This window comes from Nonomuraea sp. H19, assembly GCF_052068215.1.
In the GTDB taxonomy this organism is placed as follows: domain Bacteria; phylum Actinomycetota; class Actinomycetes; order Streptosporangiales; family Streptosporangiaceae; genus Nonomuraea.
The window spans coordinates 1-57068 of the sequence record NZ_JBQHCV010000016.1 but is presented as its reverse complement, the minus strand read 5'-3'; the positions used below and the strand labels follow the sequence as shown (position 1 = coordinate 57068).

Genomic DNA, 57068 nt, shown 5'->3' with positions numbered 1-57068 from the left:
GGCGACCGCTCCGGCGATCGTGGCGGTGAAGTCGCCCCGGCCGTGGATCAGCGTGGCGGCGATGAGGGCGGCGTTGTTGATCGTGTGCACCCAGTGCAGGGCGCCGTGCCTCCCGTGCAGGAGGTCGACGACCCGTTCGAAGTCCTCCTCGCGGGCGGCGTCCGCGGCGGCCAGGTGTACCGCCTCGTGCAGCCGCGAGGCCGGCGGCACCACGGACAGTCCCGCCCGTACGACCTCCTCGGGTGATGTGGCCACCAGCGAGGCGGCGCACATCGCGGCCACGAACATCGCCCCGTAGATCCCGTTCGCGGTGTGTGTGAGCCGGGCGTCGCGCCAGGCGTACTCGGCGGCCGTGGCCGGGTCGCCCGGGTTGACCCAGCCGTACACGTCTGCCCGGATCAGGGCGCCGATCCACTCCCGGAACGGGTTGCGGTGGGCGGCCGTGCGCGGGGGTTCGACGCCGTTCAGGAGGTTGCGGTACGCGATGCGCTCGGCGGTGAACGTACGGCCGGCGGGCAGCTCGTCGAGCCACAGCCTGGCCACGTCGTCGGTGGTGAAGGCGCGGCCGTGGCGCTCCAGCAAGGACAGGGCCAGCAGCGGGTAGTTGAGGTCGTCGTCCTCGGGGATGCCGTCGATGTTCTCGGCCAGCGAGTTGACGGCGCTGCGGCGGTTCCACGGCCAGCGGCGCGCGATGTCGTCCGGCAGGCCCTTGGCGGTGAACCAGCCGCGGATGGGCCAGTTGCCGGTGGCCTCGGCGATCCGCCTGATGCCGTCGCGCGGGATCTTCTCGACGGGCTTGCCGAGCACGCACCCGGCCGCCCGCCCGAGCCACGCCCCCAGCACCCGCTCCGGATCCACGGCGGCCGATCCAGGTTCGCGTCCCGGCCAGTCCGGGCAGGCCGCGATGATGCCGGCCAGGTCCGACGGCTCGGCCGGCGGCGACGGGATGGCGGCCAGCTCGTCCAGCAGTTCCTCGGCGAGCCCGCGCAGCCGCGCCGCCCCCGGCTCCGAGGCCCCGGCGCGCGGCGGGGCGTCGTGCCCGCCCGCCGCGTGCCACCGTGCCGCGATCTCCCGTACGAGCCCGCCGTCCCTGCCGTCCTCGGCGGCCTGGCGCAGCTCGTGCCCGATCAGGTCCTCGGGCTGGACCCAGGTGAGCCGGATCATCCGCGGTCGAGCTCGGCGAAGGCGGCCTCGTGGGCGCGGCGGCGTACCAGGTCGGCGGCGTGCACACGGCGCGCCACCGCCGCGATGGCGCGCCCGGGAGCCACCAGGTCCGTACGGCTGGCCACGCCCACCTGCTCCACCCACTCCGCCGGTACGGCGCTCAGTCCTCCGAGCGCCCCCGCGATGGCCCCGCCCATGGAGGCGATCGAGTCGGCGTCGCGCCCGTAGTTGACGCCGCCCAGCACCGTGTCGCGGTAGCCGCCCTTGGCGATCACCAGGAATCCCAGCGCCAGCGGCAGCTCCTCGATGCTGTGCGTCCGGCTCGGCCGCCGCGCCCCCAGCCCCTGGTCGCGGTAGGTGTCGGCGACCGTGTCGTAGGGCCGCATGGCGGCCCGCAGCGCCTGGAACGACCCGTCCCAGTGCCCGAGCCCGGCGGCGGCCTCGCAGACCGACTCGATGGCGGCCCTGGTGCCGTCCTTGGCCAGGCGCAGGCAGGCGGCGACCACGGAGTCGACCGTGGCGCCCGGCCGCATGGCCTCGGCCACGGCGGCGGCCATGACCCCGGCGGCCTCGCGGCCGTAGCTGGACTGGTGCGCCCCGGCCAGGTCGACGGCCTCGGCGTAGGCGGCGTCGGGGTCGGCGGCGTTCACGATGCCGACGGGCGCGATGTACATGGCGGCGCCGCAGTTGACGATGTTCCCGACGCCGGCCTCGCGCGGGTCCACGTGCCCGTAGTGCAGCCGGGCCACGATCCACTTCTCGGCCAGGAAGATCCGCTGCAGCGGCAGCGCCTCGGCCTCCAGCTCGGGGATCCAGCGCCGCTCGCCCATCAGCTCGGGCACGAGGTGGTCGGCCATCGCGTACGCGTCGAGGTGCCCGCCGGCCTTCTCGTAGACGCGGATCAGGGCGTGCGTCATCAGCGTGTCGTCGGTGATGTGGCCGTCGCCCTTGTGGTACGGCGCGATCGGCCGGGCGTTGCGCCAGTCCTCGTTGAACGGCGGGACGATGCCCTCGACGCGGCCGCCGTACCTGTCCACGATCTGTTCGGGGGTCCAGCCCTCGGTGGCGCCGCCCAGCGCGTCACCGACCGCCGCCCCCGCCACGCAGCCGGTTGCCCTGTCCTCAAGCGGCGTCATGCGATTCCTTCCGTTAGGTCGATCAGATCCTTGCCCGCCAGACCGGGCAGGCAACAGCCGGCCAGCGTACGGGCCGCGGCGGCCCATCCTTCCGGGATGGCCGCGTACCCGCCGCACGCCCCCGTCAGCGCTCCGGCCAGCGCGGGCGCGGAGTCGGCCAGCGCGGCCAGGCACGCCGCCGCGGGCACGGCCCTGCTCAGCTCGCCGTCCGCCGCCTCGGCCAGCGCCAGCGCCACGGGGACCGTCTGGGCGGCGCCCACGCCGTAGCTGTAGACGTGGTCGAGCAGCGCGGCGTCCAGCGCGGGTACCGCGCCGAACGGATCGCCCGCCTTGCGCGCGACGGCCAGCGCCACGCGGGCGTTGTGCCCGATGGCGGTCTCCTGCGGCAGCACGGCCAGGGCCGCTTCCACGGCCTGCCGGATCTCGCCCGACGCCACGGCCTCGGCCACGGCGGCGGCCATGGCCTGCGCGCCGCGGATCCCGTCGGCGGCGTTCGTCACCTGGGCGTCCTGCGTGGGGTCCCTCCCGAGGGCCCCGAAGGCGACGGCCCTGACGGCGGCGGCGTCGTCGAAGTGGTGCGGGTTGTCGTGCCCGGACGCGGGCGGTTCGACGCCCTTGGCCAGGTTGTCCAGCGCGGTCGCCACCGAGATCCGGGCCCGCGTGTCGCCGCCGATGAGCTCCCTGAACGCCTCGGCTCTCGGCCGGTCGATCGTGAGCGCCGTCCAGGCGAGCCACTCGGCGTCGTCGGACGGGCCGATGGCCAGCGGCGCGGTCGGCTGGTTGAGCGCGAACGGCACCGGCAGCGTGGTGACCCGGTGCTCTTCCGCGAACGCGTCGAGCTCTCTGTGCAGGCGCCTGCTCCAGGGAGCGTGCAGGGCCGACCGGTGCCTGGCGGCGGGCCAGCCCGCGGCGTCACCGACGGCGAGCCCCGCGAAGGCCCCTCTGATCCTGTCCCCCGACATCGTGATCTACAGTCCTCTCGCCAGCTCGTCGGCGACGTCCAGCACGTGTTTTCCGGCCACGACGGGCAGGCACTTGCCTGTCACGGGTCCGATCCTGGCGGCCCAGCGCCGGGGCACGCCGCCCTCACCCTGCCCGGCTCCCGCGACGGCTCCGGCGATGGCCCCGATCGTGTCGGCGTCCCTGCCCAGGCTCACCCCGAACGTCACCGACGCCTCGACGTCCCCGTCGCCGGCGAGGAACGCGGCCAGGGCCAGCGCGACGGCTTCGGGAGCGACGTCGGTCCAGGGGTAGTGCCTGACGACGACGGCCTCGTGCAGGGCCTCGACGACGCCCGGGGCGTCCGCCGCCGATCGGCCGAGCACCTCGCGGACCCGTACGATGTTCCGCGCCGTCCACGAGTCGGCCGGGATGACCGACAGCGCGGCGAGCACCACGTCCCCGGCAGAGGCCCCGCCCATGGCGGCGGCCACCGCTCCGGCGACGGCCCGCCCGCCGAGTATGCCCTCGCCGGAACCGCTGACCATCCCGTCCTGCTCCACCAGCCGGGCGGCCTCCGCCGGATCCCCCGGACAGAAGATCCCGTAGGGCGCGGCCCGCATGGCCAGCCCGTCCGACCAGCCGTGCGAGTGCGCCAGCCCGGTCAACGGCGGTTCCAGGCCGCGTCGAAGCGCTTCGACGGTGCCCAGCTCGGAAAATCCCGCCCCCCGCATCGGTCCGGTCACGCGGGGGATGATCTCCGTCCGGTACGCGTCCGCCACCAGGGCGGGCGTCAGCCCGTGCCCATGCCGCACCAGCAGCGAGGCGGCGAAGATCGCGTACTCGGTGTCGTCCGTGCCCCCGCCCTCGATCTCGGTGAGCCGTCCCCACCGCCGCCGGATCTCCGCCGGCGACAGGTTCTCGGCCGGGGCCCCGAGGGCGTCGCCGGCCGCGAGGCCGAGCAGACACCCCCGGGCTTTAGCCCGATAAGTCACCGCTGGTACCGCTCCAACACCTTGTTCCCCTCATCGACCAGTTTCGTGGCGGCCTCGTCAATGGTGATCTTATTGGCGTAGAACTCCTGCAGCACCGGTGTGGCGACCTTGCTCTTCCACTCGTCGAACCCCTTGACCTTGAGGAACGGTGCGACGACGAGGTTCTTGGCGGAGGCGGTGGCCACGTCCCAGCCGTTCTCCCTGGCCGTCATCGCCGGGTCGGCGGCGGCCGTCTGCGAGGTCGGCAGCAGCCAGTCGCCCTTGGCGAGCTTGGCCTGGTTGGGGCCGTTCAGGAAGAACGCGATGAACTTCATGGCCTCGTCCGCGTGCTTGCTGTCCTGGGCGATGGACAGCGTCTGCGAGACCGCGCCCTGCTGGGCCGAGGTGCCCTTGGGCCCGGGCAGCGTGACCCATTCGAACCCGTCGGGCGCCTGCTCGGCGACCTGCTGGCGGAGGAAGACGCCGGCGGGCAGCATGGCGAACTTGCCCTTGTAGAAGGCGGGCAGCGGGTCGGCGGTGCCCTGGCCGAGCGCGGCCGGGTCGGCCGACTTGTCCTTGTAGAGCTGGTCGTGGATGCGCTGGAGCACCTCACGCTCCTCCGGCCCGACCTTGACCGTGGTCTTGCCGCCGGCGCTCTCGAAGAACGTGCCGCCGAAGTTGAGCGCCAGGTTGAGGGTCTTGTTGACCGGCGACTTCATGGGCCAGGCCACGCCGAGCGCGCCGCCCTTGGTCATCTTCTTGGCGGCCTCGGAGAACTCGTCCCACGTCCACGGGCTGTCCGGGGTCGGGACGCGTACGCCGGACTTGTCGAGCAGCTTCTTGTTGGCGATGATGACCTGCGACTCCTGCAGGAACGGCACGCCGTAGACGCCCTGCTTGCCCTTGCCGTCGTCGAAGGTGACGGTGTCCCAGGCGGCCTGCGGGATGTCGCTCTTGAGCTCGGCGGGCAGCTTGTCGCTGAGGTCCAGCAGGTAGCCGTCGGAGGCGAAGCCGGACAGCGCGGGCGAGTCGTTGTGGATGACGTCGGGCGCGGTGCCGCCGGCGAACTGGGTGACGAGCTGGTCGTTGACGTTGTCCCAGCTGCCCTGGACGTAGGTGACCTGGATCTTGGGGTTGGCCCTGTTCCACTCGTCCACGAGCTGGTTGTTCGCGGCGACGGATTCCTTCTGCCACGCCAGGCTGAGGAAATTGATCTTTACTGGCTCGTTGGAGGAGGACGAGGACCCGCCGCCGCCTCCGCTGCCGCACGCGGCGGCGAGCGCGACGACCGCCGCCGCCGCCAGAGCGGACTTGATTCGCATATGAGCCTCCTAGCCCTTGACGGCGCCGGCCATCAGGCCGGACTTCAGGCGCCGCTGGATGATTGCGAAGAAGATCAGGCTCGGGATCGTCGCCATGAGCGACGCCGCGGCCAGCGGGCCGAGCCTGGCCACTCCCTCGGGGCCGGTGAACCTCACCAGCGTCAGCGGGAGCGTCATGACGTCGGGGTTCTGCAGGATGACGAGCGCGAACATGAACTCGTTCCACGAGGAGATGAACGCGAACAGCAGCGTGGCGACCACGCCCGGCGCCAGCAGCGGCGCCACGACCTTGACGATCGAGCGCAGCCGCGTCGCGCCGTCCACGGCGGCGGCCTCCTCCAGCTCGCGGGGCACCGCGCGGACGTACCCCTGCAGCATCCACAGCGCGAACGGCAGTGTGAACGTCACGTGCACGATCGCCAGCCCGGGCAGCGTGTTCACCAGCTCCATCTCCCGCAGGATCATGAAGAGCGGGATGATGATCAGGATGAACGGGAACACCTGGCTGACCAGCACCCATCCGATCGCCAGGCGGTTGAGCAGGCCGCGGTAGCGGGCCATGGCGTACGCGGCGGGCAGCGAGATCAGCACCGTGACCACGCTGCTGACCAGCGCCACGACGAGGCTGCGCCCGGCGGCGCCGACCAGGTCCTGCTCGCCGAACGCGTCGGTGAAGTTGGCCAGCGTCGGCTCCCGCGGGATCCACGCCGGGTCGGCCTGCGCCATCTCCTGGGGCGTCTTCAGCGCCGTGGACAGCAGCCAGACCAGCGGGAAGGCCAGGAAGACGACGTACGCGACCAGCGCGGCGTACTGCGGCAGGCGTCTCATCGGGTCTCCCTCATCTGCCGCCACAGGTACAGCCCGAGCACGGCCAGCACGACGATCGCCATGGCCAGGCCCAGCATCGAGGCGTAGCCGGCGAACCGGTAGCGGAAGGCCTCCTCGTAGGCGAACAGCATCGGCAGCCGCGTCTGGCCGCCGGGACCGCCTTGCGTGAGCACGTAGACCAGGCCGAACTGATTGATGTTCCACACGAAGTCGAGCGAGGTGATCGCCACGATCACGGGGCGGAGCTGCGGCAGGGTGATGTTCCAGAAGCGCCGCCAGCGGCCCGCGCCGTCCACCTCGCCGGCTTCGTACAGCTCCTTCGGGATGCCCTGCAGGCCCGCCAGCAGCACCACCGTCGTCTGCGGCATGCCGGTCCAGACGCCGACCACGATGATCGCGGGCAGCGCGAGCGAGAAGTCGGCCAGCCAGTTGATGTTGGTGCCGAGCAGGCTGTTGAGGATGCCGGCGTCCGGGTGGTAGACGAGCTTCCACATCAGGCCGATGACCACCGGCGGCATGGCCCACGGCACCACCGCGAGCACCCTGGCCACGCCCCTGAACCGCAGGTTCTCGTTGAGCAGCAGCGCCAGGCCGAGCGCGGCCAGGAACTGCAGCACGGTCACCGAGACCGCCCAGATCATGCCGATCCGGAAGGAGGACCAGAAGTCGGCGGCGCCCAGCAGCTCGACGAAGTTGTCCAGGCCGACGAAGGCGGTCTCGTGGTTGCGGGTGTTGCGGGCGTCGGTGAACGCCAGGCCGATGCCGTACAGCAGCGGTCCCACGCTGAACAGCAGGACCGGCACCAGCGCGGGCAGCATGAGCAGCCACATCTCACGGGTCGTGCGCGAGATCCCCTTGGGGCGCTTGTGCGACCGGCTCGGCGGCGCGGGCCTCGTCGCGGTCGCCGTCACGCCCGGCCCCCTTGCTCTTCGTACGCGACGCCGGCCGTCGAGGCCCGCACCACGAGCCGGGGCGGCACGGTGACCACCCGGGGCTCGCGCTCACCGCCCTGCAGCCGTTCGAGCAGCAGCTCGGCGGCGGCCTTGCCGCGCTCGGCGGACCCGAGCGACACGCTCGTCAGCGACGGCCAGGAGGCCGCGGCCAGGTCGGTGTCGTCCATGCCGACCACCGCCACGTCGTCGGGCACCCGCCGGCCCGCGGCCCGCAGCACGTCCAGCGCGCCGAGCGCGATCAGGTCGTTGGCGCACATCAGCGCGTCCACGTCGGGGACCCGGGCGAGCAGCTCCGCCACGGCGCGGCCCCCCTGCTCGCGGTAGAAGTCGCCGATCTGCACGAGGTTCTCGTCGAAGGGCAGGCCGAGGTCGCCCAGCGCCTCGCGGTAGGCGGCCCCGCGCGCGGCGCCGGGCACGGTGTCGAGCGGGCCGTTGATCATGCCGATCCGGCGCCGCCCCAGCGTGTAGAGGTGGTCGATGGCCAGCCTGACGCCGGTACGCGAGTCGGCGCGTACGTTGTCCACGCGCGTCCCCTCGGGCACCGATCCGATGATCACGACCGGCGCGCGGGCGGCGGCCAGCATCTCCAGGTGGGCCTCGGTGACCCGCAGCGGGCTCATGATCAGCCCGTCCACGTAGCGCTCCCCCAGGCTGTGCAGCACGTCGATCTCGTCGGCCACGACGGCGTCGGTGGAGTGCAGCACGAGCCGGTATCCGGCGGCCTTCAGCACCGGCTGGATCTGGCGCAGCATGGCCAGGTAGGCGGGGTTGCCCACGTCGGCCATGGCGAAGGCCACCTGGTGGGTGCGGCGCGACTTGAGCGACCTGGCCACGGCGTTGCGCACGTAGCCGAGCTCGTCCGCGGCCGCCATCACCTTGCGCACCGTCTCCTGCCTGGTCGGCAGGCCGTTCAGGACGCGCGAGACGGAGGCGATCGAGACACCGGCGCGCGCGGCGATCGTATTGATCGTGGGTCCCTCGGCCAAGGCTGTCCTTTCCCCAGACGCAACCCGCTGTAAACGTTTACGGCGTGTGGGCCACATGAAACCTGGGTGTAACGTACAGGTCAAGTCACGATCACATAACACCAGGTCAGCGGGCCTGCGGGGCCCCGGAAGCACCGGACCCCGCCCACGTGCCGGCTCAGTCGCGGACGGCCACCTCCAGGGGCGGGGCGGTGGCACGGGAGAGCGCGCGGATGCCCGGCGCCCCGGCCAGCGTCACCACAGCGGCGAGCACGGCCGGGATGATCAGCGCGATCGGCAACGACGACGTCGCCTCCGCCACGTACCCCAGCACGGCGGGTCCCAGCAGCAGCCCGCTGTAGCCGAAGGCCGTCACCATGGCCAGCGCCCGCCCGACCCGCCCGCCGGCCGCGCCCACGGCGCTGAAGAGCACCGGCACGACGGTGGCCAGTCCGACGCCGGTCAGCGCCCACCCGGTCCACGCGCACACCACCCGCAGCGCCTCGGGGGCCAGGGGCGCGGCGAGGACGAGCGCGTACCCCACAGTGGCGAACAGCCCGGCGAGCTGGATGGTGCGCACGGACCCGAGCCGGGCCCTGATCGGGTCACCGAGCAGGCGCACGGTGGTCATGGCCACGGAGAAGATCGTGTACGCGAGCGGCGCCATCGCGGGATCGGTCTGCAGCACCCAGCGCGCGTGCAACGCCGCCCAGTCGATGGCCGCCCCTTCGCTCAGGTGCCCGGCGAACGCGGCCAACCCGAGCAGCGCGATCAGCCCCCAGCGCAACGAGGAGCCGCCCTGCTGGGCTCCGGAGTCGGTGGACTCGTGCGCGGGCGGATCGGGCAGCAGCAGCCGCGCCGCTGGCACGTACAGGAACGGCACCACCAGCGCCGCCGCGATCAGCAGGATCTGGGCGTCCACGCCGGCCTGCAGGATCAGCGAGGTCAGCGCGCCTCCGGCGGCCCCGCCCAGGCTCCACGTGCCGTGGAAGGCCGAGATGATCGGCCGCCCGTAGCGGCGCTCGACCTCGACGGAGTGGGCGTTCATGGCGACCTCGGTCACCCCCAGCCCGATCCCGAACACGACCGCGAGCACCGCCAGAGCCCAGTACGAGGACGCGAGCGCGGGCCCGAGCAGCACCAATCCGGAGAAGGGCCCGGCGATCCAGCACACCCGCCGGCTCGACCAGCGGTCCACCAGCGGCCCGGCCGCCAGCATCGACACCAGCGCCCCGCCCGAGATCAGGAGCAGGACGCTGCCCAGCCGGGCGGGGCCGAGGCCGAGCCGGTCGTTCAGGGACGGCAGCCCGGCCGCCCACAGACCCATCACCAATCCGGCCAGGAAGAAGAACCCGAAAACTCCGACACGGGCGCGTTTGGCGTCAATGAGACTTTTGTTCACGGCTAGAGCATAAACTGTGTTTCGTGAATGGAGCTACGACCAGTGGCGAACTCCGCGCGCACAACCGGGTCAGGTTGCTGCGTGCCGTACACGACTGCGGGGCCACCCGCACCAGGTCCCAGCTGACCCGTGACCTGCGGCTGGCGAGAGGGACGGCGTCGGTTCTCGTCGCCGGGCTGGTGGAGGACGAACTGCTGCACGAGGAGCCCGCGCCGGAGCACGCGCGGGGCCGGCCGACGCTGGTGCCGGGCCCGCATCCGCACGGGCCGCTGGCGCTGGCCGTGGACGTGCGCGAGGACGCCTGGGAGCTGGCGGCGTGCGAGCTGGGCGGCCGGGTGACGGTGCTCGCCGTACGCCCGCACGACGGCACGCCGGAGGGCGTCCTCGTGCCGCTGGGCGAGGCCATCGCCGCCGAGCAGGAACGGTTCGGGCACCGGGTCGTCGGGATCGGCGTGGCGCTCGCGGGCCCGGTCCGGCACGGCGGCCTGGTGGACATCGCCCACCTGAGCTGGCGCTCGGTCGACGTCCCCCGCCTCCTCGGCCTGGCCGCGCCACCGCCGGCCATGGAGGGGACGGCGGCGACCGCGACGGCGGCGGGGGTGCCGATCGTGGTGGGCAACGACACCGTGCTGGCGGCGCTGGCCGAGGCGCGGCGCGGGCGGCTGCGGGGCGTCGGCGTGGCGCTGCACCTGCATGTGGACTTCGACCTCGGCGGCGTGCTGGTCGTGGACGGGCGGCCGCTCGGCGGCGCGAGCGGCGGGGGCGCCGAGTTCGGCCATATGCCGCTGACCGGCGGCGACCGTCCCTGCATGTGCGGCGCGACCGGCTGCTGGGGCATGGACGTCGGCGTGAACGCCCTGCTGCGCCACGTCGGCCTGGCCCACGGCGGCGGCCGGGGCCGCGAGCAGGCCGCACAGGTGCTGGCCACGAGCCGGGAGGCGGTGGAAGCCAACGCCGGTGCGCTGGGCCGCGGCATCGCGGCTCTGGTGAACGCCCACGACCCCGAGGCGGTCACCCTGTCGGGCCTGGGCGCCGAGCTGTACGAGCGGGCCGGGGACACCATGCTGGAGTCCTGCCGTCCGGGCCTCATGGCCATCCGCCGCGACCACCCGCCCCGCATCGAGGGCACCGCGCTGGGCTGGCGCGGCTCGCTCCTCGGCGCCATGGAGTCGGTCTTCGACGCCTTCCTCACCCCGGAGGGCCTCGTCCGCTGGCGTGGAAACCACCGTGACCAGGGTCACGACACGCCCGACCAGCAGAATGTGATGAATTCCACGCGATAGCGGCAAAGCGCGCCATAACCCACCTCTCACCCCCATGAGCCACGCGATCTTGCCAGGCCTCGGCGGGATGCTGTCCGCATGAAAGGGTCGATGGGCGGAAGAATCGCGACCCGAGGGACGAACAGGTGAATCTCGGGCTCGCGCTCCGCGTGACCGCGGCCGCCATGAGCCAGAAGACCGGGAAGGGCGCGGCGGTCTCCGTGGCGAGCGCCGGCGAGGGCGGAAATCCGGTGTCTTCGCAGCGTATGGAGGTGCTGGCCGGTGCTCGCGCCGGGCAAGGCGTACACCGCGGTGGCCCTGCGCGGACCCGCCGCGGAGCCGGCTCCGCCGACGGCTACTGGCGGGGGGCTCCCGGGCCTGGCCGGGGGCGGATTCAGGGGATTCTGAGGTGGCATCCCGCGGTGGGCGGACTACGGTGAGGGAGAACGCGTGGTCGGCGGCACAGGGGTCAGCGGAGGCACGCTCGCGCGGGACGTGGCGGGTGCCGAAGCGGCGGCGTCGGTGTGGCGGAAAGGTTGAGCGGGCGCTTTCCGCAACACGAACCGCTGGTATCCGCCATGATTAGCCACTGCACCACGGGTAACAGAGACCCGATCGTAAAACTCCCCGAGGAGAGAACTGAGATGGCACTTCCCACTCTCACCCCCGAGCAGCGTCAAGCGGCTCTCGCCAAGGCCGCCGAGGCCCGCGCCGCCCGCACCGCCCTGCTCGCCAAGGTCAAGGCCGGCGAGATGACGTTCTCGCAGCTGCTGGAGCGCGACGACGACATCGCGAAGAAGATCAAGGTGTCGCAGGCGCTCCGCGCCGTGAAGGGCGTCGGCCCGGCCAAGGCCACCGCGCTGATGGAGGAGGCGGGCGTCGACGAGAAGCGCCGCCTCGGCGGCCTGGGCGCCCAGCAGCGCAAGAAGCTGGTCGACGCGCTCGGCTAAATCCCCCGGGCGGCCAGGTCCGCGCGCGGCGTCGCGCGGACCGGCCAGCGACTTCCCCCGAACCGAACCCCCAGTGGCCCATCGGCAGACCGGGGAGGGACCCCCGCGCCGAGCCGTCCCCGGCGGGCCCTCAGAGCCGGGAGAGCGGAGCCGCCCCCGCTCCACCCGGCGGGCCACCCGAAGAGCCGCGAGCGCGCGGGAACCGGGGTCAGGAACGCAGGTAGGTCAGCACGGCGAGCACCCGGCGGTGCTGGTCGCCGTCGTCGGCGTAGAGGCCGAGCTTGCTGAAGATGCTTCTGATGTGCTTCTCCACGGCCCCGTCGCTGATCACGAGCTGCCGCCCGATGGCCGGGTTGGACTTGCCCTCGGCCATCAGCCCGAGCACCTCGCGCTCTCGCGGCGTGAGCTGCGCCAGCGGGTCGTCCTTGCGCCTGCGCACCATGAGCTGGGACACCACCTGGGGATCGAACACCGTCCCGCCCGCGGCCACCCGCCGCAGGCCCTCCAGAAACTCCTCGACGTCGACGACCCGGTCCTTCAGCAGGTAGCCCACCGCGCCGCGGGCGTCGGCGAGCAGGTCGTCGGCGTAGGAGACCTCGACGTACTGCGACAGGATCAGCACCGGCGCCCCCGGCACCCTGCGCCGCGCCTCGACCGCCGCCTTGAGCCCCTCGTCGGTGAACGACGGCGGCATCCGCACGTCGACCACCGACACGTCCGGCTTGTGCTCGGCGATCGCCTCCACGAGGCGGTCGCCGTCCCCGACGGTCGCGACCACCTCACAGCCGAACTCCTCCAGCAGCCTGACCAGGCCCTCCCTGATCAGAACCGCGTCATCGGCCACGACTACCCGCACGGCACCTCCGCCACGATCAATGTCGGCCCGCCGTCCGGCGACTGCACGGTCAGCTCCCCGTCGACGGCGCGGAGCCGGTCGGCCAGTCCGGCGAGACCGTGTCCCTTGGCGACGTGCGCGCCGCCGACCCCATCATCCCCGATCGTGAGCATGAGGACGTCGCCGATCCGCTGCAACTGCACCGTGCAGACGGTGGCGCGGCTGTGCTTGGCCACGTTGGTGAGGGTCTCGGCGCAGACGAAGTAGATGGCGTTCTCGACCGCGGCCTGGTAGCGCTCGACGGTCTGCACGTCCAGGTCGACGGGGATCGTGCAGCGCCCGGCCAGGGCGGCCAGCGCGGGCGCGAGGCCGCGGTCGGACAGGATGGGCGGGGCGATGCCGCGCGAGAGCGCGCGCAGCTCGTCGAGCGTCTCGCGGGTGGCGGCGATCGCGGACTTGATCGTGAGCTGGGCCGCCTCGGGGTCCTTGGCGAGCTGCCGCTGCGCCCTGGACAGCTCCATGGCCAGCGACACCAGCCGCTGCTGCGGCCCGTCGTGGATGTCGCGCTCCAGCTTGCGCAGCGCGTTGGCCTCGGCCGACACCGCGGCGGCGCGGCCCTCGGCCAGGTCGTCGATGCGCTCTTGCAACTCGGCCACGCCGGTCAGCAGCGCCCGGCCGAGCCCGGCCCTGATCAGCGCGGCCCCGCGCACCATGAACGGCATGAGCAGCGCGAAGACCAGGCCGGCGGAGACGTAGAAGATCGAGTTGGTGACGTAGCCCCCACCGAGGCCGAGCAGCTCGGGCAGCTCCGTGTTGCCGGGGATCTGCGAGGTGACGATCCCGTACAGCGGATAGGTCAGCCCGGCCAGCGGGATCGCCCAGAACACGACGGTGAGCACGAACGACAGGATCGCGAACGGCAAGTTGATGATCCCGTGCAGCAGGTCGAGCCAGGACTGGCCGCTCGTCAGCGGGTTGACGATGCGGCGGAAGCGGCCCGCGCCCGGCGGCGCGGGCTTGTAGCGCGGCCGTACGGGCGGCCGCTTCAGCACGTCGGACAGCCAGCCGCGCTCCGCGTCCGCGAAGCCGCGCGCGACCATCAGCGTGCCGGCCAGCAGCGGCACGCCGAGCCAGACCACCGCGCTGCCCACGCCGGCCGCGAAGCCCGTGATCATGAGCGCGAAGCCGATGACGGCCGTGGGGAAGCCGACCAGCGTGTAGCGGGTGTCGAGGAGGACCCGTCTCGTCAGGGAGCGCATGGTCTTCACGCTAGGGCCTCACCTTCCGCGTGACGACAGGGTGCGCTGGTGTGCGGAAGTAGGGCCAGCCCTACCATCCGGGGTGGTGCGATCTTGACCACGAGAGGGCGGCTCGCGGCAGTGTGCCGCGGCGTCCTGGACGGGAGCCTTGAGCCATCCGCTCCCTCCGAATCGAGGCCCCTCATGACCGTCCTGCTGGATCGCCCTCTCGCCGCAACCGCGGAGCCCCGCCGCCCGGCGGGCGCGCGGACGGCGGCGCGGGACCCGTTCATCGACCTGCTGCGCGTGCTCGGCATGGCGCTGATCGTCTTCCAGCACTGGACGATCCCGGTACTGTCCTATGACGGCGCGCGGCTGACCACCGGCAACGCGCTGTCCACCCCCGGGGTGTGGGTGGTGACGTGGCTCAGCCAGGTGATGCCGCTGGTGTTCTTCGCGGGCGGCGCGGCGAACGCGATCAGCTTCGGCCGCTCGGCCCACGAGGCGCCGCGGTGGCTGGCGGCCCGGCTGCGGCGGCTGGCCTGGCCGCTGCTGCCGCTGGCGGCCGTGTGGATCCCGCTCCCCCACGTGCTGTTGTCGTTCGGCGTGCCGGAGCAGCCGCTCGAGACGGGGGCGCGGCTGACCGGGCAGCTGCTGTGGTTCCTCGCCGTCTACCTGATCGCCGTCACGGCCACCCCGTACGCGCTGCGCCTGCACCAGCGGTACGGCCTGCGCGTCCCGGCGGCGCTGGCGGCGGGGGCCGTGCTGACGGACGTGGTGCGCTTCTCGACCGGGTTCGAGGCGATCGGCTACCTGAACGTGGTGTTCGTCTGGCTGGCGGTGCACCAGCTCGGCTTCTTCTACGCCGAAGGGCGGCTGCGGCGGCCGTGGCTGCTCGCCGTGGCCGGATTCGGGGCGGCGGCGCTGCTGGTGGCGTTCGGGCCGTACCCGGGCAGCATGATCGGGCTGCCGGGCGCCGCGGTGTCGAACATGGCGCCGCCCACGCTGGCCATGCTGGCCGTGGGCGCCGGGCAGATCGGGCTGGCCACGCTGCTGCGGCCGTGGCTGCTGCGGCTGCCCACGGGCCGGCTGCTGGCCTGGGCGGGGCCGCGGATCATGACGGTGTACCTGTGGCACATGCCGGCCCTGTTCGTGGTGACCGGGGTGGTCGTGGTCCTGCTGGGAATCGACACGCCCGCGCCGGGCAGCGCGTTCTGGCTGGCCGGGTGGCCGCTCTGGCTGGGGCTGCTGTGCCTGGTCATGTGGCCGCTGATGAAGGGGTTCGCCAGGTTCGAGACGCCGCCGGCGCTGCCGTACGGGACCGCTGGGCAGGGTGCCACGCTCGTGGCGACGGCGCTGGTCGGGGCCGGGGTGCTGACGCTGACAGTGGGCGGGTTCGCGCCCGGCGGGGGGCCGTTCCTCGCGGTGCTGGCGCTGCTCGGCGGGCTGCTGATGACCGGGCCCCGGGCACGAGTGTGACGCCGAATTCGCCGGCACGGCTCGACCATCGGGCAAACTTCGGCAGGATAGAGGGTGTGAGCCTTCTAGTTGACCGCCTTCCTGAAGAGATCGACGCCGATCCGGACGCCATCTTCGACGCGTTCGTCGCCTGGAACGCCGAGCGGGGGCTCACGCTCTATCCCGCCCAGGAGGAGGCCCTCATCGAGGTCGTCTCCGGCAGCAACCTGATCCTGGCCACGCCGACCGGATCGGGCAAGTCGCTGGTCGCCGCGGGCGCCCACTTCGCCGCGCTGACCAAGGACCTGCGCACGTTCTACACCGCGCCGATCAAGGCGCTGGTGTCGGAGAAGTTCTTCGACCTGTGCGCGATCTTCGGCACCGAGAACGTCGGCATGATGACCGGCGACGCCAGCGTCAACCCCGGCGCGCCGATCATCTGCTGCACCGCCGAGATCCTCGCCAACGTGGCACTGCGCGACGGTGCCGCGGCCGACATCGGCCAGGTCGTGATGGACGAGTTCCACTTCTACGCCGAGCCCGACCGCGGCTGGGCGTGGCAGGTGCCGCTGCTGGAGCTGCCCAACGTGCAGTTCATCCTGATGTCGGCCACGCTCGGCGACATGTCGATGTTCGAGCGCGACCTGACCAGGCGCACCGGGCGGCCGACCTCCGTGGTCAAGCACGCCGAGCGGCCGGTGCCGCTGGTCTACTCCTACCGGATGACGCCCCTGCACGAGACGCTGGAGGAGATGCTCTCGACCGGGCAGGCGCCGGTCTACGTGGTGCACTTCACGCAGGCCGCGGCGATGGAGCGGGCGCAGGCCCTGATGTCGATCAACATGGCGACCAAGGCCGAGAAGGAGGCCATCGCCACGATGATCGGCGGTTTCCGGTTCACCACCCGGTTCGGGCGGGCGCTGTCGCGGCTCGTCCGCCACGGCATCGGCGTGCACCACGCCGGCATGCTGCCGAAATACCGGCGCCTGGTGGAGCGGCTGGCCCAGGCCGGCCTGCTGAAGGTCATCTGCGGCACCGACACGCTCGGCGTCGGCGTCAACGTGCCGATCAGGACGGTGCTGTTCACGGCGCTGTCCAAATACGACGGCAACAAGGTGCGGCGGCTGCGTGCCCGCGAGTTCCACCAGATCGCCGGGCGGGCGGGCCGGGCGGGCTTCGACACGATCGGCTACGTCGCCTGCCAGGCTCCCGAGCACGACATCGAGAACGCCAAGGCCCTCGCGAAGATCGGCGACGACCCCAAGCGGCGGCGCGGCTACGCCCGCAAGAAGCCGCCGGAGGGCTTCGTGGGCTGGAGCGAGGACACCTTCGAGAAGCTGCAGCAGGCCGAGCCCGAGCCGCTCAGCTCGCGGTTCAAGGTCACCAACGCCATGCTGCTCGCGGTCATCAACCGCCCCGGCGACTGCTTCCAGGCCATGAAGCACCTGCTGACCGACAACCACGAGGACCGCAAGTGGCAGCGCCGGCACATCAGCCAGGCCATCGCCATCTACCGCTCGCTGCTCGCCGGCGGCGTCGTCGAGCAGTTCCCCGAGCCGGACGAGCACGGCCGCAGAGCCAGGCTCACGATCGACCTGCAGGAGGACTTCGCGCTCAACCAGGCGCTGTCGACGTTCGCGCTGGCCGCGTTCGACCTGCTGGACCGCGAGTCCCCCTCCTACGCGCTCGACACGGTGTCCATCGTCGAGTCCATCCTCGACGACCCGCGCCAGATCCTGTCCGCCCAGCTGAAGAAGGCCAGGGGCGAGGCCGTCGCGCAGATGAAGGCCGACGGGATCGAATACGAGGAGCGGATGGAGCAGCTCGCCGAGGTCATGTATCCGATGCCGCTGGAGGACCTGCTGCTCGGCGCCTACGAGACCTACCGGCGGGGTCATCCGTGGGTGGGCGACTACACCGTCAGCCCGAAGTCCGTGGTGCGCGACATGTACGAGCGTGCCATGACGTTCAGCGAGTACATCCAGTTCTACGAGCTGGCCCGCTCCGAGGGCACGGTGCTGCGCTACCTGGCCGACGCCTACCGGACGCTGTCGCGTACGGTGCCCGAGCATCTCAAGACCGAGGACCTGATCGACCTGATCGAGTGGCTCGGCGAGCTGGTCAGGCAGGTCGACTCCTCGCTGATCGACGAGTGGGAGAAGCTCACCAACCCGGCCGCGGTGCTGGAGCAGGAGCAGCAGCTCGAGGCCAAGGTACGCCCGGTCACGGCCAACCCGCGGGCCTTCCGCGTGCTGGTGCGCAACGCGATGTTCCGGCTGGCCGAGCTGTGCGCCCTGGAGAAGGAGGACGAGCTGGGGGAGCTCGCTCCGGATGTGGACTGGGGCGCGGCGCTGGACGCCTACTACGCCGACCACGAGGAGATCTTCACCGACGCCGACGCGCGCGGGCCCGCGCTGCTGCGGATCGAGGAGGAGAGCGGGCTGTGGAAGGTCCGCCAGACGATCAAGGATCCGGCCGGCGACGGCGACTGGGGCATCGACGCCCAGGTCGATCTGGCGGCGTCGGACGAGGAGGGCCGGGCCGTGCTGCACGTGCAGGGGCTCAACCGGCTGTGAGGTGACAAGGTGTGTGCCGGAACGGACTGGCAAGGGCGCCCCGGCACACGCCTGTCGATTTCAGTGTCGTCTGCGCGATGTCGACGTGGTGTCATGACAATGTCCCAAGATCGAGACATTTCAGTAAATCAGCAGTTGGCGATGGTGCAGATTTTGGCGAGCATGCGCTTGGTGTCCTTCGTCTGCTGCTTGAAGTCGCTGGTGGCGGGCTTGCCCCATTCGCCGGACACGGTGTAGATCAGCAGCGCGTTCGCGCGCCGCGTCACGAGGGCCCGCTCGCCCCCGACGGCCGGCTTCCCGCTGTGGTAGGCCTGGCCGGTGACGGACAGCGCCTTGTCGCCGAACTGGACCGCGCGGGCGGAATAGCGGTAGTCGGCGCTGCCGCAGGCACGCGCCGCGGCCTCCAGGTCGCGCATGGCCTTGCTCGCGGCGGCGGGTGAGGAGTAGAGGATGACCTGCTCGGACTTGGAGTAGTCCGGGACGGCGGTGTAGACGAGCGTCCTCGCCTCCTTGCGGCCGCTCTGGCCGAGCTTGGCCTTCTGGCACGGGTTGACGACGAGCGCCGCCGACTTCTTGCTGCTCGCCGACCAGCTCGTCTCGGGGTCGTTGTCCTTCGTGGCCGCGGCCTTCTCGTACAGCAGGAAGTTGTTCGGGACGGCGGCCGCGGCCGCCAGCATGAGCGCTAAGAACATGGTCAAGATGTTAGGGGGTGCAAAATGTCAGGAGTGAACGACCAAGAGATCAGGCGCGTGCTCGGGCTGCTTTACCAGGACGACACGTTACGCGCCTTCGCCTCCCTGGTGCTCGGCACCGCCGACGGCCTCTCCCCCAAGGTGCTCCAGCGGCTGGCCAGCGGCGGCCTGGCGGCCCGCGACGAGAGCGGCGAGTGGCGGGCGACGCCGGAGCGTTTCAGGGAGCTGCTGCGGGCCCGCGCCGAGCCGGCCGAGGAGCTGACCGCCGAGGAGCGGGTGCTGCGGACCTTCCTGGTGGACGGCCGGCTGACGACCATGACGATGCGCCGCGACAAACGGCTCGTGGTGCTGCGCTACATCGCGATGGTGTTCGAGCCCGGGGTGCGCTATCCGGAGAAGGACGTGAACGTGGCGCTGCGCGCCTTCCACGACGACTACGCGGCGCTGCGCCGCTATCTGGTGGATGAGTGCCTGCTGTCCAGGGAGGACAACGTCTACTGGCGCAGCGGCGGACCCATAGACATCTAGCCCGTGGAAATCCGGCGCGTGGACGTCTAGAGCGTCCGCAGGTTGCTGGTCCAGGCGTCGATCTTGGCCTGCCACCGCTCCGGGTCCTCCGGCCGCCCCGGCACGCCGGGCCGCCGCTGCCAGGGCAGCGGGCCCTCCGCACGCCGGTATTCCACGCCGATCGCGTCCAGCCGGGCCAGGTGCGCGTCCAGCCGCTCGCGGAAGTCCGCCAGGTCGCGGCCGGGCGGGCCCCACACGGTCTCGGCGAAGGCCGCGAGCCTGGGGAAGGCCATGTAGTCGACGTGCCGGCTGGAGTCGATCAGCTCCGTCCAGACGCCGCACTGGGCGCCCAGGACGTGTGTGGCGGCGGGGTCGTCACGCAGCTCCTCGGGGACCGGTTCGAAGGCGTAGACGTCCTCCAGCGTCAGCACCGTCCCGAAGGGCGCCGGCTCGTCCTCCCCCGGCGCCTGCCGGTAGTCCAGGTAGAGCTTGGTGTTGGAGCAGTTGATCACGTCGTGGCCCCTCCTGGCCGCGGCCACCGCGCCCAGTTCGCCGCGCCACGAGGCGACCACCGCACCGGGCGCGAGTCCGCCCTCCAGGATCTCGTCCCACCCGACCAGCCTGCGGCCGCGCGCGGCCAGGTAGGCGTCGAAGTGGTGGATGACCCAGCTCTGCAGCTCCTCCTCGTCCCGCAGGCCCAGCTCGGCGATGCGGCGGCGGGCCGCGGGACTGTCGCGCCACTGGTCCTTGCGGCACTCGTCGCCGCCCACGCACACGTACGGGCTCGGGAACAGCTCCAGCACCTCCTCCAGGACGTTCTGGAAGAACGTGATCGTGCTGTCCTCGACGTTGAGCACGTTGTGGCCGACTCCCCAGGTCGCGCGCACCTCCAGCGGTGTGCCGAGGTTGCCCAGCTCCGGGTAGGCGGCGATGGCGGCCTGCGTGTGGCCCGGCAGGTCGATCTCGGGGACGACCATGACGTGCCGGCGCGCGGCGTACGCGACGATCTCCCTGATGTCGTCCTGGGTGTAGTAGCCGCCGTGCGGGCGGCCGTCCATGGCGCCGTTCCAGCCGGTCTGGCTCTCCCTGCGCCATCCGCCGACCTCGGTGAGCCGCGGGTAGCGGCGGATCTCGAGGCGCCAGCCCTGGTCGTCGGTGAGGTGCAGGTGCAGGACGTTCAGCTTGTGCAGGGCCAGCAGATCGATGAACCGCAGCACGTCACGCTTGGTCATGAAATGCCGGGCGACGTCGAGCAGACAGCCGCGCCAGCCGAACCGCGGCGCGTCCTCCACGTACGTGCCCGGCACGGTGAAGGGTCCGGTGGCGGCCTTCCTGAAGGCGGCGGCGGGCAGCAGTTGCCGGAACGTCTGCGCGCCGTAGAACGCCCCGGCCGGCCCGCCCGCCTCGATCCGCACCCCTTCCGGGGCCACCGTCAGCCGGTACGCCTCCGGCGGCAGGTCGCCGGCCGCCAGGGTGATCGTCCCCGAGCCCGGCAGCAGCTCGCCGCCGATGACGGGGGCCAGCTCGCCCCGCAGCCAGGCCGCGACCTCGGCCAGCGCCGGGTCGGCGGCGAGCGAGGCCCGGTGGTCGAGGACGAAGGATCCCGGCCGGGACTCGTGCTTGACGGGCTTGGGAACGATCATGAACAGGCAACTCCTTACTGGCAGGTGATGGCGGCGTCGGCGAAGTCGGCGTGGTCGGAGGTGGCGTTGTCGCCGCCGTTGGTCGCGACCAGCCGGACGAACCGGGCGCCCTCGATGGAGGCGGTGACCTTGCGGGCGGGCATGGTCCCGGTGACCAGGCCGGAGTAGGCGACCCGGCCGCCGTCGGCCCAGACCTCGAACCCGGCCGAGCCGGCCGCGCCGACCTCGTCGTCGATCCCGGCCTGGAACTCGACCGCCGAGCAGCGCCCGGCGGTGTAGTACTCGATCTCGGCGGGCGAGTGCGCGCCGAGGCCCTTGGAGTACCGGACGCCTTCGATGGTGATCGGGCGGCCGTCGCCCGCCGCCCGCTCGCCGTTGCTGGTGTCCTTCTCGATGGGGCCGAAGTGATTCTTGGCGCTGGTCCAGGCCAGGTCGCTCAGGTAGGTCCGCCCCGGCCCCGGCGCCTGGGCGACGGTCACGACGGCGGTCGCGGTCCGGTCGCCCTGCGAGAAGGTCAGGTCGTAGGCGCCCGCCGCGGCGCCGGCGGGCGGTGTCACGGCCCATTTCACGGTGAACGTCTCGCCGCCGTCGAGCCGCCCGGTCCTCGTGGGCGTGCGTGCGGCGACCTGCCATCCCTCCGGTGCGGCCGCCGTGACCTCGACGTCGCGCAGGCGCGTGGTGGCCCCGGTGTTCGTGACCCGGGTGATGATCTCACCGGCCTTGCCGGGCTCCAGCACGGACGGCCGGTCGTCGCCGAGGAACCTGGGCGGGTCGGCCTCGAACGTCACCAGCGGCGGCGCCGCCTCGCGGCCCTCGCTCACCCGGTAGAGCAGCGCCCCGTGCGCGGGCACCTGGGCCGCCAGCTCCCCCGTGGAGGAGGCGACTGTGCCGCTCCACAGTTCCTCGACCCGGTAGCGGCGATCGCCGAGCCGGGTGGAGATCGTGGCCGCGCGGTCGCTCTCGTTGAACAGCGCGATCGCCCGGTCGCCGCCCGCGAGGGGTTTGGCCAGCACGTGGTACCAGCCGTCGGTCTTGACGAACCTGCCGTGGGCGCCGAGCGGGTCCTGGTCGACGGCGATCACCTTGGGGTTGCCGACGATCGCGGGTGCGGCCTTGGCCGGGTCGGCCTGCAGGATCAGCGGGGCCGCGCCCATGGCCCAGAGCGTGACCTGGGTGCGGTATTCGGTGTCGGTCATCCCCCCGCGCCCGGCCTGGACGAGGTCCGGGTCGGCCCAGCTGCCGGGGCCCGCGTACTCGGCCCTGAGCTGGTTGAACTCCCAGATGTCGACCATGGTGGCGTAGCTGTCGGCGATGGGCCGGTTGTAGACGTTGGTGCGCCAGGTGGTGGCGCCCGCGTCCTTGCCCCACAGCCACGGCACGGTGCTGCCGTCCTCGTTGTTCATGGCGAACGCGACGTCGCCGCCGAGGGCCTGGCGCATGCGCGGGTAGAGGGTCTGGGCGATCTGCTGGACGTTCTGGCCGGGGAAGTCGGTGGTGGGGACGTTGCACCAGTCGTACTTGACGTAGTCGACGCCCCAGTCCTTGACCTGCTGGGCGTCGGCGGCCTCGCTCTTGTACGAGCCGGGGCCGCCGCCGGCGCACGCCTTGACGCCCGCCGACAGGCTGAGGCCGAGCTTCATGCCCTTGCCGTGGACGTAGTCGGCCAGCGCCTTCATCCCGCTGGGGAAGCGGGTGGCGTCGGGGGCCAGGGCGCCGCCCGCCCGCTGCGGGGCCAGCCAGCAGTCGTCGACGATGACGTACCGGTAGCCGAGCGGGGCGAGGGTCTTTTCCAGCCCGTCGGCCGCCTGCCGTACCGACGCCTCGGAGACCGAGCAGCCGAGCGCGCGGCTGCTCCAGCCCATCGGCGGTGCCGCGGCGGCATCGGCGGCGCTCGGTAAGGGCAGGAAGGGCATGGCGATGAGGGCCGCCGCGGCGGCGGCCGTGATGGTGCGCATGGGGGTCCTGTCAGGCGGGGTTGAGTCTGGGGGTGCCCGGCTCGATGACGAACGAGCCGGAGGTGTAGGCCGGGGCGTAGGGCTCGGTGATGCGGGACAGCGAGCGGAAGTCCACCTTCATCTCCTGCTGGGTGAGCCTGGTGCGCACGTAGCCGCGGCGGCCGTTGAAGAACTTCACGTGCGGGTTCTCCTGGAGCAGGATCTGCGTGTTGGGGTATTCGTCCAGGCCGTTGCCCGCGCTCGTCACCGACGTGGTGACCAGCTCGACGGCGACGGACTTCGACTCGGGGTCCTGGTGGTCGCGCTTGATCTCGCCGGCCCAGTGCGAGTGCACGTCGCCGGTGAGCACGACGGCGTTGCGCCGGTAGTCGTCGATGGCGGAGGTCAGGCGGTTGCGGGAGGCGACGTAGCCGTCCCAGCCCTCGTTCGAGTAGCCCTTGCCCTCGCCGTTGGCCCAGTCCATCTCCATGAAGAAGACCTGCTGGCCCAGCAGGTCCCAGGTGGCGCCCGAGCGCTTCAGCTCGCGGTCCAGCCACGCCTCCTGGTCCTGGCCGAGAAGCGTCCTGTTGGGGGCGAAGCGGTCCAGGCAGTCGGGGCCGATCGTGCCGCTCTTGCCGGTGCAGGCGTACAGGTCGCGGTACTGGCGGGTGTCGAGCAGGTGCAGGTTGGCGATCGCGCCCCACCGGATGCTGCGGTAGAGCCTGAGCGACGACCCGTTGGGCTTCTGGGCGCGGCGCAGCGGCATGTTCTCGTAGTACGCCTGGAAGGCGGCGGCCCGGCGCTGGAGGAACGGCGGGTCGGGCTGCTCGGGCACGTCGCCGGCCCAGGCGTTCTCGATGTCGTGGTCGTCCCACACCACGACCCACGGCGCGATCGCGTGGGCGAGCTGCGACTCGGGGTCGGCCTTGTGCTGGGCGTGGCGCAGGCGGTATCCGGCCAGGTCGAGGCACTCGCCGCCGGCCTGGTCGCGGACCGGGTACTTGTAGTCGCCGTACTCGTAGATGTAGTCGCCGAGGAAGGCGATCAGGTCGGGCTGGTCCTCGGCCATCCTGCGGTACGGCGTGAACCAGCCGGTCTGGTAGTCGGCGCAGGAGGTGAACGACAGGTTCAGCGGCCGGCTCTTGGTGCCGGGGGCGGGGGCGGTGAGGGTGCGGCCGACCGGGCTGATCTCGGACTCGGCCTTGAAGCGGTAGAAGTATTCGGCGCCCGGGGCGAGCCCGTCGAGCTCGACGTGGACGCTGTGGGCGGCGTCGGGGCGGGCCAGCTCGACGCCGCGGCGTACGACATGCCGGAAATTTTCGTCTTTGGCGAGCTGCCACTCGACCGGCACCGGACGGCCCGGCATGCCGCCGAGCCCGTCGAGGGCGATCGGGTCCATGGCGAGCCGCGTCCATAACACCACGCCACCGGGCGTGGGCTCGCCCGAGGCGACACCGAGCTGGAAGGGGTCGGACAGGGGGGCGCGCCGGGCCGCCGCGCGCACGGGTGTGGCACCCAGTGCGGCGGAAATGCCCAGGCTCGCGCCCCCGGCGAACAGAGAACGCCGGGAGATCAATGAGGGTCCTTACTCGACGGTGGCGTTGCCTTCGGCGACAGCCTGGTCTGCGGCCTGTTGCGGAGTGAGTTTTCCGAGGTACATCTCGTTGAAGATCTGGTTAAGCTTCGTCTCGAATCCCGTGAAGCCGGTGGTGATCGGCAGCGGGAAGGTCGAGCCCGCCGCCTCCTCGACGAACGGCGCGACGTCGACCTTCTTGGACTTCCAGTAGTCGACGTAGCCCTGGCTGAGGCCGTTGAGCGCGGGGAAGGCATAGCCGCCGTCGGCCATCAGCTTCTGCGGCTCCGCGGTGCCCAGATAGGCGGCCAGCTTCATGGCCTCCTGCGGGTGCTCGCTCTTGGCGTAGACGGCCTCGGCCAGGCCGTTCAGGTTGACCGACCGGCCGGCCGGGCCCTCCGGCATGGGCGCGACGCCGACCTCGAACGTGGCCTCGGGCGCCACGAACGGCAGCAGCGCGTTGTTGGCGGGGAACATCGCGATCTCGCCCGCCTTGAACATGTCGGTGACCTTGCCGGTGGGCGGGTTCGTCTGGGTGGCGGGCGGCGCGACGTGGTGCTTGTTGACCAGGTCCACGCCGAACTGCAGGGCCTGCACCGAGGCCTGGTCGTTGAAGACGTACTTGCCGAACGGCTGGTCGACGAGCTTTCCGCCGTTCGAGCTGATCCAGTTCATCCACTGGGTCTGGTAGTGGTTCCAGGAGGCGAAGCCGTACGTCTTGGCTTTGGCCGGGTCGAAGCCGGACTCGCCGGGGTGCTTGCCGGCCTCGTCGACGGTGAGCTTGCGGGCCACGTCGAGCAGGGTGCCGGTGCCGTCCGCCGCCCAGGTGAGCTTGTCCGGCATCTCCACGCCGGCCTTCTTGAACAGGTCCTTGTTGTAGAGCAGGCCGACGATTCCCCAGTCCTTCGGGACGCCGTACAGCTTGCCCTGGTAGGTGAACGAGCCGACGACGGTCTGGTGGTACTTCGACGTGTCGAGCTGGACCGGGGTCAGGACGCCTTTGGTGACGTACTCGGGGAACTGGGTCGGGGTCATCCAGAACACGTCGGGCGCGGTGCCCGCCACCACGTCGGCGGTGAGCTTGGTCCAGTACTGGTCGTACGGCAGCAGCTCGATCGTGACGTCGATGCCGGGGTTGGCCTTCTCGAAGGCCGCCATGACCTTCTCGTAACCGACCTTCTGCTGGTCGTCCCAGAGCCGGTACGTCAAGGTGACCTTCCCTGACTCTCCCGGCTCTCCTGACGCGCATCCGGTCAGGGTGAGCCCCGTGGTGAGCAGGGCGGCGCCCATCAGCGCCCCGGCCCAGCGAATCCGGGGGGATTTCAACATTCGCTGACCTCTTCTTATTTGAGGCCTGTGAGGACCACAGACCTGACGATGTGCTTCTGGAAGAAGATGAAGACGGCGACCATCGGCACCAGCGCGATCAGGCTGCCGGCCATCATGAGGTGGTAGTCGACGCCGATGCCGTCCTTGAGCGTGGCGATCGCGACGGTGATCACCTTGGTGTCCTCACCGCTGGTGATGATCAGCGGCCAGAGGAAGCTGTTCCAGGACGAGATCACCGTGATGATCGCCAGTGTGCCGAGCGCGGGGCGGCAGAGCGGGAGCAGGATGCGGACGAGGATCGTCAGCGGCCCGGCTCCGTCGATCCGCGCGGCCTCCTCCAGGCCGGCGGGCAGGCTCTTGAAGAACTGCCGCATCAGGAAGATGCCGTACGGGGTGCCGAGCACGTACGGGGCGAGCAGGCCGTACCAGGTGTTGACCAGGTCCAGCTCCCGCATGATCAGGAACAGCGGGATCATCGTGACGGCGCTCGGCACCATCATCGTGGCGACGTACAGCCAGAACAGGGCGTCCCTGCCCCTGAACCGCAGCCGCGCGAACGCGTACGCGGCGAACGTCGTGAACACCAGTTGCCCGGTCGTCAGCAGCGCGGTCATCACGGCCGTGTTGAGCAGGTAGCGCGGGAAGTCTCCCTCCAGCATCTTGACGAGATTGCCCGCGGTCGGCGGCAGGCCCGGCAGCCAGGGGGCGGTGGAGCTGAGCTGGGCCTGCGTCTTGAAAGCCGTCAGCACGACGAGCAGATAGGGGAAGACCGCGATGGCGGCACCGGCCACGAGCGTGGCGTACAGCAGGATTCGCTTGGTCATGGGTCTCTCAGCTCAGGTCGTAGGTGGTGCGCTTGCCGAAGAACCTGACCTGCGCCACCGTCACCAGGAAGATGACCGCGAAGAGCAGCGTCGACAGCGTGGCCGCGTAGCCGAAGTCGAACTCCTTGAACGCGGTCTGGAAGATCCGGAAGTTGAGCACCTCGGTGCTGTGGCTCGGCCCGCCGTCGGTCATCGCGTAGACCGTGTCGAACACCTGGAAGGCACCGATGAGGTTGGTCACCGTGACGAAGAACATCGTGGGGTTGAGCAGCGGCAGCGTCACCCGCCAGAACCGCTGCGCCGGGGTGGCGCCGTCGGTCTCGGCCGCGTCGCGCAGCTCCTGCGGGATGCCCTGCAGGCCGGCCAGGAAGAACAGCATGTTGTAGCCGCTGTACTGCCAGATGCTGACCAGCGCGACGGCCGGCAGCGCCCAGGCCGGATCGGACAGCCAGTCGGGACCGGTGACGCCGATCAGGGCCAGGGCGCTGTTGAGTGCGCCGTCACGGGGGTCGAAGATCCAGTTCCAGACGAGCGCGAGGACGATCGGGGTGGCCATCCACGGGATCACGAACAGCGAGCGGTAGAACTTGACGCCCTTGACGCGCTGGTTGAGCAGCAGCGCCAGGACCAGGGCCAGGACGGTCTGGAGGGGGATGCAGAGCAGGACGTAGACGACGGTGACCCAGAGCGAGTGCCACGTCTGGCCGTCGGCGGCCAGACGGCGGTAGTTGTCCAGTCCGACGAACTCGGGGGCGGACAGCAGTTCCCAGTCGAACAGGCTGAGGCCGAGGACGATGACCATGGGGAGCAGCAGGAACGCCAAGACGCCGAAGAGGCTGGGGCCGATGAACAGATAGGCATGCCACCCACTCCCCCACCTCCGCCTGCCGCCGCCCGTGCGACCGTCACCCCGGTTTTGGCCGCCCTTGGGGGGACCTGCCGCCGGTTCTCCGCTCGCGGGCCCGCCGTCCGTCGCCGGGGCCTGGCGAGCGGCGCCTCCGGCGTCCGGAGCCTCCGATGCGGCGCGCGCCGTGAGCCGGTCGCCGGCGGGGCCGGTCATGACGGCTCCGTGGCGGTGGGCACCATGAGGCGCCTGGTCGTCTCCAGGCCCCATGCGTCCAGCGCCGCGATCGGGTCGCTCGCGCCCCGCAGCCCTCCGGTGCCGTCGATGTGCGCCGCCCACTCCTGCCTTGCCTCGACCTCCGGCCGCAGGATGATGCAGTCGGGGTCGTTGACCCACCACCGGGCGTGCAGGAACTCGCGCGCCGCCCCCGTGAGCCGGGCGCCGAGCTGCGACGGCTGGCTGATGTCGCCGGACTTGGGGTGCAGGGTCGGCGCGATGTCCGGGCTGACCCGCATGATGTCGACCAGGCCGATGCTGGGCAGCATCGGCGCCCCGCACCCGTGCAGCGTGGCCCCGTCGCCGGTGCCCCGGCGGATCAGCTCCAGCCCGCGCCGGTAGGCGGCGATCGGGTCGAGGTCCTCGTGCCGCCCGCCCGCGAGCGCCCCGGCGTACAGGTAGTCGAGCTTGAAGTGGGTGATGCCCATCGCGGCGAACGTCTGGAACACCTTCACCAGGTGCTCGGCGGCGCCGGGGTGGGTGACGTCGAGCACCGCCAGTTCCTGGTTCCACATGTGGCCGGCGTACGCTCCCGCCACCAGCCACTCGGGATGCTCCCGGAAGATCCGGCTCCGGTGCCCCACCAGGAACGGCGCGGTCCAGATGCCGGCCCGCCGGCCCGTTCCCGTGACGGCGTCCACGGCTCGCGCCAGCGAGCCGAACCCGGGCCGCGGCTCCAGCCAGTCGCCGATCTCGGCCTCGTAGCCGTCGTCGATGAGGAACATGTCGGCGGGCAGCGCGTGCCGTGCGGCGAGCTCCAGGTTGTCGAGGACGTCGGCGTCGGTGACCTTGTCCCAGTAGCCGTACCAGGTGCACCACATGGGCGGGACCGCGGGGAACGTCCTGGGCTCTGCCATGGTGCCGGCCCAGTCGCGCAGCGCCTGGCCGAGGCCGCCTTCGGCGCGGTGGTGGCGTACCGGGCCGTCGGCGGAGATCACCAGGCGGCCCCCTTCCGTGCGCGCCCTGATCGACGGCACCTGGAGCGGACTCGGCGCCGACCACAGTTCGACGGACCCGTCGCCCGGCTCGACCGCCAGCAGCCCCTCGCCCTGGAACGCCCCGGCGGGCACCGGCGTCTCGGGGCGGTAGCAGAGGATCTGGATCGTCTCCGCTGCGGGCCGGGGCGGCGTGTCTGCCAGGCGGTAGGCGCCCGTGGGGCTCCACGACTGCCAGCCGTGCTCGAACACCCGCGCCGCGTCGGGAACGTACGTGATCTCGGCGATGTCCGCGAACGACATCGGTCCTCATTTCTTTCCACTTACGAAGGAGCGCTTCATTAGTAGCATCGAGCCCAGTAAGGGGTCAACGCTGGATTTGATGCGATAAAACCGGTACGTATAGGCGACATGTCCGCGAGCCGAACGCTGGCATAATCACGTCTTACAGAGGACACCTACGTTAAGGACGGCGATGGCGGACCTACGCGGCGGCGACCTGTCACGGCTGCGGCAGCTCAACTCGCTGACCGCGATCCGGGTGCTGCGCAGGGCGGGCCCGCTCACCCTGTCGGCGCTCGCCGAGCGGACCGGCCTGTCGCGGCCGTCGATGAAAGAGGTCACCGCCGAGCTCATGGCGCTGGGCTGGGTGGAGGAGGTGCCGCCGAGCCAGGGCACGATGGGCCGGCCCGCCCGCCGCTACCGCTTCCGCTCCGACGGCGGCTACCTGGTCGGCGTCGACATAGGAGGTCACAACATCCGCGCCGCCCTGTCCGACCTCGACGGCGAGATCCTCGCCGAGACCAGGCAGCCGGTGCTGCCGGACGCCCCGCTCGAGGAGCGCCTGGCCGCGATCGACCGCGCCGTCTCCGGCTGCCTCGCGCTCAGCCGGACGACGGTCGCCGACCTGTGGACCATCGCGGTCGGCACCATCGGCGTGATCGACGTCGACGGCCGCGTCATCTACTCGGCCGCGGTCCCCGCCTGGCGGGACCTCGACCTGGCGGGCAAGCTGCGCGAGAGGTTCCCCTGCCAGGTGCTGATCGAGAACGACAGCCGCCTGGCCGCCATGGCGGAAACCAGGCGCGGCGTCGCCAAGGGCGCGAGTGACGTGGTGTTCCTGCACGTCGGCAGGCGCATGGGAGCAGGGCTGATCATCGGCGGCAAGGTCCACAGGGGCTTCGGCGCGGCGGCCGGCGAGATCGTGATGCTGCCGGAGTCCCGCTGGTTCGACGCCCCCGAACACCTCAACACCTGCGCCTGCGTCCCGGAGGGCACCGCGCCGGAGGACGCCGCCGGCTACACGCTGGCGGCCGCCAGGGCCGGCGACCCGGTGGCGATCGCGGCGGTCGAGCGGTACGTCGACGACCTCGCGGTGGGGACGGCCGCGATGGCGCTCATCCTGGACCCGCAGATGGTGGTGCTGGGCGGAGGCTTCTCCCGGTCTGCCGACGTGCTCCTGGGACGGCTGCAGGAAAGACTGGAGCGGGTGTGCATGCGCATGCCCGAGGTACGCGCCTCCACGCTGGGGGACGAGTGCGTGGTGGTCGGGGCGATCGAGTACGCCGTGGAGCATCTGGACGACCAGCTCTTCACTCCTGACAGGGGCCCGCTCCCGGTCAGCCGCTGACCCGCCGGGGGCCGCCGCATCGAGCCGCGGTGAGCCCGCGTTCGCCCGAAGCCGGGTCCGGGCATCGCCTGCGGTCTCAGGGCTGGGGGCGCAGGCGGGCCCGGTAGTCGCGGGGCGGCAGGCCGTACACGCTCCTGAAGGCCCTGCTGAAGTGGAACGGGCTGACGAAGCCGGACGCCGCCGCCACCTGCCCGACGTCCATGTCCGTCACCTCCAGGAGGCTCGCGGCGTGCCGTACCCTGGCCAGCCGGACGGCCTGCATGGGCGGCTGGCCGGTCTCCGCCGCGAACAGGTGGGCGAACCGGGACGGCGACAGCGCGACCGCGCGGGCGAGCGAGGCCACCGAGTGCGGCGCGCCGGGCTCGGCGGCGATGAGCGCGAGGACCCGGCGTACCCGCTCGTCACCCTCGTCAGAGCGGCGCGCGGAGGCGGCGGCCAGCACGAGCACCTCCTCGACCGCGCCCAGCACCAGCTCCTGGGCCGCACCCGCCGCCACGACCGCGGGCGTGCGAGCCTCGGCGGGGAGAGGCGCGCCGGGCACCCAGCGGGCGTCCTGGAGCGCCCGCCGGAAGGCCAGGTCGATCCGCTCGTGCACGACCACCGGTACGCCCGCGACGAGATGGCACCCGTCGGCCCTGGCGTACGGCCCCAGCCACGCCGCCCACGACGGCCGCGGCTGGAAGTGCACCCACCAGAAGCGCCACCGCTCCGCCCCCGGCAGCACCCGGTAGTGCTGCGCCACCCCTGACCTCAGCACCACCAGGTCCCCCGCCCGCACGGCGAACGACGCGCCGCCCTGCTCGACGAACCCGGCACCCGCCTGCGTCCACATCAGCAGCCAGCTGGGCGACCCGGCAGGGCGGCGGGTGGCGTAGCCGGGCGCCTTGTCGTAGTGGCCCACGATCGTCAGCTCGGCAGCAGGAACGGACATGTCCTCAGCGGTTGCAGGCATACCGTTCACCGATCCCCTTCCTTAGCGTGGAACACATGAGGCTCAACGACTTCCACGATCAGGGATTCCTGCTGGTGCCCGGGCTGCTCGCGCCGGAAGAGGTGGCCGCGCTGCGCGAGGAGTTCATGGCGCTGCACGCCGGCGGGCCGATCCCCGGGCACTTCTCCCCCAAGCCGCAGGAGCCCGGAAAGCCGTACGACATCCTGCGCGACTATCCGCGGATCATGCACCCTCATCAGGTGAACGACCTGGCCCTTCGGTATCTGCTCGACTCCCGCGTCGCCGCGATACTCCGCGACATCCTGGGCGAGGAGCCGATAGCAGCCCAGAGCATGTTCTACTTCAAGCCGCCGGGCGCCAGGGGCCAGGCGCTGCACCAGGACAACTTCTATCTCCAGGTCGAGCCGGGCACGTGCGTGGCCGCCTGGGTGGCGCTCGACCGCGTGGACCGGGCCAACGGCGGCCTGGAGGTGGTCCCCGGCACGCACCGGATGGACCTGTTCTGCCCGGAGGAGGCCGACCAGGACGTCTCCTTCACCAAGGAGTACGTCCCGCCGCCGCCCGGACTGGAGAAGGTGCCCGTCGACATGGACCCCGGCGACGTGCTCTTCTTCAACGGCAGCCTGGTGCACGGCTCGGAGCCGAACAGCACGGCCGACCGCTTCAGGCGCAGCTTCATCTGCCATTACGTGGGCCGCTCCGCGGAACGGATCTCCGAGTACTACCCGACGCTCACCATGTCGGGCGAGCCGGTGAAGCTGCAGCCCGCCGTGGGCGGCGGGCCCTGCGGCACGGAGGCCGCAGGCCCCCACTGACCTCAGCCACCCGAAACATCCGACTCGGCCTCTTCGGGCACCGCGCCGTCCCACGGGTCGTCCAGCCACCCGTCCGGCAGGTGCACCTTGGACCGCTCGCCCGACTTCCCCCTGGGCGTGTCCGTGTTGGCCGGCCACGGCTGATCGTGCTCCAGCTTCGCCAGTCCCTCGCGTAACCCGTCGAGCGACTCGGCCGTGGCCAGCTCCCGCCGCAGCTCGCTGCCGACCGTGAACCCCTTCAGATACCACCCGACATGCTTGCGGAAGTCCGCCACCGCGTACCGCTCGATGTCGAAGCACTCGGCAAGCCCCTCGGCGTGCCTGGCCATCATCGCGGCCACCTCGCCGAGGGCCGGCCGGGCCCGCTCCGGGCTGCCGTTGAACGCGTTCTCCAGGTCCTTGAACAGCCAGGGCCGCCCCAGGCACCCCCGCCCGACCACCACGCCGTCGCACCCGGTCCGCGCCACCATCCGCAGCGCGTCGTCGGCGCACCAGATGTCGCCGTTGCCGAGCACGGGGATCTCCGGCACGGCCTCCTTCAGCCGGGCGATGGCCTCCCAGTCGGCGACCCCGCCGTAGTGCTGCTTGGCCGTACGGGCGTGCAGCGCGACCGCGGCGACGCCCTCCTCGGCGGCGATCCGCCCCGCGTCCAGATAGGTCAGGTGATCGTCGTCGATGCCCTTGCGCATCTTCATCGTCACGGGCAGCGGGCCCGCGTTCGCCACCGCCTGCCGCAGGATCCGCCGCAGCAGATCCCGTTTGTACGGCAGCGCGGAGCCGCCCCCGCGCCTGGTCACCTTGGGCACGGGGCACCCGAAGTTGAGATCGATGTGATCGGCCAGGTCCTCCTCGGCGATCATCTTGACCGCCCGCCCCACGATGCCGGGATCGACCCCGTACAGCTGGATGCTCCTGGGCTTCTCCGACTCGGCGAACCTGATCATCCGGAGTGTCTTGGGGTTGCGCTCGACCAGCCCGCGCGTCGTGATCATCTCGCACACGAACAGCCCGGCGCCCTGCTCGCGGCACAGCACCCGGAACGACGCGTTCGTGATGCCCGCCATCGGCGCCAGCACCACCGGCGGCCACACCCCAATCGGCCCAATCTTCACTCCGTCAGTTGTAGCGCAGGTCAGGCCCTAACCGGTATTCGCGGATAGGCTGGGAGGCGGGATCTTCATGGGAGGGGATGGATGCTTCTTCGAGTGCGCGTCGCGCTGCCCGACAGACCGGGCTCCCTGGCGCAGGTCACCAAGGTCCTGGGCGTGGCGGGCGCGGACATCACCCAGGTGACGGTCCTCGACCGGGGCGCGGGCACGGCCGTGGACGACATCACGGTCTTCTGCCCGGACGACACGCCCCGGCAGACTCTGGTCAAAAGCCTGGAGGGCGTCGAGGGCGTGCGGGTCGAGGGCATCTGGACGACCAGGGAGGCGCCGGGCACCTACCCTGAGCTGGAGATCCTGAAATACATCACCACGGCCGGAGACCGGGCCCTGACCACGCTCGTCGACTCGCTCCCGGTGCTCTTCAGCGCCGACTGGGCCGCCACCACGGCCGGGCGCCGCGTCGTGTACGCGAGCTGGCGCGCCCCGCGGGACCTGGTCATCCCCGAGGAGACGCCCTCGCGCCCGGCGGCCATGACGCTCGAGGGCGGCCTGCACATCATCCACGCCCCGCTGCCGCCGCTCGCCCTCTCCCTCCTCCTGGCCCGCTCGGAGGGCCCCGCCTTCCACCGCATCGAGGTTCACCGGCTCACCAGGATCCTGGAGATCTTCCTGACCCTGCCCGCGACAGAACGCAGCGTGGCCCGCCAGCTCCGCAAGTCCACATGAGATCTACCGCTCCGGGGGTTTCCGGCCGGGAAGCATCTGGTCGAAAAACCCGCTAGAGTTATGCAGGCAACGCGGAAGTGGCTCAGTGGTAGAGCATCACCTTGCCAAGGTGAGGGTCGCGGGTTCGAATCCCGTCTTCCGCTCGAAGAGGATTGGACTCGGTGGCGTGGCCGAGAGGCGAGGCAGCGGCCTGCAAAGCCGTCCACACGGGTTCAAATCCCGTCGCCACCTCTGAGGACGATTAGCTCAGCGGGAGAGCGCTTCCCTGACACGGAAGAGGTCACTGGTTCAATCCCAGTATCGTCCACCACTCAAAGCCCCAGCTCACGGGATCTGCCCGGGAGTCTGGGGCTTGTTGTTGTACCGGGGTCGATCGCGGCTGCTGTCAGCTCTGGCGGCGCACCACCAGCCAGTTGATCGCCCACAGCGCCAACCCTATGGCCAATAGCGCGCCGGCCCGGATGTAGACCTCGGCTGGACGGCCGGTCAGCGGGCTGGCCAGGACGAGGGCCAGGACGGCGCCGATCGCCGGCAGCGCCGTGGGCGCCCGGTAGTGGGCGTGCTCCACCCTGTCCTTGCGCAACACGAGGACGGCCACGTTGACGACCGTGAAGACGCACAGCAGCAGGAACGCGGTCGTGTCACCCAGGCCCGCTATCTCGCCGGTGGAGATGAGCGCGATGGCGAGCGCGGTGGTGAAGAGGATGCCGATCACCGGAGTACGGCGGCGCGGGCCGACCCAGCCGAGGCCGCGCGGCACGACCCGCTCGTTGGCCAAGCCGTACACGAGCCGGGACGCCATCATCATGTTGATCAGGGCCGAGTTGGCGACGGCGAAGATGGCGATCGCGGCGAAGAGCTGCGGCGGGAAGTTGAGCCCGCCCGCCTTCACCACTTCGAGCAGCGGGCCGGACGACCGCTCCAGGACGCCGGGCGCGACCAGGAGCGAGGAGGTGATGGCCACGAGGATGTAGACGACGCTGGTGATCGCCACCCCCAGGAAGATCGCCCTCGGGAAGTTGCGCGAGGGGTCTTTGGTCTCCTCGGCCATGTTCACCGAGTCCTCGAACCCGACGAACGCGAAGAAGGCCAGCGCGGTGCTGCCGAGCAGGGCGTACATCAGGCCGCCCGCCTGCTCGATGCGGATCTCGGTCAGCCGGGAAGGCTCGCCCGCCCCGGTGAAGACGGTGTAGACGCCGATCATGATGATCACCAGCAGGCCGGTGAGCTCGATCAGCGTGAACACGATGTTGGTCTTCACCGACTCCGAGACGCCCCGGTAGTTGACCGCCGCGACGGCGAGGATGAAGGCGATGCCGACCGCCAAGCCCGGCAGTGAGACGAACGCCTCCAGGTAGTCGCCGCCGATCGCGCGGGCCGCCGCGCTGGCCGAGGTGAGGCCGGAGCACATCACGGTGAACGCGACCATGAAGGTGAAGAAGGGTTTGTTGAAGGCGCGCTGGGTGTAGAGCGCCGCGCCGGCCGCCCTGGGGTATTTCGTGACCAGTTCGACGTAGGACATCGCGGTCAGCAGCGCGATGACGAAGCCGATCAGGAAGGGCAGCCACAGGGCGCCGCCGATCTGGCCGGCCACGGTGCCGGTGAGCGCGTAGACGCCCGTGCCGAGGATGTCACCGATGATGAGCAGGATGAGCAGCCTTGGGCCGATCGCCCGCTTGAGAGAAACCCGGCCGGCCTCTGGTACGGGGGCTGTCATAGGGGTCTCATTCCCTTGTCACTGTCTGTGATGCGGGAATGACAGCCCGGAATCCGGGCTTCTCATCAGGGTCGGCCGGCGGGCTACTTGGGGCGGCCCGTCACTGTCCGGCCAGGCCGGTGTGCGCGACGCCGCGGACGATCTGCCGCTGGAACAGGACGAACACCACCAGCAGCGGCAGCCCGGCCAGCACCACGGAGGCCATGATCTGGGCGTAGCGCAGGCCGAAGGTGCCCTGGACCACGTTCGCCAGGCCCACCGGCAGCGTCATCGTGTTCGGGTCGGTGGAGACCAGGAACGGCCAGAGGAAGTTGTTCCAGGTCGTGATGAACGTGAAGATCGCCACCGCGGCCAGCACGGGCCGCGACAGCGGCAGCACGATCGTGAAGAACACCCGCCAGCGGCCCGCCCCGTCCACGAACGCGGCCTGCTCCAGCTCGGGCGGCACGTCCTGGAAGAACTTGAACAGGATGTACACGATGAGCGGCGCGGCCACCTGCGGCAAGATGATCGCCCACCAGGTGTCGACCAGGCCGAGCGCGACCATCTCCGCGAACAGCGGCGCGATCAGCACCTGCGGCGGCACCATGATCCCGGCCAGGATCACCGCCAGCAGCACCCGCTGGCCGCGGAACTGCGTGCGGGCGAACCCGTACGCGGCCATCGCCGAGAACAGCACGGTCAGGAACGTCACGATCACCGAGGTGACCGTGGAGTTGATCGCCCACTTGACGATCCCACCGGTTCCCAGGACCAGCTGGTAGGAGTCGAAGGTGATCTCGCTGCCGATCCACTGCAGCGGGGTGATCGTGGTCTCGTCCTCGGGCTTGAGCGACGTGGCCACGGCCCAGGCGATGGGGGCCAGCCAGATGGCCGCCAGCACCAGCGCCACCGCCATCAGGACGAGCTGGCTGAGGCTGAACCGCTTGGTCATGACGAGACCTCCGCGCGCTTGCGGAACAGCCGGAGCTGTGCCAGGGAGACGATGACGATGAGGACGAACAGGATGTACGACACGGCCGACGCGTAACCGATGCGGTAGCCGGTGAAGCCCATGTCGTAGGCGTACTCGATGATCGGCCTGGTGGAGTCCGCGGGGCCGCCGCCGGTCATGAGGTAGATCTGGTCGAAGACCTTGAGCGAGGCCAGCAACTGCAGCACCACGATGAGCGCGGTCGTGCGGCCGAGCAGCGGCAGGGTGATGGAGCGCAGCTTGTCCCAGGCGGAGGCGCCGTCGATGGCGGCGGCCTCGTACAGGTGCTGCGGGATGGACTGCAGGGCGGCCAGGTAGAGCAGGAAGTTGAAGCCGACCGTCCACCAGACCGTGGTCAGCACCATCGACCACATGGCCGTGGAGGTATCGCCGAGCCAGGCGACGTCGGTGCCGAGGGTGCCGTTGAGCAGGCCGTATTCGGGCGGGTAGATCATCTGCAGCCAGAGGATCGACACCACGGCCGACGGCAGCAGGAACGGCCCGAAGAACGACAGCCGCCACAGCCACTGCACGAACCGCAGGTTGTGCACCAGCAGCGCGAACGCCAGACCGAGGAGCACCAGCGGGATCGTGCTCAGCACGGTGAAGACCACCGTGTTCCACAACGAGCGCCACATGCGCGGGTCGGTGAACGCCTCGGCGTAGTTGGCGAAACCGACGAAGGTGTCGTTGGTGCCCGCGATGTTGACGCTCGACAGACTCATCCGCAGGCCCAGCAGCACCGGCCAGACCAGGAAGGCCACGTAGATCAGCAGGAAGGGCGCGACGAACAGCATTCCGTGCTGGGTCCACCTGCGCTGAACCTTGGCCTCGGTGACGGGGGCGGCGGCCGCGGGGGCGGCGACGGTGGTCGTCATCATCGCTCCTGGTCGGGGAAGGGGTTCGGGGCGGACAGCAGCCGGCTCAGCGCGGCCTTGGCGGTGGCCAGGCCCTCTTCCGGCGTGCGCTGGCCGCCGATGACCGGGGAGAACGCCTGGCCGAAGTCGATCCACAGCCGCGAGGCCGAGCCCGCGAACCACGCCTGGGGGTCGAGCGCGACGTCGGTGATGACCGAGCGGTACTCCGACTGGGGCTCCAGCGCGAGGTATTCGGGTTGTTCGAGGGCGGGCAGGTAGGCGGGCACGTGGCCGGCGACCGCCCAGTCGGCGCTGTTCTTGACGAGGTAGGCGATGAACCGGTACGTGGCCCGCTCGACCTCGGGATCGCGGTTGCGCTGGTGCGGCAGGACGAACGAGTGGCAGTCGGCCTGCGCCGCCCCGGTGCCGAAGACGTCGGGGAAGCGCGTCATGCTGAACGGCGTCTTGCGTTCCTTGAGCCCGGTGGTCTCCCAGTCGCCGTTCCACAGGAAGGCGGCCTGGCCGTTGGTGAAGTTGGCCACGGAGGCGCCGTAGTCGGTGCGCGTGTCCAGCAGGCCGTCCTTCCCGAGCTGCTGCATGAACCGCAGCGTTTCGAGGGCCTTGGCGTCGTCGATGGCGATCTGCGTGTTGTCGGGGGACAGCAGGGCGCCGCCGCTTTGCGAGTAGAGGCTCCACCACACCCGCCAAGGGCCGACCGTGCCCAGGCCGAGCGCGTCGAAGTGGAGCGGCGGCTTGCCGCCCATGGCGTCCTTGGCCTTGCGCAGCGCGGCCAGCAGCTCGTCGGTGCCCTTGGTGGGCAGCAGCTTGCCGTCGGGGCCGAGCAGGCCCGCCTTGCCGCAGATGTCGGTGTTGTAGTACTGGACCATCGGGTGGGCGTCGAACGGGATCGCGTACAGCACCCCGTCGATATGGGCGCGCTCCCAGATGGGCGGGCTGAAGTCGGCGGCGCGCAGCCCGCTCTCCTCCAGGAGCTTGACGTTGATCGGGTCGAGGATCGCGCCGGCGCCGATCCCGGCCAGCCGCGCCAGATGGAAGGTGGCCAGGTCGGGCGAGCGGCCGCCGGAGCCGGCCATCGCGATCTTCGTGTAGTACGGCTCGCCCCAGGCGAGCACGTTCTCCTCGACGAAGATATCGGCGTTGTCCTTGGCGAACGCCTGGACCATCTTGTTCATGATGATGCCGTCGCTCGCGCCGAGGAAGTGCCAGTACTTGACGCGGGTCTGGGACGAGCCGAGCCCCACGGGGATGGCGCAGCTCGCGGTGGCGGCGCCGGCGAGCGCGAGGCTGCCGGCGAGGAGATGGCGGCGGGTGATGTGAGGGTGACCTTGCACAGTGGCCTCTTCCTTCACCGAGCTGATCGCTTGGCCGAGGTTCCGTGGTTTTGGCGACAAAGGAGGGTGCGGGCGGTCATGAACGGGCCTCTGGGCGCCGCGCCGAGAGGCGTGCCGAGGCGATGCTCCTGGGGGTGCGGAGCTCGCGGACCCCTGGTGTTTCGCCGGGGTTACCCGAGTGTTAGCGGTAACACATGGCCTGTCAACCCCCGCCGGCATCGCCCGCCACGACCAGCACGAAGGTCATCCACCCCTTGACCTGCCTCCCTGATAACGCTAACAATCTGGAGCGACGTAACGCCCGCGAAAACCAGGAGTCACCTCCGTGCATCAGGCAAAACTCACGATCGATCCCGCGTTCAAGGTCGCTCCGGTACAACGGCGCACCTTCGGCACGTTCGTCGAACATCTGGGGCGGTGCGTCTACACCGGCATCTACGAGCCAGGCCACCCGTCGGCCGACGAGGACGGTTTCCGCCGCGACGTCCTCGACCTGACCAGGGAGCTGGGCGTGTCCACGGTCCGCTACCCGGGCGGCAACTTCGTCTCCGGCTACCGCTGGGAGGACGGCATCGGGCCCAAGTCCGAGCGCCCGCGCCGGCTCGACCTGGCCTGGCACAGCACCGAGACGAACGAGGTCGGCGTCGACGAGTTCATGCGCTGGTGCCGCAAGGCCGACGTCGAGCCGATGATGGCCATCAACCTCGGCACGCGCGGCATCGAGGCGGCCCTCGACCTGCTCGAATACTGCAACCACCCGTCCGGCACCACGCTGTCGGACCTGCGCGTGGCCAACGGCGCCAAGGAGCCGCACGGCATCAAGATGTGGTGCCTGGGCAACGAGATGGACGGCCCCTGGCAGACCGGCCACAAGACCGCCCTCGAGTACGGCCGGCTCGCCGCCGAGACCGCCCGCGCCATGCGCATGATCGACCCGAAGCTGGAGCTGGTGGCCTGCGGCAGCTCGGGCTCCGGCATGTCCACCTTCGGCGCGTGGGAGGCCACGGTGCTGGAGGAGACGTACGACCTGGTCGACTACATCTCCTGCCACGCCTACTACGAGGAGAAGGACGGCGACCTCGGCAGCTTCCTGGCCTGCTCGACCAACATGGAGTACTTCATCCGCTCCGTGGTCGCCACCGCCGACCACGTCGGAGCCCGGCTGAAGTCCCGCAAGAAGATCGACATCTCCTTCGACGAGTGGAACATCTGGTACCTGTCACGCATGCAGAACGCCGGCCCCCGCACCGACTGGCCGGTCGCGCCGCCGCTGCTGGAGGACCACTACCACCTGGCCGACGCGGTGGCCTTCGGCGGCCTGCTGATCACCCTGCTGCGTAACAGCGACCGGGTGACCTCGGCCTCGCTGGCCCAGTTGGTGAACGTGATCGCGCCGATCATGACCGAGCCCGGCGGGCGGGCGTGGAAGCAGACGACCTTCCACCCGTTCGCGCAGGCGTCCAGGCTCGCGGCCGGCGACGTGCTGCGGATCGAGCCGGTCTCGCCGTCGTACGAGACGGCCGAGTACGGCGAGGTGCCGCTGCTGCACGCGGTGGCCACGCACAGCGAGGAGGGCACGACGCTGTTCGCGGTGAACCGCTCGACCGACCGGGCGCTCTCCCTGGAGATCGACGCCAAGGCGCTCGGCGGCCGAACTCCGGTGCGCATCCTGGAGGCCACCACCATGACCGACGCGGACGTGTACGCCCGCAACACCGCCGACGACCCCGACCGGATCGCGCCCAGGCCGAACGCCGACGTCGAGCACGACCCGATGCGGGTGCTGCTGCCGCCGGTCTCCTGGAACGTGATCAGGCTCGGCTGACGCTGGGGCCGGTGCTCTCCCTGACGACGAGCTCCGGCTCCACCAGGCGCCGCGCGTCCGGCTCGGCGCCTGCCATCCGATCCAGCAACAGGTGGAAGGCGTGCCTGCCGACCTCGCGGAAGTCCTGCCGCACGGTCGTCAGCGGCGGCCAGAAGTAGGCGGACTCGGGGATGTCGTCGAACCCCGCCACGCTCACGTCCTCCGGCACGCGCCGCCCCGCCTCGCGCAACGCCCGCAGCACCCCGAGCGCCATCTGGTCGTTGGCCACGAACACGGCGGTGACCTCGCGGTCCTCGGCGAGGCGGCGGCCGAGCTGGTAGCCCGAGCGCGCGCTCCAGTCGCCGCGCAGGATCTCGGGCACCGGCCGGCCCGCGGACTCCAGCACGCCGCGCCAGCCGTCGATGCGGTCGTTGGCGTCCAGCCAGTCCGCCGGTCCCGCCACGTGCCAGACGCTCTCATGGCCGAGGCTGAGCAGGTGCCTGGTGACGCGCACGGCGCCGGCCCGCTGGTCCACCTTGGCCACGGGCACGGGGATGTCGTCGCCCGCGTCGACCGCCACCACCGGCATCTCGGGCGGCAGGTGGCGCAGGCCGTCGGCGGCGGACTCGTGCGGCGCCACGATGATCACGCCGTCCACCGCCTGGGCCCGCAGCCGCTGCAGGCCCTCCTCCATCGACCTGCGGTTGAGCGAGCTGAGGCTGGCGATGCTGACGTTGTAGCCGGCGTGCCTGGCGGCCTGCTCGATGCAGTAGAGCGTGGTGGCGGGGCCGTAGAGCGTGGTGTCGATGCTGACCACGCCGAGCACGCCGGAGCGGCCGGTGACGAGCTGACGGGCGGCCTGGTTGGGCCGGTAGTCGAGCTCCTTGACGGCGGCCAGCACGCGGGCCCTGGTCTCGGCGCGCACCCGCTCCGGCGCGTTGAGCACGCGCGAGACGGTCATGGTGGAAACGCCCGCCAGCACGGCGACGTCCGTGAGCACCGCAGGCCTGCCATTCCTGGATTTCACCGCGGCTCACCCCCTCGGCGGTAACGCTAACAGGCCGAGAGGGCGGGCGCGCGATCATATGCGTCAGTGGACGTAGGGCCAGCCGGCGGAGTCGTACCCGAGGTGGTTGACGCCCAGCCGGGCACGGCCGTCATCGCCGTAATAGTGGTAGAACAGCTGGTCGCCGCCGGAGTCCGCGAGCACCGCCTGGTGCCCGGGCCCGTGGATGCTCCCGTGCCCGGCGAGGAGCTCGGTGCCTCCCCCGGCGGTCATCGCCCGGCCCGCGCGGTCGGTGTACGGCCCGGTGACGTTCGCCGAGCGGCCCACCATGACGCGGTAGGTGCTGGCGGCGCCCCGGCAGCAGGTGTCCCACGAGACGTACAGGTAGTACCAGGAGCCGCGCTTGACGATGAACGGCGCCTCGATCGCGGTGGTGCCGCCGCTGCGGCGCGCGAGGTCGTACACGGCGGTGCCGGAGCGCAGGCCGGTGGCCGGGTCGAGCGGGATGAGCTTGAGCCCGGTCCAGAACGAGCCGAAGCTCAGCCACCACCGGCCCTGGTCGTCCACGATCAGGTTGGGGTCGATCGCGTTGTACGTGCTCGACGAGTTCGTGCTGATCACCAGCCCGTGGTCGGCCCACGAGCCGGCCGCGCCGGTCGTGCTCGTAGCCAGGAAGATCGCCGAGTGGTTCGAGCCGAAGGTGGAGGCCGAGTAGTACAGGTAGTACCTGCCGTTGTGGTGGGAGATGTCCGGCGCCCACAGGCTGGCGCTGCCGCCCGTGTACGCCCGCGTCCACGGCGCGCCCGACGGGAAGGCCACCCCCGCCTGGCGCCACGACGTGCGGTCGGCGGAGGTCTTGAGCGCGATGTTGTCGCCGGTGTGCGCGAGCAGGTAGCCGCCGCCCGGCCGTTTCACCACGGCCGGGTCGTGGACGAAGACGCTGCCGGTGACGGGCAGCGGGAGGGGGTAGGCGGCGGCCATCGCCGTGCAGGCGAGCAGCAGGACGACGCCGAGGGCTCGTTTCCACATGCCGGATCTCCTCCTCATGCCGGTCGCAGGGACCACTGCTGGCAGGTGTTGCCGAGCCAGCTCCACAGCCGTACGTCGGTACCGTCCGCGGTGCCGCAGTCGGCCACGTCGGCGACCTTGCCCGTGGCCGCGTTCACCAGGCGTACCCAGCCGGTGGCGGTGTGGACGAGGCGGAAGCGCTGGCAGGTGTTGTCGAGCCAGCTCCACTGGCGGATGTCGGTGCCGTCCGCGGAGGCGCAATTGGCCACGTCGGCGACCTTGCCGGTGGCGACGTTGACGATCCTGCTGGTGTCGTCGGCCTGGTCCTCGACGCGCCAGCGCTGGTTGGCGCCGCCGTTGCAGGTCCACTGCCGGATGTTCGCACCGTCGGCGGCAGCCCCGCCGGCGACCTCCAGGCACTTGCCGCTGTTGCGGTTGACCAGCGTGTACGCGCTCGGCGTCGCGGCGGTCTCCCCCGCCGGGGCCGGAAGGCTCGCGCCGGTCGCGACCGGGGTGCCGAAGTTGGGCGTGCCGTCGGAGTTCCAGGTGAACTTCTGGGCGCGGGTGGTCCGGTTGTTGTCACAGCCGCCGCCGGAGGAGCTGTTGGCATGGTAGACGATCCAGCTCTCGCTGCCGTTCGGGGAGGTGAAGAAGCCGTTGTGGCCGGGGCCGTACACGCCGCCGGAGCGCTGGAACACCGGCGTCGGCTTCTTCACCCACGACGCGGCGCTGAGCGGGTCGCCGCCGTTGTAGGTGAGCTGCCCCAGCTTGTAGTCCGGCCCCCAGCAGGCACTGGCCGAGTAGATCACGAACGTCTGCCCGCCGCGCTGCAGTGCCACCGGCCCCTCGTTGACCGTGCCCCCCTGGGTCTCCCAGCCGTGGGTGGCGCTGGAGATCCTGCCGAACGTGCCGCTGATCGTGTACGGGTTGCTCATCCGCGCGATCACCAGGCTCTGTGTGCTGCCGCCGATGAACCCGCTGCCGAGCAGGTAGAGGGAGCCGTTCAAGGTCATCGGGCTGGCGTCGATCAGCCAGCCGCCGGGCGTGAGGCCGGCGGCGGTGAGCATGTTGCGGTACGTGTACGGGCCGAGCGGGTCGCTGCCCGCGCTCTCCAGCACGTGCGTGCGCTGGCTGTCACAGCAGGTGGCGCCGACCGCGCCGGCGGAGTAGTAGAGGTACCAGCGGCCGTTGAACTGGTGCAGTTCGGGGGCCCAGAAGTTGGTGCCTCTGGAGGCGGTGGTGTCCTGCCAGACCTGCACGCTGGGGGCGGTGGGCAGTCCTTGCAGGGTGGGCGACTTGCGGATGACGAGCGTGTTCGTGAACGTGGTGTTGATCAGGTAGTAGTTGCCGTCGTAGTAGGTCAGCCAGGGGTCGGCGCCCTTCTGGGCCTTCAGGGGGTTGGTGTAGGAGGTCGCTGCCGAGGCGGGTCCCGTGCCGGGGACCAGGGCTAAGAGCAGGAGCGCCAGGGCGGTCAGCGTTCTGCGGATCATCGTCGGACTCCTTGGTAGCGCTAACATTTCACGGCGTCGTCCACCACTCGCTTTCCTTCGTTTTGGTGGGATTCCGCGATTGTTAGCGCTCACCCGAAAGGTGTCAATCGACGCTGAAACTTTCAGCGTCCGAGTCCGCCGACGGGGCACGTTGGGCGCCGCTTCTGGCGGTGATTCGCCGCGTTCACCGATCGGCGCGCGGCGGCGGGAGCGCGAGCGACCTGATCAGGTCGATGAGCTCGGAGCGGTAGAGCTTCGCCGGGTTCCTGGTTTGCGACCGGAGGTGGCCGTAGGTCTCCAGCGCCACCAGCCCGTGCATGCGACCCCAGACGCGCAGCGCGAGCGCCACGGCGGCGGGCGGCAGGTCCGGATATGTCGCGCGCAACTCGTCGATCAGGCCCGGTTCGAAGTCGGACCATCGATGGTCACCGTCCGATTGGACGGCTTCGGCGTGGGTCCAGGCCGCCGCGACGAGGCCGGTGAGTCCCACACACGCCCGGTGTGCGGCCTCTGCCGCCGCTCCGCCGGCGGGCGGCCGGTAGCCCGGAACTGGGTCGCCGTAAATCAGCCGGAAGCCTTGGGGGTTCGCCAGTGCCCATTCGCGGAAGGACTCGGCCCACGCCAGGATCCGGCCGGCGGCGTCGTCGGCGGGCAGCGTGTCGCGGGCGGCCTCGACGGCGTCCACCAGCGAGGTGTAGAGCTCGACGATCAGCGTGGTGATCAGGTCGTCACGGGTCGGATAGTAACCGTAGATCGCGCCCGCGGTCATGCCCATCTCCCGGGCTATGGCCCGCAGCGAGATCGCATCCGGCCCTCCCTCGGCCATGAACCGAAGCGCGATGGCCTTGATCTCCTGGGAGGTCTGCGCCCTCAGGCGTTCCCGTCTGCTCACCGTCGCCCTGTCCACGCTTGACAGGCTACAGCGTTGCGCTACTGTGTGCCGTACATTTTCTATACGGCGTTTAGTAAATGAACGGAGTGTGGCCCATGGACATCGGCGTCTTCGGCGCTTCGGGAACGATCGGACAGCGCATCGTCACCGAAGCGGCCTCCCGCGGGCATCGCGTCACCGCGTTCACCCGCGACGCGTCCCGCGTGCCCCAGGAGACAGGAGGCGTGTCGTGGACGGTGGCGAACGTGCTCGACGCCGGCAGCGCGACGGCCGCCATCGGCGGCCTCGACGTCGTGGTGAACGCGATCAACGCCGGCGACGGCATATCTGACACGATCGCGAACGCCTGGGTGCTGCCGGCGGCCGCGCGGGCCCTGCTGACCGCGCTCGAAGGGCACCCTTCGACGCGCTTGATCGTGGTGGGCGGCGCGGGGAGCCTGGAGGTCGAGCCCGGATTGCAGGTGGTCGACATGGAAGGGTTCGCCGACCAGCTGCCGGAGACGCTCGGCGTGCCACCGGAGTACGTCAAGGTGGTCCTGGCGCACCGGGAAGCGTTGCACCTCTACCGGCTCTCCAACCGGAAATGGACCTATCTCAGCCCATCGGCAGGGCTGATCAAGCCGGGAGCCCGCACCGGACGGTTCCGGATCGGCGGCGACCAACTGCTCGTCTCGGCAGACGGCACGAGCGATGTCTCCGCGGAGGACCTCGCCGTGGCGGTGGTCGACGAGGCCGAGGCACCCCAGCACGTGCAACGACGCTTCACCGTCGGCTACTGACCCACCGGACCGAGCGGAGCCACGTGCACAGTGGGGCACCGAACGGCGCGGGCAGCCGGCGATGCAGGCCGCCTGCCAGACCTTCTGGGTCGGCGGCGGCCTGGTCGGCGTGGCCGTCGGCACGGCGCTGCCCGCGCCGGCGAGTGCTCAGGGGGTTTCTTCGAGGAACCGTACGAGTTCCTTGCGCTCGTTCTTGCCGTTGAGCGTGAGAGGGAAGAAGGGCAGGACTCGGCAGATCGCGGGCACCTTCGCGGGCTCCAGGCGGAGCGCCAGCTCGCGCAGGACGGCGTGGGGGGCGAGGTCGCCCTCGACGATGATCGCGAGATCGTGCCGTTCGCCCGGAGGCAGCACCGCGGCGGCCCGGACGCCCGGGATGTCCATCGCGGCGGCCTCGATCTCGAGGGTGCTCATCCGGGCACCCTTGCGCTTGAACATGTCGTCGCGCCGGCCCTCGAAGTATAGGTAGCCGTCCTCGTCGAGGAAGCCGTAGTCGCCGGTGTGCAGGCGGGTCTCGCCGGTGGCCTCGTCATGGCGGTAGACGCGGGCGGTCAGTTCGGGGGCGCGCCAGTATCCCGCCATCACGTTGGGCCCGGCCACCACGATCTCCCCGGTCTCACCGGCCGGCAGGGGCGAGCCGTCGTCGCCGAGGATCAGCACGCGGGTGCCGGGCAGGGGGCGGCCGACCGAGTCGGGGCGTTCCCGGTCCAGCTCCGGCTCCATGATGGTGACCCGTTTGCACTCGGTGATCCCGTACATCCGCACCACGCGGGCACCGGGGAAGCACTCGCGCAGGCCCTCGATGGTCGAGGCCGGCAGCGCGGCGCCGGTGCTGGTGAACATCCGCACGGTGGGGACGGAGCCGGGGGCGCGCCTGCCCAGGGTCGTGAGCATGGCGCCGAGCGAGGGGACGATCGGCACGACGGTCGCGCCGCATTCCTGGAGCTGGCCCAGCAGCGCCAAGTCGGACCCTTCGCCCACCATGACCAGCTCCGCGTGGCCGAGGGCGGAGAGGAAGATCTGGTAGAGGCCGTAGTCGAAGGACATAGGCGACCGGCAGAAGACGACGTCCCCCGGGCGGTAGCCGAGCACGGCGTTGATGGCCGACGCCGCGAACGTCACCTGCGCGTGCGGGCCCACCACCGCCTTGGGCGCCGCCGTGCTGCCCGAGGTGTACATGAGGACCGCCACGTCCTCCGGCCGGACCTCGGCCGGCCCGCTCGGGACCGGGCGCCCGGTGAACGTCTCCACTTCCTTCCAGAGCTCGTCGATCGCGTGCACGGGCACGTCGGCGGTCTCCCGCAGCGCCTCGCCCGCCCCGATGACCAGCTCGGGCTCGGAGTCCTCCAGCACCGACCGCAGGTGGTAGGCCTTCATCCCGGGGTTCAGGGGCACGAAGACGACGCCGTGCCGGGATGCGCCGTAGAGGATGGGGACGATCTCGCGCAGGTTGGGCAGCTGCACGATGATCCGGTCACCTGATTCGACGCCCGTGGCCGCCAGCCAGGCGGCGAAAGCGTGACTGAGCTCGACGACCCGCCGGTAGCTCCAGCCGCCGCGCGCGTCACGCACCGCGATTCCGTCCGGATTCATGGCCGCCGCGTCGTCCAGCAGTTCATGAATGAGCCGCGGCCGCGGAGAATGCGCCGTGGAATTCGACCCGTTCAATATGAGCCTCCCGCCTCAAGCCGGGGAAAGGAATTTCTCCGGCAGCCGGGACGCATGCGCGTGCAACCGGAAGCCGGTCAGGCCGATTCCAAAACTACTGCCGGGTCCCCGGCGAGCTGACCCCCTACCCCACCCCTATAAGGGTGCCGCGTGCCGCGTAGGCCCCCAGATCCCCCCGCCGTCCGTCCCGGCCGCGACGGCGCGCATTCGTGCCACGACCAGGGCGACCGACCGGCGCTCGAAGATCGAGATACGGGTGTGGCCAACTCGCCACATATATGATCTTGAAATTCTGTGAAATGTTCACAATCCCAGGGCCGGGAGGACGGCCCACCTGCGAGGGTTCCCAGGGGTTCCGCATGCGGCAAGGCCGCACAAGGCGCGGCGGAGATGGATTACCGCCGTCCGATTTGGTACGTTCCAGAAAACGACCGTCCGAAAAGCGATTCGCTTCATCGGCCCAGTTGAGCACCGTTGCGGCGGAGATTCATGCGGCCTCCCCGTACGGCTATTGGCATTCCGGACTATAGTGATCGACGCCTGCCCGGACCCGCGCCACCAAGGCGGCCTTTCCTTGACTCGGACCGGCGCATAACATTATCGTGACGGCTTGACGCCCTTTGATCGGTCGGGGTCAAGGCCTGCCGCCCGGTATGTTTTCGCAGCATATCGGCGACGCAAGCCGCTCACTGCGGATGATGGAGACGTGGCCGCACATGGTACAGGAATTCACGGGCGCCGGCGAGGGCGCGAAAGGCGCCGCCACACTCAGTGTTTATTGGATTGTGCGTTCGGCGGCACCGGAGCGCGACCGTGAAATCACGGTGAACCGCGGAAAACCTGCCCCCCCGTCACTGGGCCTGCTTTCCCTGTCGGGAGGCCGCTCCGCCGGAGGGCGTTCCGCCGTCCGGTTGTAGCGTTGCCGCGGGTCATCGATTTCAAAGGGGGCAGGGAATCTTTTCCGTTCGCATCCATGACGACCGCCCGCCGGTGGCCGCCCCCCGGCGACAGGACCACCGCCTCGGCTCGGCCGGCGGCGGTGGTGGCGGCCGTGTCCGGCGCGCACCGCGTGACTCGAGAGCGAACACCAGGTCGCACCGCGGACGTCCGTCGCCCGGACCAGGCGGGCAGATCCGGAAGGGCTCCGCCCCGGATCGCCGGACGGCCGCTTCGAGCTGTCCGGATATCGAGCCGTCCCGGTCCGGGGCCGGCTCGCGCGAGGACCTGCGGTCGTGGCTCGGCAGACCGCCGCCGCCCGCTGCGCCGAAGCCCGTCCACTGCGCCACCCCGAAGTGGCCGGTAATGCCTTCACCGCCCGCGTGCGAGAGGGGCCGGGCGCCTTCCACGCCATGCCGAAAACCTCGGCTGAAACGTAACGAAGTCGGCAATCGAGGAACCCTGGACTGCTCCCGGCCGTCCGTTTGTTGATTGAACTTCCTCTACGACCAAACAGGTGAAGGAGAGTCGATGCAGTTCGCCGAACGCGAATCAGAAATCACCCTCCTCAATACCATGCTCGCGGAGAGTGAGCATGGCTGGGGAAGAATTGGGATGATAACCGGCCCGCCCGGGTTCGACAAGAGCCGGGTGCTGCACGCTTTCGCCGACTCCGCGGTGAAGTCGGGCGCCACACATCTGAGCGCGATCTGTTTACGCAATGAGCAGAACATCTCACTGGGCGTCATCCACCAGGTTTCTCAGAGCCTGAGTGCCGCGCTGGGCGAGATGCCGCCCGCGTTGAAGCTGCTGCAGGAGGCCGTATTCAACGCGGGGCCGCGGGGGATCCGGCCGGAGGACCTCAATTGGATCGGCGTCACGCACGGCCTGTGGGAGATCATCACCAGCCATGCGCGGCACGGCGCGGTATTGATAACGATCGAGGACGTGCAATATGCGGATTCGGTGTCGCTGGACATTCTCCTGCATTTCATAAACCGTCTCCATTCCGCGAACGTCTTCATGGTGTTCACGGTGAACGAAGGCCCGGACGGGGTGCCGCTCAGAATTCAGAGCGACTTCATGCACCATGCGCAGTGCCACCGCATAAAGGTGGCCCCGTACTCGTCGAGCACCATTTCCCAGATAGCTCAGGTCCGCCTCGGGATCGCGCCGGACGATCCGCTGGCGGACGCGATCCACCAGGTCAGCGGCGGAAACGCCCTCCTTGTGCACTCGTTGATCGAGGACCAGCAGAACGCCGGCGGCGACGCGAAGGGCCTGGTGGTCGACGACGGCTTCTCCGGATCCGTGCGTACGCTGCTGAACCGCATCGGCAGCACGCCCCTGCGGATCCTGCGCGCCGCCGCCGTGCTGGACGCCTCGGCCTCTCCCGCGCTGCTGGCCGAGATGCTGCACATCAAGCAGCCGGCCGTGGTCCGCACCCTGGAATGGCTGGCGGAGATCGGCCTCCTGGGCATGGACGGCTTCCGCCACCCCGCCGCCAGGGAGGCCGTCCTCGACTCCATGGAGCCGGACACCCTCAAAGAGCTTTACGGGCGCGCCGCCCAGTTGCTGCACGCGACCGGCGTACAGCCCACCGTGATCGCCGACCACCTCGTCGCCGCCAGCACGAAGCACGAGCCCTGGGCCCTGGATGTCCTGCGGGAAGCCGCCGACCAGGCGCTGGCCACCGACGAGTGTGAGCTCGCCGTGCGGTATCTCCGGTACGCGGCGGACCTGTGCACCGGACCGGACGAACGGGTCCAGGTCACCCTGGCGCTGGCCAAGGCCACCTGGCGGGTCAACCCCTCCATCGCCACCATGTACCTCCCCCTGCTCATGCAGGCCGCGCGGGACGGCCGGCTGCCCGCCAGGGACGTGCACTGGCTGCTCACGTGCATGCTCTGGCACGGCCAGTACGACGAGGCCGGGGAACTGTTCGCGCTGCTGGAGCAGGCGGAGCAGGGCGACGGCCAGGAGACGGCGGAAGCCGCCGCGTGGCGTCTCGCGGCCGACCACTGGCTGGCCAGCACGCATCCCCCGGTCCTGCACCGGTTGCGGGGAACGTACAAGCCCTCCCCCCTCCGTGAGGGCAGCGAACGGCATCCGGCCCATTCGTACGCGCGGACGATCTCAGCCCTCGCCGCCAACCTGCGCAACGGCGAGACCGAGGCGGCCCTGAAGACGGCGGAGAAGGTCCTGCACTCGGTCCAGCTCGAAGGCTGCAACATCGAGCTGGTCGAAGCTGCCCTGTTCTGCTTCATCTATTCGGACCGCACGCAGGAGGCGGCCTCGCTCGTCGAGAACCTGTGCGCGGTGGCGGAGCGGCGCTCCTCGCCCACGTGGCTGAGCGTCCTCGCCGCCTTCCGCGCGCACATCGCCGAGCACAAGGGCGAGATGATGGAGGCCGTCGAGTGGGGGGAGCTCTCCCTGCGGACCCTGCCTCCCAGGAGCCTGGGCGTGCTCGCGGCGCTGCCGCTGGCCAGTCTCATCGAGGCCCACACCGAGATGGGCCAGTATCAGAAGGCCGAGGAGTACCTCCGCCACCCCCTGCCGGAGACCGTGTACCAGACCCGGTACGGGCTGCACTACCTCTTCGCGCGGGGCCACTACAGAACGTCTGTCGGCCAGGCGCACGCGGGCCTCAGCGACTTCCTGAAGTGCGGCACGCTGATGCGGTCCTGGGAGATCGACACGCCGCTGCTCGTCCCCTGGCGCCTCGGGGCCGCCGGGGTCTCGGTCGTGCTGAAGAACACCACCCGCGCCCGCAAGTTCCTGGAACTGCACCACGCCACACCGCACGGCCACAGTCCCCGGATCCGGGGGTTCGCGCTGATGGTGCTGGCCTCCGCCGAGGAGGTCGGACGCCGGCCGCCGCTGCTCCGCAAGGCCGTCGACATGCTCCAGGACTCCGGCCACAAGATGGAGCTGGCGCACGCGCTGGCCCGTCTCAGCCACTCCCTGGCCGCGCTGGGCGAGACGGACAAGGCCCGGCTCATCGGCCAGCAGGCGGACCGGGTCGGCCAGCGCTGCCACGCCGAGCCCTTGCGCAGGTCGGTGGCGAACGCCTTCGACAGCGAATTCGGCATGATGACCGTCGGCACCGACCAGAACGCCCTGAGCCCCGCCGAATATCGGGTCGCCTCGATGGCGGCGCTCGGCTACACCAACCGGGAGATCGCGACAAGAGCTCATATCACTATCAGCACCGTGGAGCAGCACCTCACTCGGATATATCGCAAACTCGGCGTGAACGGCCGGAACGACCTTCCGCGTCTGTTCTCGTCGAAAGAGCTCGGTACACCGAACGGAAACGTGCTCGTCGCGGACGAATCCCGGCACCTTCCCGGCTCGACTTCCGTGCCCGGATGACAGCCGGCCTCATGAGCTCTTCCGGCCGGGTGCGTCCAGTTTGCGGACGACGACGATGGCCCAGCCGACCTCCCCGTGGTCGATAGCGGTCTGCACCTCTTCGCACGACGAGGAGAAGGCGAGCATTTTGTCCCGGGCCGCGGCGTCGGCCATCTGTTCGGCGCGCGCCCGGGCCGCCTCCGCGTTTCCCTCGAATGTCCGCCGGAGGAAGCCGGTCACGTTCAAGACCGAGCTGATTTCAAATCCGGCCTCCTCCAGCGCGGAGTGGTATTTGAGGAGCGTATAGCCGTCGTTCCACCCGAACTTGTCGTACACCTCGGTCCGGGTGCGCTCGCTGACACTCGCCCGCGGCCGGTAGAAATCGCTGAAAGCGAAGACGCCCCCGCTGCGCAGCACCCGCCGGATCTCCGCGTAACTGTGTGGCTTGTCCGGCACCTTGTGCAGCGCACCGTGGCTGACGACGTGGGTGAAGCTACCGGGCTCGTAAGGAAGTCGCATCACCGACGCCTGCCGGAAGCCGACGTCCAGCCGGTGCCGCTGGTTCGTGCCCAGGTCCTGGGCGAACCTGACGAACTCCGCGCTCTCGAAGATCCCCTCGCCCCGGCAGCCGAACCACTGGGCCAGGTAGATCAGCAGGCATTCGCAGTCGTCGCCCACCTCGAGCACCGTGCTCGAGGCATCGATCCCCGCCTTGGCGGCGAGAAATGCCGCCGTCTGCTCAACAGTCGTCCGGCAGTCGTCCCAGGCATTCTCCCGGAAGTCGTCGGCCGGGTGGTCGGCTTCATGTACCGCGCCATAGCCCTTGAAATTCAAAAAGGTATGACTGCTCTGGTCGTACATGTCTCCGACTTCCCTCCGACAATAAGGGTGGCCCGCGGTCATGGCACACACCGATGCCTGCCGACGCGAACGCACCGAGGATCAATCGCGTTCGTCTCGCGAAGACTTTCGCCTCTACTTCGAAGAGTGCCCGGATTCTCTCATGTACTCAATGGTGCTATCCCCCCTTTTTCTGGTCCGGTCTTCCTCCGACTTGCCTCGGCGGCGGCTCCCGAAGGAATCCGCCGCGCCCCGGTGCGTCATGAAGGATATTGCGCCTCGCGCAGCTTGATGAACGCGAGAATCCCCATTACTAGCATGATGACCGCGCCGGCGAAAGCGGCGGTCTGCATTCCGCTCACATAAGCGCCGCGGGCCACGGCGGCCAGGGCCGAGCCCACCGCTTGAGGGAGCTCACCGGCGACCGCCAGCGCGCCCCCGAGGGTCTCGTGGGCCACCGCGGCGTCGTCGGGCGGGACGCCGGGGGGCAGCTGCCCGGCGAGGGTGCTGCGGTACACGGCCACCCCGATGCTGCCGAGGATGGCCGCCCCGAGCGCCTGCCCGAACTCCGTGGAGGACTCGAACAGCCCCGAGGCCGACCCCGCCTTCTCCGGCGGCGCCGTGGCCACCACCATGGTCGACGCCAGCGCCTGCACCGATCCGATCCCCCACCCCAGCAGGAACAGCCCGCCGAACAGTAACGGCAGGTTGACGTCCGTGCCCAGCTGGGAGATCAGAAGGAAGCCGATCGCTCCTAAGACCATGCCGGAGCCCATGATCGAGCCGGGTCGGAACCATCGGGTGAGCGCCGCCCCGAGCACCGAGCCGGCCGCTGAGCTGACGGCCGTCGGCACCGTCATCAGCCCCGCCACGATCGGCCGCATCCCGAGCACCGACATCAGGTATTGCGTGATGAAATAGAACGTCCCGACGAGCGCGAACACCGCGAGAGTGGCGGTGATCAGGGACACGGTGAACGCCTGCCGGCGGAAGAGCGCCAGGTCCAGCATGGGGTCGGGCAGCTTGCGCTGCCTTTGCAGGAACAGCGCCAGGAACAGCAGCCCGACCACGGCGCTGATCCACATCGTCGGGGAGAAGTTCTGCTCGGCGACCATCTTCACCGCGTAGACGAGCGGCAGGGCGGCCAGCAGGACGAGGACGGCGCTGAGGATGTCGAACTTCCCCGGGTTGGGGTCGCGGTATTCCGGCAGGAGCGGGCCGAGCGCCAGCAACAGGATCATGATCGGCACGCTGATCAGGAAGACCGCTCCCCACCAGAAGCTCTCCAGCAGCCACCCGCCGACGATCGGCCCGGCCACGCTGCCGAGGGTGAAGATCGCTGCCCAGATGGCGATGGCCATGTGGAGCTGACGGCTGTTGGTGAACATGACCCGGATGAGAGCCAGGGTCGGCGGCATCAGCGTCGCCGCCGCGGCGCCCTGCAGGCCACGCGCGACAATGAGCAGCTCGGCACTGGGCGCGTACGCCGCGATGGCCGACGTGATGCCGAACACCACCGCGCCCACCAGGAGCAGCCGCCTGCGGCCGATCCGGTCACCCAGATTGCCCATCGGTATGAGGAGCCCTGCCAGCAGGAAGGCATAGATGTCGACGATCCACAGCTGCTGCGTGCCGCTCGGTTCCAGCTCGGCGGTAAGTGACGGGAGCGCGAAGAACAGCACCGTCACCGTGATGGAGATGAGCAGTACAGGCAGCATGAGGATCGCCAGGCCGGCCCACTCCCTCTTCCCCGCTTTGGCGCCGCTTTCGGCGATATCCATTCACACTCCTCTCATACTGTGTACGTAACATTTACAGTACACCATATGTTAGCCGCCGGAACGTCCTGTCAAGAAGATATTGACCGCCTCGCGCCTGCGGACATCTATGTAATCCCTGCTCACGATATCCTCCTGACCGACACCTCTTCATGAAGGATATTTTCGTCACAGCCACCCTTTCTAATTTTCGTCACATTCAGCGCGTGATATAATTTCATCACAATGGAAGATCGTGATGAAATTAGACGGCCATGCTGACGTGTGTACAGTGCGGGAAGGAGCTCACGGCGCCTCCCCGCGGGCGCAAGCCCCGCTACTGCTCGCGCTCGTGCCAGGCCCGCGCCTACCGGGCCCGCCTCGACGAGCGGACCGGCCAGGGAGCCTGGCGGGAAAAGAAGGACGAGCAGCCCTCACCTCCCCGTCCGGCGCGGCCCGTCCCCAGCGGGCGTGTAGCGCGTGAGGATTCTCATCGAACCGACGTCGGCCTCTCCCGGGAGCGGATCGTGTGGACCGCCATCCAGATCGCCAACGCCGAGGGTCTGGAGAGCATGTCCATGCGGCATGTCGCGAACGTGCTCGGCGTCAAGGTGATGTCGCTGTACAACTACATCGACGGGAAGGACGAGCTGATCGACCTGATGGTCGAGGCCGTGTTCAGCGAGGACGGGGACGGCGAACCCCACGTCCCCCGAGGCTGGCGGGCCGAGCTCGAGGCCGCGGCCCGGTGGGAGTGGGCGCTGTACTCGACGTACCCGTGGGTTCTCGAGGTCATCGCGACGGTCCAGCCGCCGCTCGTCCCCAGCCTGCTCGCCCGCTTCGAACGCGGCCTGGGCGCGTTCGACGGCCTGGGCCTGGGTCCCGTCATGACCCATCGGATCTATCTGGGCGTGAGCGGCATCGCGCAGGGGCTCGCCCTGCTCCGGGTGAGCGAGATCGCGTCCGAACGGCGCGGCGGCGGGATCTCGCTCAGCCAGTGGCGGTCCGTGAAGGTGCCCGCGGTCCTCGAGGAACTGGGCGCCGACCGATACCCGAGGCAGGCCGCGCTGCGGAACAGCCCGGAGGTCGTCGCGGACTTGGAGGAGATCTTCGACTTCAGCCTCCAGCGCCTGCTGGACGGCATCGCCCGTTTCCTGGAGGGGGATTCGCCCGCTCCCCCTCACAGGTGGCCCGGCCCGGGTCAGCCCTCGGCGGAGGGTCACTGACGGCGCCCTCGGCGCCCCGATCCGGTTAGGCCTCGGCATCTGCGCGGTTCGCCGCTCACGCGCTGTTCGAACGCCCGTCGGACGGCTTCAGCCAGTCCTCGACGGCCTGTGCGATGGACCACGCCTCACCCTCCAGCATCGTGAGGTGGTCGCCGCGGACCTCGCACAGGTCGTGCTTCAGATGCCAGGACGCCCGCCAGTTCCCCTCATTGGACCGCTCGCCGTCGGGGCCGGAGGGCAGCGGGGTGTCCGGTCTGAGGAAGAGTACGGGGGTCTCGATGTCCTCCACCTCTGTCTCCCTGAAGAGCCGGTAGTACCGCCCCATGGCCGTCATTCTCGTGTCGCTGAAGGGGCCGTACACCTCCGCCCGGTCGAACATCCCCTCCAACATCTGGCCGCCGAGCTCGTCGATGACGTCGCTGTCCGGCAGGAACGTGTCCAGCAGGATGAGGCCTTCCGGGCGCACCCCGTTCCGCTCCAGGTAGGAGACGGCCGCGTGCGCGAAGTTTCCGCCGCCGCAGTAGCCCATCACCACGAACGGATCGTCGCCGGCCGCCTCCCGGATGGATTCCGCCCACATGCGCACCACGACGTCCACGTTGTCCGGAAGGCTGTCGTCCGGGGCGTATCCCGGCACCTGAAGCGCGTACAGGTCGCGTACTCCCTGGAAATGCACGGCCAGCCGGGCGAACTGGGCCGCGCCGCCCAGCGCCATGGGCGTGCTGAAGCAGAACAGCTTCGGCCGCCCCGGGCCTGAGGCCAGGGCCAGCGGCGGGTACGCGCGGTCCAGGTCGTCCAGTGTCCGGAACGCCGGCCGGAGCCGCGCCGCGGCCTCCAGCATGTCCAGCCCCTCCTGCAGCTTCCCGGCGGGAGCCGCGGCGCGCACCAGCGAGCTGAGCGATCCGCCCGCGTCCGGCTCCCCCGCTCCGGAGTCCCAGCCGGCGCCGTTGTCGATCGCGATTTCCTCGGCGATGTGCCGGGCCAGCGCCGCCGCGGTGCCGTAGTCGAAGACCGCCGTCGCCGGCATCCGCACACCGGTCGCCTTGTTCAGTACGTTGCGCAGCTCCATCGCGGTCAGCGAGTCGAAGCCCGCTTCGAGGAAGTTCTGCTCGGCCTTGATCGCCTCCGGCTCGCTGTACCCGATCACCTTTGCCGCGCACTCACGCACCATCAGGGTCAGCTCCTCGACCTGCTCGACCGGCGACAGCCCGGCCAGGCGGCGTTCCAGCGCCGAGGTGTCGGCTGCTGCTTGTCCGGCGTGGGCGGTGCGGCGCGCGGGCGTGCGCGCCAGCCCGCGCAACAGCGCCGGAACGCCGTCGTGGCGGTTGCTGAGGGTGCGGATGTTGATGGGCAGGGGTAGCAGGTGCGGTTGGGGGGTGGTCAGGGCAGCGTCGAGGAGTTGGTTGCCCTGGGTGGTGGTGATGCGGTGGAAACCGGCTTGTTCGATGCGGGTGATGTCGGTGCTGGTGAGGTGGGCGCTCATGCCGCTGGGCTGGTGCCACAGCCCCCAGGCCAGGGCTTGAGCGGGCAGGCCGGCGGTGTGACGGTGGATGGCCAGTGCGTCGAGGAAGGCGTTGGCGGCGGAGTAGTTGCCCTGTCCGGCGCTGTCGAGGGTGGCGGC

The 57068-nt window shown here is 70.3% G+C and carries 45 protein-coding genes and 3 tRNA genes (1 of these 48 running past the window's edge); 15 read left to right on the top strand and 33 right to left on the bottom strand.

Translation table 11 applies throughout. The annotated features are described in order from the left end of the window. The 9 genes from ACTMTI_RS31900 to ACTMTI_RS31860 form a co-directional block, all read right to left on the bottom strand. Positions 1-1164 carry the 5' portion of an ADP-ribosylglycohydrolase family protein gene (locus tag ACTMTI_RS31900; RefSeq protein ID WP_441124349.1) on the bottom strand. Its footprint begins 177 nt before the window's first position, so 1164 of the gene's 1341 nt are visible here — the first part of the coding sequence; the start codon lies at positions 1162-1164; its stop codon lies off the left edge, out of view. Next, entirely contained in the window at positions 1161-2300 is a 1140-nt protein-coding gene (locus ACTMTI_RS31895; RefSeq protein WP_441124348.1) for an ADP-ribosylglycohydrolase family protein, read from the bottom strand. The genes ACTMTI_RS31900 and ACTMTI_RS31895 overlap by 4 nt, the downstream gene beginning before the upstream one ends. Next, positions 2297-3262: an ADP-ribosylglycohydrolase family protein gene (locus tag ACTMTI_RS31890; RefSeq protein WP_441124347.1), complete on the bottom strand. Its 966-nt coding sequence runs from the start codon at positions 3260-3262 to the stop codon at positions 2297-2299. The genes ACTMTI_RS31895 and ACTMTI_RS31890 overlap by 4 nt, the downstream gene beginning before the upstream one ends. A gap of 6 nt (positions 3263-3268) precedes the next feature. Next, positions 3269-4234: an ADP-ribosylglycohydrolase family protein gene (locus ACTMTI_RS31885; RefSeq protein WP_441124346.1), complete on the bottom strand. Its 966-nt coding sequence runs from the start codon at positions 4232-4234 to the stop codon at positions 3269-3271. Further along, on the bottom strand, positions 4231-5535 hold the full coding sequence (locus tag ACTMTI_RS31880; RefSeq protein WP_441124345.1) for an ABC transporter substrate-binding protein: 1305 nt from the start codon (positions 5533-5535) through the stop codon (positions 4231-4233). The genes ACTMTI_RS31885 and ACTMTI_RS31880 overlap by 4 nt, the downstream gene beginning before the upstream one ends. Positions 5536-5544: 9 nt before the next feature. Then, a complete protein-coding gene (locus tag ACTMTI_RS31875) occupies positions 5545-6363 on the bottom strand; it encodes a carbohydrate ABC transporter permease (RefSeq protein WP_441124344.1) in 819 nt (272 codons plus the stop codon). Next, entirely contained in the window at positions 6360-7274 is a 915-nt protein-coding gene (locus tag ACTMTI_RS31870) for a carbohydrate ABC transporter permease (RefSeq protein WP_441124343.1), read from the bottom strand. The genes ACTMTI_RS31875 and ACTMTI_RS31870 overlap by 4 nt, the downstream gene beginning before the upstream one ends. Beyond that, a complete protein-coding gene (locus ACTMTI_RS31865; protein ID WP_441124342.1) occupies positions 7271-8302 on the bottom strand; it encodes a LacI family DNA-binding transcriptional regulator in 1032 nt (343 codons plus the stop codon). Before ACTMTI_RS31865 ends, ACTMTI_RS31870 begins: the two co-directional genes overlap by 4 nt. A 157-nt stretch (positions 8303-8459) precedes the next feature. Beyond that, complete coding sequence (locus ACTMTI_RS31860; protein WP_441124341.1) at positions 8460-9683, bottom strand: MFS transporter; 1224 nt, start codon at positions 9681-9683, stop codon at positions 8460-8462. 23 nt (positions 9684-9706) lie between these two features. Between ACTMTI_RS31860 and ACTMTI_RS31855 the strand changes: the two genes are divergently transcribed. Then, the gene (locus tag ACTMTI_RS31855; protein WP_441124340.1) at positions 9707-10966 is read left to right on the top strand and encodes an ROK family transcriptional regulator; all 1260 of its coding nucleotides are present in this window, start codon (positions 9707-9709) and stop codon (positions 10964-10966) included. 623 nt (positions 10967-11589) lie between these two features. Beyond that, positions 11590-11895, top strand: coding sequence for an integration host factor, actinobacterial type (gene mihF / locus ACTMTI_RS31850; protein WP_138718251.1), 306 nt, complete (start codon positions 11590-11592; stop codon positions 11893-11895). A gap of 208 nt (positions 11896-12103) precedes the next feature. On the opposite strand, the gene ACTMTI_RS31845 is transcribed toward mihF, so the two are convergent. Beyond that, positions 12104-12751, bottom strand: coding sequence for a response regulator transcription factor (locus ACTMTI_RS31845; RefSeq protein ID WP_441124339.1), 648 nt, complete (start codon positions 12749-12751; stop codon positions 12104-12106). Continuing rightward, positions 12742-13989: a sensor histidine kinase gene (locus tag ACTMTI_RS31840; RefSeq protein WP_441124338.1), complete on the bottom strand. Its 1248-nt coding sequence runs from the start codon at positions 13987-13989 to the stop codon at positions 12742-12744. The genes ACTMTI_RS31845 and ACTMTI_RS31840 overlap by 10 nt, the downstream gene beginning before the upstream one ends. Positions 13990-14172: 183 nt before the next feature. On the opposite strand from ACTMTI_RS31840, the gene ACTMTI_RS31835 reads away from it, so the two are divergent. Continuing rightward, a complete protein-coding gene (locus ACTMTI_RS31835; protein ID WP_441124337.1) occupies positions 14173-15447 on the top strand; it encodes an acyltransferase family protein in 1275 nt (424 codons plus the stop codon). Positions 15448-15494: 47 nt separating this feature from the next. Next, on the top strand, positions 15495-18002 hold the full coding sequence (locus ACTMTI_RS31830) for a DEAD/DEAH box helicase (protein ID WP_441124527.1): 2508 nt from the start codon (positions 15495-15497) through the stop codon (positions 18000-18002). Between the two features lie 128 nt (positions 18003-18130). Here ACTMTI_RS31830 and ACTMTI_RS31825 read toward each other — a convergent pair whose 3' ends face one another. After that, positions 18131-18694 (bottom strand): hypothetical protein, encoded by a 564-nt coding sequence (locus ACTMTI_RS31825; RefSeq protein WP_441124336.1) that lies wholly within the window; start codon positions 18692-18694, stop codon positions 18131-18133. Positions 18695-18718: 24 nt separating this feature from the next. On the opposite strand from ACTMTI_RS31825, the gene ACTMTI_RS31820 reads away from it, so the two are divergent. Beyond that, positions 18719-19222, top strand: a complete 504-nt coding sequence (locus ACTMTI_RS31820) for a DUF2087 domain-containing protein (protein ID WP_441124335.1) — start codon at positions 18719-18721, stop codon at positions 19220-19222. 26 nt (positions 19223-19248) lie between these two features. Here the strand turns inward: ACTMTI_RS31820 and ACTMTI_RS31815 are convergent, their stop codons facing one another. Genes ACTMTI_RS31815 through ACTMTI_RS31785 form a run of 7 tightly spaced genes read right to left on the bottom strand, consistent with a single transcriptional unit; the run spans position 19249 to position 28862 of the window. Continuing rightward, positions 19249-20844 (bottom strand): beta-N-acetylhexosaminidase, encoded by a 1596-nt coding sequence (locus ACTMTI_RS31815; protein ID WP_441124334.1) that lies wholly within the window; start codon positions 20842-20844, stop codon positions 19249-19251. A gap of 14 nt (positions 20845-20858) precedes the next feature. Continuing rightward, complete coding sequence (locus tag ACTMTI_RS31810) at positions 20859-22799, bottom strand: NPCBM/NEW2 domain-containing protein (RefSeq protein WP_441124333.1); 1941 nt, start codon at positions 22797-22799, stop codon at positions 20859-20861. Positions 22800-22809: 10 nt separating this feature from the next. Then, complete coding sequence (locus ACTMTI_RS31805; RefSeq protein ID WP_441124332.1) at positions 22810-24354, bottom strand: alkaline phosphatase D family protein; 1545 nt, start codon at positions 24352-24354, stop codon at positions 22810-22812. A 9-nt stretch (positions 24355-24363) separates the two neighbouring features. Beyond that, positions 24364-25680, bottom strand: a complete 1317-nt coding sequence (locus ACTMTI_RS31800; RefSeq protein WP_441124331.1) for an ABC transporter substrate-binding protein — start codon at positions 25678-25680, stop codon at positions 24364-24366. Between the two features lie 14 nt (positions 25681-25694). Then, positions 25695-26504, bottom strand: coding sequence for a carbohydrate ABC transporter permease (locus tag ACTMTI_RS31795; RefSeq protein WP_441124330.1), 810 nt, complete (start codon positions 26502-26504; stop codon positions 25695-25697). A 7-nt stretch (positions 26505-26511) separates the two neighbouring features. Further along, complete coding sequence (locus ACTMTI_RS31790; RefSeq protein ID WP_441124329.1) at positions 26512-27564, bottom strand: carbohydrate ABC transporter permease; 1053 nt, start codon at positions 27562-27564, stop codon at positions 26512-26514. Then, positions 27561-28862 carry a glycoside hydrolase family 36 protein gene (locus ACTMTI_RS31785; RefSeq protein WP_441124328.1) on the bottom strand — a complete coding sequence of 434 codons (1302 nt, stop codon included), beginning with the start codon at positions 28860-28862 and terminating at the stop codon, positions 27561-27563. The genes ACTMTI_RS31790 and ACTMTI_RS31785 overlap by 4 nt, the downstream gene beginning before the upstream one ends. Before the next feature lie 172 nt (positions 28863-29034). Here ACTMTI_RS31785 and ACTMTI_RS31780 point away from each other — a divergent pair, with 172 nt between their 5' ends. Further along, the gene (locus ACTMTI_RS31780) at positions 29035-30189 is read left to right on the top strand and encodes an ROK family protein (protein ID WP_441124327.1); all 1155 of its coding nucleotides are present in this window, start codon (positions 29035-29037) and stop codon (positions 30187-30189) included. Positions 30190-30265: 76 nt separating this feature from the next. Here the strand turns inward: ACTMTI_RS31780 and ACTMTI_RS31775 are convergent, their stop codons facing one another. After that, positions 30266-31120 carry a helix-turn-helix domain-containing protein gene (locus ACTMTI_RS31775; protein WP_441124326.1) on the bottom strand — a complete coding sequence of 285 codons (855 nt, stop codon included), beginning with the start codon at positions 31118-31120 and terminating at the stop codon, positions 30266-30268. A gap of 56 nt (positions 31121-31176) precedes the next feature. Here ACTMTI_RS31775 and ACTMTI_RS31770 point away from each other — a divergent pair, with 56 nt between their 5' ends. Next, on the top strand, positions 31177-31956 hold the full coding sequence (locus tag ACTMTI_RS31770) for a phytanoyl-CoA dioxygenase family protein (RefSeq protein ID WP_441124325.1): 780 nt from the start codon (positions 31177-31179) through the stop codon (positions 31954-31956). A gap of 2 nt (positions 31957-31958) precedes the next feature. Here the strand turns inward: ACTMTI_RS31770 and dusB are convergent, their stop codons facing one another. Further along, positions 31959-33068, bottom strand: coding sequence for a tRNA dihydrouridine synthase DusB (gene dusB / locus ACTMTI_RS31765; protein ID WP_441124324.1), 1110 nt, complete (start codon positions 33066-33068; stop codon positions 31959-31961). Positions 33069-33149: 81 nt separating this feature from the next. On the opposite strand from dusB, the gene ACTMTI_RS31760 reads away from it, so the two are divergent. From ACTMTI_RS31760 to ACTMTI_RS31745, 4 genes are all read left to right on the top strand, one after another. Next, complete coding sequence (locus ACTMTI_RS31760; protein ID WP_441124323.1) at positions 33150-33791, top strand: ACT domain-containing protein; 642 nt, start codon at positions 33150-33152, stop codon at positions 33789-33791. A gap of 71 nt (positions 33792-33862) precedes the next feature. Beyond that, a tRNA-Gly gene (locus tag ACTMTI_RS31755) sits at positions 33863-33934 on the top strand. Between the two features lie 17 nt (positions 33935-33951). Then, positions 33952-34022, top strand: a tRNA-Cys gene (locus ACTMTI_RS31750). 4 nt (positions 34023-34026) lie between these two features. Continuing rightward, positions 34027-34101, top strand: a tRNA-Val gene (locus tag ACTMTI_RS31745). A gap of 75 nt (positions 34102-34176) precedes the next feature. On the opposite strand, the gene ACTMTI_RS31740 is transcribed toward ACTMTI_RS31745, so the two are convergent. From ACTMTI_RS31740 to ACTMTI_RS31725, 4 genes are all read right to left on the bottom strand, one after another. Further along, positions 34177-35508 carry an APC family permease gene (locus tag ACTMTI_RS31740; protein WP_441124322.1) on the bottom strand — a complete coding sequence of 444 codons (1332 nt, stop codon included), beginning with the start codon at positions 35506-35508 and terminating at the stop codon, positions 34177-34179. A gap of 100 nt (positions 35509-35608) precedes the next feature. Beyond that, entirely contained in the window at positions 35609-36442 is an 834-nt protein-coding gene (locus ACTMTI_RS31735) for a carbohydrate ABC transporter permease (RefSeq protein WP_441124321.1), read from the bottom strand. After that, positions 36439-37362, bottom strand: a complete 924-nt coding sequence (locus tag ACTMTI_RS31730; RefSeq protein WP_441124320.1) for a carbohydrate ABC transporter permease — start codon at positions 37360-37362, stop codon at positions 36439-36441. Before ACTMTI_RS31730 ends, ACTMTI_RS31735 begins: the two co-directional genes overlap by 4 nt. Further along, positions 37359-38690, bottom strand: coding sequence for an extracellular solute-binding protein (locus ACTMTI_RS31725; protein WP_441124319.1), 1332 nt, complete (start codon positions 38688-38690; stop codon positions 37359-37361). The genes ACTMTI_RS31730 and ACTMTI_RS31725 overlap by 4 nt, the downstream gene beginning before the upstream one ends. 325 nt (positions 38691-39015) lie before the next feature. Between ACTMTI_RS31725 and arfA the strand changes: the two genes are divergently transcribed. After that, positions 39016-40515 carry an arabinosylfuranosidase ArfA gene (gene arfA, locus ACTMTI_RS31720; protein WP_441124318.1) on the top strand — a complete coding sequence of 500 codons (1500 nt, stop codon included), beginning with the start codon at positions 39016-39018 and terminating at the stop codon, positions 40513-40515. On the opposite strand, the gene ACTMTI_RS31715 is transcribed toward arfA, so the two are convergent. From ACTMTI_RS31715 to ACTMTI_RS31700, 4 genes are all read right to left on the bottom strand, one after another. Then, positions 40502-41521, bottom strand: a complete 1020-nt coding sequence (locus tag ACTMTI_RS31715) for a LacI family DNA-binding transcriptional regulator (protein ID WP_441124317.1) — start codon at positions 41519-41521, stop codon at positions 40502-40504. The genes arfA and ACTMTI_RS31715 overlap by 14 nt on opposite strands. 63 nt (positions 41522-41584) lie before the next feature. Next, on the bottom strand, positions 41585-42529 hold the full coding sequence (locus tag ACTMTI_RS31710) for an arabinan endo-1,5-alpha-L-arabinosidase (protein ID WP_441124316.1): 945 nt from the start codon (positions 42527-42529) through the stop codon (positions 41585-41587). A gap of 14 nt (positions 42530-42543) precedes the next feature. Then, positions 42544-43998: a family 43 glycosylhydrolase gene (locus ACTMTI_RS31705; protein ID WP_441124315.1), complete on the bottom strand. Its 1455-nt coding sequence runs from the start codon at positions 43996-43998 to the stop codon at positions 42544-42546. Positions 43999-44182: 184 nt separating this feature from the next. Further along, a complete protein-coding gene (locus ACTMTI_RS31700; RefSeq protein ID WP_441124314.1) occupies positions 44183-44905 on the bottom strand; it encodes a TetR/AcrR family transcriptional regulator in 723 nt (240 codons plus the stop codon). Positions 44906-44985: 80 nt separating this feature from the next. On the opposite strand from ACTMTI_RS31700, the gene ACTMTI_RS31695 reads away from it, so the two are divergent. Then, the gene (locus tag ACTMTI_RS31695; RefSeq protein ID WP_441124313.1) at positions 44986-45669 is read left to right on the top strand and encodes an NAD(P)-dependent oxidoreductase; all 684 of its coding nucleotides are present in this window, start codon (positions 44986-44988) and stop codon (positions 45667-45669) included. 147 nt (positions 45670-45816) lie between these two features. Here the strand turns inward: ACTMTI_RS31695 and ACTMTI_RS31690 are convergent, their stop codons facing one another. Next, entirely contained in the window at positions 45817-47334 is a 1518-nt protein-coding gene (locus ACTMTI_RS31690; protein ID WP_441124312.1) for an AMP-binding protein, read from the bottom strand. A 1467-nt stretch (positions 47335-48801) separates the two neighbouring features. Between ACTMTI_RS31690 and ACTMTI_RS31685 the strand changes: the two genes are divergently transcribed. Further along, positions 48802-51645, top strand: a complete 2844-nt coding sequence (locus tag ACTMTI_RS31685; protein WP_441124310.1) for a helix-turn-helix transcriptional regulator — start codon at positions 48802-48804, stop codon at positions 51643-51645. A gap of 9 nt (positions 51646-51654) precedes the next feature. On the opposite strand, the gene ACTMTI_RS31680 is transcribed toward ACTMTI_RS31685, so the two are convergent. Next, positions 51655-52485 (bottom strand): class I SAM-dependent methyltransferase, encoded by an 831-nt coding sequence (locus ACTMTI_RS31680; RefSeq protein ID WP_441124309.1) that lies wholly within the window; start codon positions 52483-52485, stop codon positions 51655-51657. Between the two features lie 239 nt (positions 52486-52724). Beyond that, the gene (locus ACTMTI_RS31675; RefSeq protein ID WP_441124308.1) at positions 52725-54245 is read right to left on the bottom strand and encodes an MFS transporter; all 1521 of its coding nucleotides are present in this window, start codon (positions 54243-54245) and stop codon (positions 52725-52727) included. A gap of 251 nt (positions 54246-54496) precedes the next feature. Here ACTMTI_RS31675 and ACTMTI_RS31670 point away from each other — a divergent pair, with 251 nt between their 5' ends. Then, complete coding sequence (locus ACTMTI_RS31670; protein ID WP_441124307.1) at positions 54497-55447, top strand: TetR/AcrR family transcriptional regulator C-terminal domain-containing protein; 951 nt, start codon at positions 54497-54499, stop codon at positions 55445-55447. 55 nt (positions 55448-55502) lie between these two features. On the opposite strand, the gene ACTMTI_RS31665 is transcribed toward ACTMTI_RS31670, so the two are convergent. Next, on the bottom strand, positions 55503-57068 hold a 1566-nt coding region (locus ACTMTI_RS31665; RefSeq protein ID WP_441124306.1), incomplete at its 5' end, for a thioesterase domain-containing protein.

What these genes read in the sequence shown, in the direction of transcription:
- ACTMTI_RS31735 (WP_441124321.1), bottom strand. Translation starts at nt 36,442, where the DNA reads ATGACCAAGCGGTTCAGCCTCAGCCAGCTCGTCCTGATGGCGGTGGCG.
- ACTMTI_RS31730 (WP_441124320.1), bottom strand. Translation starts at nt 37,362, where the DNA reads ATGATGACGACCACCGTCGCCGCCCCCGCGGCCGCCGCCCCCGTCACC.
- ACTMTI_RS31675 (WP_441124308.1), bottom strand. Translation starts at nt 54,245, where the DNA reads ATGGATATCGCCGAAAGCGGCGCCAAAGCGGGGAAGAGGGAGTGGGCC.
- ACTMTI_RS31835 (WP_441124337.1), top strand. Translation starts at nt 14,173, where the DNA reads ATGACCGTCCTGCTGGATCGCCCTCTCGCCGCAACCGCGGAGCCCCGC.
- ACTMTI_RS31790 (WP_441124329.1), bottom strand. Translation starts at nt 27,564, where the DNA reads ATGACCGGCCCCGCCGGCGACCGGCTCACGGCGCGCGCCGCATCGGAG.
- ACTMTI_RS31670 (WP_441124307.1), top strand. Translation starts at nt 54,497, where the DNA reads ATGCTGACGTGTGTACAGTGCGGGAAGGAGCTCACGGCGCCTCCCCGC.
- ACTMTI_RS31775 (WP_441124326.1), bottom strand. Translation starts at nt 31,120, where the DNA reads ATGTCCGTTCCTGCTGCCGAGCTGACGATCGTGGGCCACTACGACAAG.
- ACTMTI_RS31685 (WP_441124310.1), top strand. Translation starts at nt 48,802, where the DNA reads ATGCAGTTCGCCGAACGCGAATCAGAAATCACCCTCCTCAATACCATG.
- ACTMTI_RS31760 (WP_441124323.1), top strand. Translation starts at nt 33,150, where the DNA reads ATGCTTCTTCGAGTGCGCGTCGCGCTGCCCGACAGACCGGGCTCCCTG.
- ACTMTI_RS31890 (WP_441124347.1), bottom strand. Translation starts at nt 3,262, where the DNA reads ATGTCGGGGGACAGGATCAGAGGGGCCTTCGCGGGGCTCGCCGTCGGT.
- ACTMTI_RS31705 (WP_441124315.1), bottom strand. Translation starts at nt 43,998, where the DNA reads ATGATCCGCAGAACGCTGACCGCCCTGGCGCTCCTGCTCTTAGCCCTG.
- ACTMTI_RS31880 (WP_441124345.1), bottom strand. Translation starts at nt 5,535, where the DNA reads ATGCGAATCAAGTCCGCTCTGGCGGCGGCGGCGGTCGTCGCGCTCGCC.
- ACTMTI_RS31840 (WP_441124338.1), bottom strand. Translation starts at nt 13,989, where the DNA reads ATGCGCTCCCTGACGAGACGGGTCCTCCTCGACACCCGCTACACGCTG.
- ACTMTI_RS31825 (WP_441124336.1), bottom strand. Translation starts at nt 18,694, where the DNA reads ATGTTCTTAGCGCTCATGCTGGCGGCCGCGGCCGCCGTCCCGAACAAC.
- ACTMTI_RS31795 (WP_441124330.1), bottom strand. Translation starts at nt 26,504, where the DNA reads ATGACCAAGCGAATCCTGCTGTACGCCACGCTCGTGGCCGGTGCCGCC.
- ACTMTI_RS31780 (WP_441124327.1), top strand. Translation starts at nt 29,035, where the DNA reads ATGGCGGACCTACGCGGCGGCGACCTGTCACGGCTGCGGCAGCTCAAC.
- ACTMTI_RS31695 (WP_441124313.1), top strand. Translation starts at nt 44,986, where the DNA reads ATGGACATCGGCGTCTTCGGCGCTTCGGGAACGATCGGACAGCGCATC.
- mihF (WP_138718251.1), top strand. Translation starts at nt 11,590, where the DNA reads ATGGCACTTCCCACTCTCACCCCCGAGCAGCGTCAAGCGGCTCTCGCC.
- ACTMTI_RS31810 (WP_441124333.1), bottom strand. Translation starts at nt 22,799, where the DNA reads ATGCGCACCATCACGGCCGCCGCCGCGGCGGCCCTCATCGCCATGCCC.
- ACTMTI_RS31710 (WP_441124316.1), bottom strand. Translation starts at nt 42,529, where the DNA reads ATGTGGAAACGAGCCCTCGGCGTCGTCCTGCTGCTCGCCTGCACGGCG.
- ACTMTI_RS31740 (WP_441124322.1), bottom strand. Translation starts at nt 35,508, where the DNA reads ATGACAGCCCCCGTACCAGAGGCCGGCCGGGTTTCTCTCAAGCGGGCG.
- ACTMTI_RS31800 (WP_441124331.1), bottom strand. Translation starts at nt 25,680, where the DNA reads ATGTTGAAATCCCCCCGGATTCGCTGGGCCGGGGCGCTGATGGGCGCC.
- ACTMTI_RS31875 (WP_441124344.1), bottom strand. Translation starts at nt 6,363, where the DNA reads ATGAGACGCCTGCCGCAGTACGCCGCGCTGGTCGCGTACGTCGTCTTC.
- ACTMTI_RS31785 (WP_441124328.1), bottom strand. Translation starts at nt 28,862, where the DNA reads ATGTCGTTCGCGGACATCGCCGAGATCACGTACGTTCCCGACGCGGCG.
- ACTMTI_RS31895 (WP_441124348.1), bottom strand. Translation starts at nt 2,300, where the DNA reads ATGACGCCGCTTGAGGACAGGGCAACCGGCTGCGTGGCGGGGGCGGCG.
- ACTMTI_RS31815 (WP_441124334.1), bottom strand. Translation starts at nt 20,844, where the DNA reads ATGATCGTTCCCAAGCCCGTCAAGCACGAGTCCCGGCCGGGATCCTTC.
- ACTMTI_RS31680 (WP_441124309.1), bottom strand. Translation starts at nt 52,485, where the DNA reads ATGTACGACCAGAGCAGTCATACCTTTTTGAATTTCAAGGGCTATGGC.
- ACTMTI_RS31820 (WP_441124335.1), top strand. Translation starts at nt 18,719, where the DNA reads ATGTCAGGAGTGAACGACCAAGAGATCAGGCGCGTGCTCGGGCTGCTT.
- ACTMTI_RS31770 (WP_441124325.1), top strand. Translation starts at nt 31,177, where the DNA reads ATGAGGCTCAACGACTTCCACGATCAGGGATTCCTGCTGGTGCCCGGG.